Below are 43,770 nucleotides of genomic sequence, written 5' to 3'. Positions count from 1 at the left end.
ATGTTTAGCGGACAGTAATAAAAAAGATTCTGTATTTGCAAGCAAACAATACTGCTTTTTATTTGTAAGCCTGACACTTTTTTATAATTCCAATATTAATTTTTCACAATGGCAATATCAACTTTTTCAGAAGCAATATTGGCTTTTTTCAATGGATATGCGAGCTTATTGGAAAAACGATTGTACTTTTCGTGCAAAAAGATTATACTTTTCGTGCAAAAAGATTATACTTTTCATGCAAAAAGATTATACTTTTCGTGTAAAATGATGGTACTTTTTTATTACTATCAGGAAAAGCTTTTATTAATTTCCAAAATTAAGGCTGACACTTCTTGCGAGGTGTCAGCCTTTTTGGGATTTACCGGACGGCAATAGTATCAAAGATTGTTTATAAACCATTCCGCCACTTGTCGAAGCAAATGGTTTCGGGTATTACCTCCGTAAATGCTATGATTTCTATTTGTGTAGAAGTTTTCTTTGAAATCTTTATCAGCCTGAACCAGTGCTTCTGAATATTCATAAGCGTTTTGAATATGAACATTGTCATCAGCGATACCATGACATATCAGAAGTTTGCCATTGAGCTTACCCACGCGTTCGATGGGATTCGTGGCATATCCGTCAGGGTTTTCTTGTGGCGTGCGCATATATCGTTCTGTATAAACGGTGTCATAGTAACGCCAGTTGGTGGGAGGTGCAATAGATACTCCGGCCTTGAATGTATTTCTTCCTTCACTCATACTCATCAAGGTGTTGAAACCTCCAAAGCTCCAGCCCCAAATTCCTATCCTGCCGGCATCCACATATTTTTCCTTACCCAACCAAAGAGCTGCTTCCACCTGATCTTTTGATTCCAAATCACCAAGTCTCTGATAAATACATTTTTCAAATTCGGCTCCGCGACCACCCGTTCCGCGACCATCCACAGAAACGATTATAAATCCCTTTTGGGAGAGATAAGCATCGAAAATCCCCCCGTTTCCCATTGATCCAATCGACCAGCTGTCAACTACTTGTTGGCTTCCGGGACCACTGTATTGATGCATGATAACGGGATACTTCTTGTTTTCGTCAAAATCGGAAGGCTTCATCATCCATCCGTTCAGTTCAATGCCTTCTGATGTCGTGAACTTGAAAAATTCTTTTGTTGGTATGTCGTATTTAACAATATTGGCGAGGAGAGTATCATTGTTCAAAACCTCTCGAACCATCTTTCCGCGATTGTCATATATGGTATAGACATAGGGATGATTGCGGTCGCTCCATGTGTTCAGGAAGAATTTGTAATCTCCGGAAAATACGGCATCGTTCCACCCGTCTTTCAAGGATAGACAACTCACTTTTCCATGCTTGTCAGCAACATACGTTTCACGTTGCATGGGCGTTTTTCCGGCCGCTTGAAAGTAAGTGCTGCCTGTTTTTTCGTCATAACCATATACTTTGGTAACATCATAGGCTCCCTTTTCAATTTGGCGAATCAGTTTCCCCTCAAGGGAATAGAGATAAAGATGCATGTAGCCATCTCGGTCTGAAGGCAGAAGAATGCAATTCTTCATAATGGAGATACCTTCCATAGCCTCCTCTTTCACGTATTTTGGAACGTTCTCTTTAATCAGCAATCTACATGTACCTGTCAATGGATTACTTACATAGAGATTAAGCATATCCTGATGTCGGTTCATTGTGTAAATTAGGATTTGATTTTCTCGTGGAAAGGTCTTGACTCTTGGAACATAGCCATCAGTGTCCAATGGCAGTTGATATTGAAGCGTCTTTCCATTAATCAGATTATGCGCCCAAACTGTAACCTTTGAATTATCTTCTCCGGCTTTCGGATATTTATAAGCATATTCGCCGGGATATACCATGAATTCTTTCCTTGTTGGTTTGCTTCCCATGAAAGTTTGCAATGAGTAGGTCTTTACTTTCGATTCATCGTAACGAATCCAACTCAATGTTTTGCCATCACTGCTCCATGCCAAAGCGTTGTTGAACCCAAACTCTTCTTCGTTCACCCAATCGGGCACGCCATTGATTATCTCATTAAACTTTCCATCTGTTGTAATCTGTTTCTCGGTTTTCCCATCTGTGATGAAAATATTATTATCTCTTACAAAGGCGATATGTTTCCCATCAGGCGAGAAAGTCGGAATCTGTTGTAACCCTTTCTCGGATAGCTTTTTCATGGTTTTGTTTTTTATGTCATATAAATAGAAATCGGCCTTGTATGATCTTCTATATATGCGTTTGGTGTTCGTTTGTATCAAGATGCGTCCATCATCCGATATCTTATAGCCTTCAAAATCATTTATCGACACCCCTTTAGTATCTGCAACATCAAAGAGGACGCCTGTTTCTTTTCCCGTCTTAAAAGAGTACTTAACAATCTTTTTTGAATCGGAAGACATCTGTGCGTATTCTGATGTCCCTTTTAGCGGATTAACACCTGAAATTCTTTTCGCCGCAAAAGCATTATCGGTAAAATCTTTAAGCGAAATAGGCTCACCGGCAAAGATTTGAGCTGACACTGTGATGATAGTCACACACATAAATAGTATCTTTTTCATATATTTCATTGATTTAACAGTACAAAAGTACAAAAATATATATAACTTTGCAAAAGTATGGAACAATACTATTGTGATTTTGGCAATTGGATACGCAAACAATTTCCTTTTCGTGTTCAAAAAATATCTGTCGATGCCGGATTTACGTGTCCCAATAGAGACGGAACGATAGGGAAGGGGGGATGTATTTTCTGTGATAACCGAACATTCAATCCTGTTTACTGTAAAACGGAAAAGACAGTAACTCAACAATTGGAAGAGGGCAAGAACTTTTTTGAAAGAAAATATAAAGATATGAAATATCTTGCATATTTTCAGGCATATACAAATACTTATATGCCTTTAAAAAAGTTGCGTCAATTATATGAGGAAGCTCTCGAAGTAAAAGATGTGGTGGGATTAGTCATTGGAACCCGCCCCGATTGTGTAAACACGGAATTGCTGGATTATTTAGAGGAACTTAATCATAAGACCTTTCTAATTGTTGAGTTTGGGATAGAGAGTTGCAATGATAAGACTTTGAACTTTATCAATCGAGGACACAATTTTGCATGTACGAAAAGAGCAATAGAGAAAACCGCAGATCGTGGAATATTTGTGGGAGGGCATGTAATTATCGGGCTTCCGGGAGAAGATAAAGAAGAAAGTTTGCGTCAAGCTCCCATCATATCTTCTTTGCCTTTGACCATTCTCAAAATCCATCAAATGCAAATTATTCGAGGCACGAAATTGGCAAGTTTATACAGAGAAAAGCCCTTTAAACTCTATAGTCTTGATGAATATGTTGAGTTAATTGCGGACTACATACGTTTAATTCGCAAAGACATGGTGTTCGAACGTTTTGTTAGCCAAAGTCCTGCAGAACTTCTTATCGCTCCGAAATGGGGTATAAAGAATTATGAGTTCACAAATCTCCTCAATAAATATCTTAAAAATAAATCCTAAAAAACTATTTCCCATTTTATCTGATAGATAGGAAAATCCGAATATATTCCTCTTATTTATCGATTATTGTTCGATTCCAAAACATGCGAAATTTGTTAGCTTTAACAATTCTTCATAGGAAGTCTTCGGATGCTCTTTCATGTACTTTGAGACAACTTCTACATATTTTGTCCGATAAAAATGATGAGATAAAGCTTGATTAACAATCCATTGAATTTTTCCCATGTGCAAATCACGTTCCATTTGTGGACGATTTTCAAAATTTTGCAGGGGATATAATCCCATTAGAAAGAATGACAAGCAATCCGGTAGGATATACTCACGTGTCATCTGTTGCCGTTGTTGTTCCGTGTAGTATTTCTTATAAAGAGGATAATCAGCCCCTAAATACTTATCTAGAGAGATGCCTATTGCTCCATTGCCTACCACCACACTTTGATCCAAGGCGGAAATCTGTGCATAAATCATTGGTACAGAAATATTTGGCAAAGAATGTTTTAATCGTGAAAACGCATTGGTCAGTTGTTGATTCAAATCATCCATATTGGCATATTCAGCTTCAACATCTGCTATAAGGCTTTGTAAAGTGGTATCTTGATAAAATTTTAAAAAACGTGAGTTTATGTCAGGTGCAGTTGCGTCACCTATTTTTATAACATCTTCAATGAGTGTTCGGGTTTCAATTGGATATTCTGTGTTCATCTCTTGCAATGCAGAATAATCGCCTGTTGTAAGATAGCGGTATTCAAGTCTGTCATAACGTTCAATAACGATGGCGTGATCTGCTGAATCGTCTTTAGAAAGTCTTAATTGACAGCCTGCAATCAAGAATGACAGAAAGAATAATATGTAATAAATCCTCTTCACTGACTATTTTTCTTATGTATATTGCTTGAGTGGTACAAAAGTAAGTATAAAAATTCGGTTGTGCAAGTAAAAAGTAAAAAGAATTAAAATAAAAAGCAAGAAATCTCCAATTTTGTAAAAAAAACATAAAAACCTACTTTAACTTACTGTATATTTTGTTTCTTTTTACATAATAATTCCATAAGACGGAGTAGTTTTTTCGCATGCTTCTTGGTTTTTGATTAAATTTCGTTGAAACAATCTCTCGCCGTTTAAAATCTTTCCGCCATGTCTTGAAAGCTTTTCTTCCTTTTATGACAGCTTTGAAATCCTGAACGTTCCAATGAAATATTAACATTTGAATGGCCGCCAAATAATCAAGAATGAAGCGAATGCGCATCACTTTGGAAAGCTCTTCTTCCGGTAGGTTTTTCCATAACATCGTAAGATTATTGCGAAAATTGAGGAATGTTTTCTGTGGATTTGTTTTTGGAAGTGTACCACCTCCCAAATGATATACAGAACTCTTGGGGAAGCAATAGATTCGCCCCCCGTTTAATTGCAATCGCCACGCCAAGTCTATTTCTTCGTTATGAGCGAAAAAACGTTCATCGAATCCACCAACAGCCCAAAAGGCTTCTGCACGAATCATCAAGCAGGCGCCCGTTGCCCAAAATATTTCCACCTCATCGTCATATTGCCCTAAGTCTTGCTCCACAGTCTCAAAAACTCTACCCCTACAAAAAGGATATCCATATTTATCGAGTTCACCCCCTGATGCCCCTGCATATTCAAAATGCGATCTACTTAGAAGTGAAAGTATTTTTGGTTGGCATGCAACTATGTCCTTCCGTCTATCCATTTCTGATAAAAGTGGTTGTAACCAGTTTGGAGTTACTTCTACGTCGCTGTTCAAAAGCAGATAATACTCACTTTCTATCTGCTTTAATGCTCGATTGTATCCTCCTGCGAAACCATAATTGTGGGACAATTGAATAATTCTTATGTCGGGATAGGCTTTCGTAAGCCATTCAACGGAATTGTCGGTAGAAGCATTATCGGCTATGATTATTTCCGCTCCTTGTGAATACCTGACCACGGTGGGCAAATATTTTTCAAGCATGTGTTGTCCATTCCAATTAAGTATGACTATGGAGATTCTCATATTGTTTCAACCTTTAATGCTGTTTTGTTAAAATTGAAATCCCCTAATTTTACTTTCATAATTTGATTGTCATATTCTTCCTTTACTTGTGCCGGGGGAAGCTCCACACGAATATAATTTTTGGTAAATCCGTGCATAACTTTGCCTTTCACTGCTTTCTCGAAAAGCACCTCGCTTTCTTGTCCGATGTACTGTTTGTAAAAAGCGGTTGTCATTTCATCGGAAAGCCTTAAAAGTTGATGTGCTCTTTTCTTCTTCTCGCTCTCATCTACTTTATAGGGTATGGAAAGGGCAGAAGTTCCGGGACGCTCCGAATAGGGGAAAACATGAAGTTGTGAAATGGGCAATGAACGAATAAATTGAAAACATTCTTCAAAGTTTTCAGGTCGTTCGCCTCTGCAACCTACCATTACGTCCACACCGATGAAGGCGTCAGGCATTTTCTTTTTAATCAATTTTATCTTGTGTTCAAAGAGAGTCGTGTCGTACCGGCGATGCATTAATTTCAATACTTCATTTGAACCACTTTGTAATGGAATGTGAAAATGAGGCATGAACGCTCGAGAAGTAGCACAATAGTCTATGAGCCTATCGTCTATAAGGTCTGGTTCAAGTGAACTGATGCGAAATCGTTTAATCCTATTCACCTGATCCAATGCTTTCACAAGGTCAAGAAAAGTTTCACCTGTGGTTCTGCCGAAATCGCCAATATTAACACCCGTGAGTACTATTTCTTTACCTCCTTCAAGAGCTGCCTTTTCAGCTTGTGCGACAAGAGACGCTATGGTAGGATTTCTTGAAAGTCCTCTGGCATAGGGAATGGTACAATAGGTACAAAAGTAATTGCACCCATCCTGCACCTTCAAGAAATAACGCGTTCGGTTTCCTTTTGAACAGCTTGGTTGAAACTTTTTTATATCTTTTGTTTTAACGGAATGAATCGAGGGTTCACGAAAGATATTTTGTCCGGAAGCCTCTTCTTGGGATAAATGATTCCACGCATCGCTTAAATACTGAATTAAATCTGCTTTTTCATTGCTTCCCAAAACTAAATCTACTCCTTTTAACTTCGCTACTTGTTCGCTTTCCAACTGTGCATAACAGCCTGTAACTATAATGAATGCGTCGGGATTTTGGCGAACCATTCTGTTAATGATTTGTCTGCATTTATGATCTGCTATCTCGGTTACAGAACATGTGTTTATTAAACAAATGTCAGCTTTTTCATTCTTTTGTGCTTCGCGAACCCCCATATCAAACAAGGTACGTGCAAACGTGCTGGTCTCTGAAAAATTCAGTTTACAGCCTAATGTATAGAATTTTGCCGTCTTCCCTTGAAAAGATGTTGTATCAATCATGGCTGCAAAGATACTTCAAAACGTCCATAACTCCAAATTTTATGTGGCTGTGCCCAATAGTGTTCTAAATATTTTTTAGAAAAACTCACAAAACATTGCATAAACCACGACTTGACATGTTTTATCTCTAACCATAATATAGCGCATTACTTCCTTATGTCTCCAATTTCTATTCAGGTGATGGGAAACAGACGCTTGATAGCGAACATTCGACTCGACCATCACTACGAAATTATATTACAAAACTGCATGCCGAGGCACGATTCATAATCTATTGATAATCAGAGTGATATTAATCGCAATTTAAAAGCTTAGCTTTTGCACTCCAATTCATGACCTTTTGCATTATAAAAGCTTAGCTTTTGGAAAGTGAAAGCTTAGCTTTGGATAGATGAATGAAGAATAATTAGGACATTATTGAACTTTTTCATATTGAGAGAAAGGTTTTCGCTTTTTCAATGTTCCGGCTAAATAGGCTTTAATGACCGATTGAGGATTAAGTTGAATAATTTTTATCATTTATTGAAACATAGATAGCACCTTGGCTTGCAGAGCTTTTTCTTTGTTTATATAGGTAAGACAGCCTTTGTTTATCCAGTTTACAACATTACTTTCCCTTTTGCCAAATACAGAAGAAACAATATTGAAATCAACATCAACACCGTTTTTGCTAAGAGTAATTGCAACCATTATATTTTTCCTTTGTGAACGAAGTTTTGTATGTATAGTACGATTACTCTCTCGCTGATAATTGTTGATATCAATTCAAAAGCCGGAAAGAAAAGAATAAAAAGCAGTGGAAGTACAGAGAAAGGAAAGATGAATTACACATGTTTAAGGACACTACCCAGTACCCAATATAAAACCACCCGAAACAAGATGGTGCGTTCCGGGTGGTTTGATTTTTTGTTTATTTCTTTCTGTTGTGTGTGATTACTGACAGATGGCGTGTCGTACGGGCATTTTGAAGTTTCGCTTGGAAACGATTTTCTGTTTAGCTGTGCGAATTTTCGGTCCGGGTACGAACGGACTGTGCAGCAATACGTATTGCATTCTTTTGGCTTGTTCTTCTGTAAATTTGTTTCTGAGCGTCCAATAGTAATCCATTATGTTGTTCGATGTGAACTGTTCGCCTGTAATGCTGTTGGTTCTCAATATCCACTTGTTTACGTCCTCCTGTGTGAACTTTGGATGTGCCAGTGTGTATTTTGAAAGCTCCTTCAGGTATTTCTTACGGTTATAGGTGGGTGTGTCTTTACAAAAGTCGCTGTCTTCGTTGTAGTCGGTTTTCATATTGGCATCTTCTCCAAACACGTGTCTCAGTCCGAGGTAGTGTCCTAATTCGTGAGCGATGGTTGACACGAAGTTGGTGCTTTCGAGGTTGTTTCCGGGTTTGGTGTAGGCGTAGAGGCTGTTTACGCTGACGCAATATGAGATGGGCAATTCGGTCGGCGCGATGTTGTTTGGAAGTTTTTCCAGACCGTCGAGCGCGTCGGGAGCTATGGTATATGGAAGTGTTGTGACACCGGTTATATCAGGATCAGAGAAGTTGTACAGACAGATGTTCACGTAGCGGTTTTGATCCCACAACAGGTCTCTGTAGCGTTTTGGAGCAGCTTCAGTATATCCCATGAACCGTTTGTAGTCTATTTTATCGATGTTCCATTGTACTCTGTGTACTCCTGGCTCAGCCATTGTGACCCCATTGGGTGTTTCTGTTGCCATAACGAATTCTACATTGAGGTGAGGTGCGGCTTCTTTCCATATTTTGTTTACATCGGATAGCACTTCTTTCAGGTATCCTTCTCTTAAGTTTTGCTTTTCGTTTTTTGCGTCTCGGTAGATGACATGAAATACGACGGGAAGTTTGTAAGCGTAGTTCTCATCAGGTTTCTGGGCAGTCTCCTGTACTATTTCGATGGTTTTCGTTTGTGTTCCATCTACTGTTGCGAGGGTGAGAATGTCTTTTCGCTCATCTCTGTACAGGTTTTCCGTTATATTGATTTCTACTTCTCGTGTGCCTTCTCCGTTTGTAATTTCAGGAACGGCCCATCCTTGTTTCGATGAGATAGTCCATGCCACGTTTGATGTGACCTTGATGTTTATTTTTGCTCCCTCTACTGGGGCTTTTATTTCTGTTTTGTCAATTTCGAGTATTGAGTTTTGTATTACATTCTCATCTTCGCATGAAGCAAAAAGCATTGCTGTGCCGAGAATCATGAATAGCATGATTTTTCTTATCTGTTTCATAATCGTGTTCGCTTATTTGTTAAAAAATGAATTGTTGATGCTTTTTCGGGGCATGACTTTTCTCAGGATGTTGTTTTTCCTGACTCCGAGGACTCCGGGTTTTGCGTATTGACTGTAGTCGGCAATTCCTGATGTGGGGCCTGTATAGTCAATGGTGATGTGCTTTCCCTGTGGTGTTGTCAGATCAGCCTTGACCGTAATGTCTGTTCCCTTGGTGGTAATGGTCAGTTTTCCTCCACTCACCAGACCTATTGACTCATAGTCGAGAGCATCGCCGATTCGGGTATAATAAGTTCCTTGTGGGACATACATTCCGAATACTTCTCCGTACAGACCTGCGATGATTGTAAATGGTTGTAGGGTTATGCCAGGGGCGGACGTCACTACCTTGTCGTATGTGCCTGCCAATTTGCTGATGTCCATGGATGGACTGTAAGGTGTAAGCAGTGTGAGGTTAAGTAAATCGCCTGCTCCTGAGATGAATCCGCCTTGGTCGGTAGGCGTGTTGTAGAATGTCAGATTATATGTTCCGTACTGTCCGGCTTTGTCTTTGGAGTAGTTGCCTGACATGTTGGTTGGAATAACGTTCACGTCTTTCTCCAGTGGGTTGTAAACTGCTGGGTCAAGGCAGGTGAATGGGAGCTTTCCGCTGAAGTGGCATTTGATGTTTTTCTCTATGCCGTTGTCTTCAATCTTCAGGTCAGCGTCAAATGTATAGACGTCGTCTTTTGTGCGATCAACTTTTACGTCTCCGTCAACGATTTTGTATTCGTATCCGTTTGATGCCACTCCGTCTTTTACTTCTGTTGCGATTACGAAGTTACAGTTGAAAGCATCGGCTGTGCCTACCTCGTGTCCGTCAGACAGATGATAGGTGCCTGGATTCAGTTTCGCGTTCCGACTGTCGTTTGAGAGGACGTCGCCTATGAAGAGACGAAGTGCATGGTCGTTTACGCGGGTTGGGAGTCCTGATGTGCTTATGGGGCCATCGGTAAAAGCCAGCATGTAATAGCCTACGTTGTTTTTATAGAAGTCTCCGTAGTACTGTATCCACCCCTCTTTCAACTCTACATAGTAGGCGTATGTTTTTCTAGTTGTGAATGCGAGTGTTTTAGTTTTCACTTCCGTTACGTTGCGTACTGCTATATATACGACGTAGTCTTTTTCGGGGAGGAGGTTGTTGATGGTTACTTCCTGTTTCCCGCCTTGCAGCGACAGTGCCTGTCCGTCTTTGAGTATTGTGGCAGGTGTGGGAGCTTTTTCTGTTGCAAGTTGGCAGATGTATGCTCCGGCTTCGGTCGGGTTTCCTTCAACGCTGAACATGAATGATTCTGTTCCGGTTTCAATGGCAGTTACCGATAGGTCGGGTATCACTGCCCGTGTTTCGTCTGTTTCGCAGCCTGCCAATGCCAATGCTGTCAGCAGGAGAAATGCATGGATAAAATTTTTCATAAGTGTTTTATTATTATTGTTATGTACGAATCGGATTGTCTGCACGATGTTTTGAATGCCGTCTTCGTGCGATGGAACGCTGCGGTTCGTCAGTTACAAAATTAAACAATTATGCTTAAAAGATTAATAAAAAAATGGAAAATTGTGTGACTTTACATAAAAAGTCACACAATTTTAGGCTTTTGTATGTGTTTTTGCTATTTTCTGATAATCTGATGGTGACAATCCAGTAACTCTTTTGAAGGCTCTCGAAAAGCTTTCTCTTGCCTTGAAGCCTACGCTGTGTCCGATGGATTCAAGTGTGAATCGTTGGCTGTTGGTTATATCGTTCATGCGACGGCACGCTTCTTTCACTCTGTATTCGCTCAGGAGCAGAATGAAGGATTGTCCGAACTTTTCGTTGATGACTTGTGATATGTCTTTTTTTCCGGCATGGCATAGTTTTGCCAACTGTTCGATGCTGAAATCCTCGTTGTAGATTTCTTCCGATTCTTTCATTACTTTTTCTATTTTCTGCCTGAGCATGGATTTCCCTTCTTCGTCGAGGTTGCTTTTGCTGTATTTTGGTTTGCCGCCTGCAATTTGTAGTTGCATTCTCTGATAGAGAGTGATGTTTTGATTCTTCAGTCGTCTGTTTTTTCTGAATAGTATAATGAGAAAAGCTATGGTTATGAGTACGATGCCAGCGCTAAGGAGTGCCAATAGGTTTTGCAGTCGGCGTTTTTGTTTTAGGTTGCTCACTTCGTTTGCAAGGCTGCGCACGTTGCTGAGCAGATGGTTGTTTTTCACGCTGTTTAGGTTGTTGGCAATGAGCAGTGAGTCCCGATTTCTGTAGTATGCCAGTTGGTATCGGTCGGCGCTTTCTTTCTTTCCTTTTTCGTTAAACAGTGCGCAGAGCAGTTTGTCGGCATCGGTTTCCACGTCTTTTAGTTTCAAGGTTCTGCCCATTTGTTCCAGTTTCAGGGAGTAGGCGAGTGCTGAGTCTGGTTGTCCAGCCATTTTATATATGCTTGCTATGTGCCAGCATGAGGCGCATCGCAGTCGATCGTCAATGCTGTTCCTTCCGTATTTCATTTGTTTTTTCAATATGGCGGTGGCTTCTGCGTAGCGTTTTTTTTGTAGCGCTCTGACCACTTTCAGCATCATTCGGGCATATTGCTGGTGTGGTGTGGGCTTGGTGATGTGTGTTTGTTCAAACAAGTCGGTCTGCTTCCTGAATGCGTTGATGTTTTCTTTTTCCAGTCCGAAGTTCCAGAAGTTGATGAACGAGGACACCATGTTTGTCCAGTCTTTCATCTGGAGTGCCTTGTTGAATGCCTTTCGGTAGTAGTGGCGTGCCGCTTCGACGTTGTTTGCCGATGGGAAGCATACGGCATAAAGGCTATAGAGGTGTCCCATGTTTTGATTGATGGAAATGCGCAGTTTTTCGTCTTCGCAATATTGGTTAGCTTTTATGAGGCACTCCATGGCACTGGCGTAGTCGAAAAGATAGAACATATAGATGAATCCGCTTCGGTTGTAGCCTATGGCGATGTAGCGTTTTTCCTCGGTGGTAAGTCGTTTTTTGTGTTGGAGTTTAGTGATTAGCATGATGTTGTAAATCAGTGCGCTGTCAGGGCGGTTGCCTACAACGAGCGCAGCGTCTGCCATGTTTAGCAGTTGTCTTTCTGTCATTTTTGTTTTCAGCCCGCCCCAGTCCTCGTTTTGCGCATGAATCAATGGCAGTGTAAGGAGCAGAAGGCACAGGATGATGCTATAGCGTTTCCAGTTCATATTGCAAAGATACAACTTTATATTGAATGCGAGATGGATATCTATTTCAAAAACTCGCTCTTTCCTTTTCAATTGCGGTGTTGTCTGCCAATAGTATTAAAACCCTTGTTATGTTTTCGTCTCATGTTTTTGATCAGGAATTTTTTTGCTTTAGTGAAAACAACTTCTTATACTTTTTGAAAAATCATTAAGGAAACTGCCTAAAAAAAACAAATATCCTTTGCTTTTTATACGAAATACATTATCTTTGCAAAGAAATACTTAGGTAGTACCCTGGTTCTGTCGCTGGTATTTTTATACGAGAGGAAAGTCCGGGCAGCATAGGGCATCCTGCTTCTGAAAGTAGAAGCTATTGGCAACAGTAGATATAGGTAGAAGAAAATAACCGCCATCAACTGTGGTAAGGGTGAGAAGGTGGTGTAAGAGACCACCGGGCAAGATAGGTAACTGTCTGCTCGTACCGTTCAGGAGCTGCAAGTTCATGTAAACCGTTGTTTGAGAGTTGCCCGCTCGAAACTATGTTACAACGGAGGGTAGAACGCTATACTGTATGAGGCGACTCGTCAGACAGATAGATGACAGATGTTTTCATCTTTCGAAAGAAAATGAAAAAACCGAACCCGGCTTATAGGGGTGCTGCTTATTTTATTACTCACATCTCTCTCTCGTGAAAATGGGAGAGAGATGATGAGATTTTCCAACACACAATGAACATGAAGTTTTCACAGGAATATAGAACTGCTTTGTATGACTTTCAACATCAGGTTGAAAGTAAAATAAAGAACAATGAACATGATGCCACATTCCCTCAACGGCCTTCACAGCTAAGTGAAGAAGAACTTGCGGATTATCTCTTTGAGTATCAGGCAGCTTTAGATAGTGCAGGGAGTGAGAGATCTCAATATACGATTGCCGGATTTCTTATTTTTTTACCAATCATTGTGCTATCTGCCTTTCCAGATCAAACTCTCCCTTTTAAGGGGTTCTATAATGTTCTGATGGCGATTGGAATAGGATTGGTATTATTTCTCGTTTATAAAATCTTATCTAAGTTGAACGTACAGCGAAAAATAAAAGTGGTAAATACAAAGTATCCTTATGCGAAGAATTATGTGGACAAAGTTATTGACTATCAAACGGTAAAGGGATAATTAGCGAGTAGAATATCTTTTCAAGAAACAAAACCTTTAATGAATATGGAATTACCAGATTTAACCAAATATACGAACCGCTTTTCAAAGACAGGGTTTATAGATAAAATTCAGCGTATCGCGAAGAGATCCGGTGCTAAATTGGTTTATGCCGCTTTAATACTTTTCTATTCAATGGAGAGCGACAAAATCTCAATCAAAGACAAAGCAATTATAATAGGTGCATTGGGTTACTTGATTACCCCATTGGACGTGATTCCGGATGCAATACCGATTACAGGTCTGGGTGATGATCTCGCTGTTTTGATTTACGTCCTTCATAAGATATGGGGAGAAGTGGATGAAGACGTGAAGAATAAAGCGCATAAAAAGCTAAGTCAATGGTTTGATGAGGACGAAATGAAAGCTGCCGACAACCTATTCTCTAAAGATAAATTAGATGACCCGATTTGATTTATCCGATTTGCGCATTGAACTTATGAATTAAATATAATAACAACTGCAATTAATGAATTAAGACAAATGTTTCTGCAATACATCATTATCACTGTTGTTTTGTTGGCTTCGTTAACTTATGCCATTGCGCTTATTGTCAAAACTCTTAAGATAAAAAAAGGAGTTTGTGATGGATGTCCCGGCTGTAAGCTTAGTAACAAATCACAGGGAGGACAAAAATAAATGAAAAGAATATTATTGTTTTCATTCCCGATGAACACAAAGAATTTGAAACCATAACCAATGTAGCACAATGTATCAGTGATAAAAACAATCCCTATTACGATCCGACCATAGACGTGGATAGCTGTTGGCACACCTTTATAAATCTATTTTCACAAGAAATGCTGGAATACCTTTTCAATCACAATATGTTCGCCAATCTTATGTTTCCCACGACAAACGGTAATAAAGCAGAAGCGAGGAAATTGGTAGTGGAAAACTGGGATTTCTTGGCCAGATGTTATAAACGAATGAACTATTAAATACCAATATCGAAAGCAAAATTAAGAAAAAGTTGGAAGCACTTCCGACAGAGAATGTTATTAGTTTGATGATGAGTCTGTCCGGGTAATACAAAAGACAAGCATATTCTTTATTTAGCCGGGTCATTGAAGACGCGAAAATCCTTCCCGGTTATATGGGAAAAATTCAATAATGTCCTAATTATTCTTCGTTCGTCTATTCAAAGCTTAGCTTTTGCTTTCCAAAAGGTAAGCTTTTGCAATGCAAAAGGTCATGGATTGGAGTGCAAAAGCTAAGCTTTTAAATCGGAATTAATATCATTCTGATTATCAATAGATTATGAATGGTGTTCCGGACGTAGCTTTTGTAATATAATTTCCTGATGATGGTCGAAGAGAATGTTCGCTATCAAGCGTTTGTTTACCATCGCATGAATACGAATTTTGGGGTCATGAAGGAATATGTGTTATTTACCATTGCAAGAAAATACGTCCAAGCTCATGATTTGATACGACCTTGCATTAGGCTTCCACAAAATCATTTAGGGCACTATTGAGAAAAAGATAAAAGATTTCTCACTGCCATACAACATTGAAAAATTCTAATAAGCGATTTGGGTTGAAAGAAAACAGCGTACAATCCAATAAGAATCGTACGCTGACACTGTGTAGGCTTTGAAGTGTGGCGGAAGCAATGCCGCTTTTTCAAGTCACCATGTCAGTAGTTTACGGATTATCGCGACACAGTGCTCCGCCGACAACACAGTTAGGTAAAAATCGTCAGTCAGTATCTTCCCCCATCGCCTGCCACTACGAGAGTTCCGACAGATGAGTCATCTCGTTATGCTTCGTGCGACGTGCCTGAACGAGTTTGAGCAGGCGCAGCATCGACTTCGGTTCAATCATCCGCCTGACGAAAATATTGGGTATAGCCACTCCCAGCGCTATGAACAGGATGACGAGACTGGCCTTGATGCCGTAGTTGAAGGCCACCGTCAGCTCGCCGACAACGCCCGTCATCTCAATGAAACCGAAGAGCGAGCGATACATGAGCACACCGGGAATCATGGGAATGACCGCCGGAATGGCTATGACCTGATGGGGAATGTTGTGCCACACCATCTGCCGGGTGGCAATAAGGCTGATGAGTGCCGATCCGACAAACGAGCCGATGATGATGCCCTGGTCGAGTCCCACGTTGCCGTTGCTCTCCCCAAGGTTGACGAAGTTGCGCGTGCAGACGGCAATGATGCCTGAAATGGCCAGCACAGGGAGTATGCGCCGCGGCGTGTTGTAGATGGTCGAGAAGCCCATCGCCGAGATGGCCGCCGCCAAAGCATAGTCGAAATAAGTGTTGTGGGGCGTCATGCTGAGGTCCTTCACAAAGTTGTCGATGCCGCAAATCTGAATGGCCAGCACAATTCCGAACGACATGGCGAGCAGCATCATCAACGTAGTGTAGGCCCTTGTCGCACCCACCGACACATGGTTGCTCACCATGTCGCTGACAAAGTTGATGAGCGGCACACCGGGGACGATGAACAGCGTGCAGGCCATCAACGGATGGTAGGGCGTGGCACTATGCATGAATGCCGGAACGCTCGCCGCAATCTCCGGGTCGAGCGACAGAAAGGAAGTGAGCCAGGCCAGTATGGTGGCTAAAAAGGCACTGACAGCTATTGCCACATAGGTGTTAATGTCGTGCCGTGCCAGCCACATCTTCAGTCTGAAGCCCAGTATTGCGGGCAGCGACGCATAGAAGAAGGCCGTCCAGTCGCACCCGAACTGCACACAGAAGCCACCACACGCAAAGCCAGCGGCCACGGATATCATCCAAGGGGTGTAGTTCTTCGGCACGTGACTCAGCGCATCGAGTTCCTCTTCGTACCTATCGAGACTCCAGTCCTCACGCAGCGCCTGCCAAAGCATCTTGCTGACGCGCGAAATGACAGTGAACTCGATGACGTGGTGGTCGCACCGCTGGTATTTGGAGAACGAGTGTCGCTCGTCGCTGATGTTCACCATGATGATGTCGTAGTCAAGGTGAATGTGAACATACTCCTCAGGCAGTCCGAGGAAAGCCTCGCAGCGTCGTAGGTTACGCATGATTCTGTTACAGTCGGCGTTGCTCGACATGAGAATGGCACCTGTGCGCACAAGTAGGTTGAGTTTGCGGCGCAGTTCGTGCTCTGTCATGTTTCGTTCGTCATCAATGGCCTGTCGTCGCAGTGCCGCTTCCTCGTGAAGCAGCAGCTCGTCGAGCTCCATCGATCTTTCGGGCTTTGAGGATTTGTCTCCTTGCATGTTGTAAACGTTTTATTTAGACGATAGACATGATGAGCACCTGAATGATGATGATGCGCAGAATCATGGCCAAGGGGTAAACAATCGTGTAGCCGATAGACGGTACATCGGTGGAAGTCAGTTCGTTAGCATAGGCCAGTGCCGGAGGGTTCGTGTTGCCACCCGACAGCACTCCCATCAGCGTGAAGAAGTTGAGGTGCATGAAATAGCGACCGATGATGCCCCCGATGAGTATCGGCAGCATGGTGATGGCCAGTCCATAGCCTGCCCACTGCAGCCCTTCGGCAGTGACAACGGTTGAGATGAAATCGCGACCGGCCTGCAATCCCACACAGGCGAGGAACATTGTGATGCCGATTTCACGCAGCATGTTGCCCGATGAGAAAGTGGCGATGTTCAGCAGATGATGCTTCGTTCCGAAATAGCCCATCAGTATGGCGATAATCATTGGTCCGCCAGCCAGTCCGAACTTAATAGGCTGCGGCAGTCCTGGAATGATGAAAGGAATATGGGCGAGCACACAGCCGAAGGCTATGCCTATAAAGATAGGAATAAGGTCACCGTAGGAAGTGCGATTGTTGCGCTTCGACACTTCAGAGTCGGTGTGTGCCAGTGCGTTTTCTGTGCCAACGACGGTCAGCACGTCACCAGTCTGCAACACGAAGTCAGGAACGGCAACATAGTCGATACCGTTGCGGGTTACTTTCGCCACGTTTGCCCCAAAGCGCGATCTGATATTGAGTTCCTTAATGGCCTTGCCGTTTAGTAAAGTATTGGAAACCAAGAATCGGTTTACATTCATGATGCTGTCGAACTTCGTCCAGTCGAAGTCAATTACTTGTCCGAAGAGTGCCTTCATGATGGCAACGTCCTTCGGAGCGATAGCCACGCCGATACGATCGCCCTCGTGTAGCATGGTGTTTCCTGAAACAATGTGGCATGTTGAGTCATCGTCCTTGAACACAATGCGTGTGACCATGAAGTCGCACTTGGCAAACCGGCTGATTTCGCCTATCGTCTTGCCGATGATTCGCTCATTGTCCACCTCGACGGTGATGTGGCGAATGCTCAACCTCTCTGTGCTGCCGAGTCCGCGAAAGGCATTTTCCTCTTCCTTTCGGAGATTGATGCGCAGCACGTAGCGAAGGATAATGAATGAGAGAACAACGCCCAGCACACCCATGGGGTAAGTGACGGCATAGCCGATGGCAATCTTTGGTGCGTCAATGCCGAAGATGTCGGTCGTCGCCTGCTGTGCCGCACCGAGCGCCGGGGTATTGGTGACCGCACCGGAGAGGATGCCTGCCATGGTGGGCATGGGGATATTGGCGACATACTTGATAATGAGCGTTATCAGAATGCTCATGGCAAGGACCATCAGCATCAGTCCGTTGAGCGCAAGACCTCCGCGACGGAACGATGAGAAGAAACCAGGGCCTACCTGAAGGCCGATGGCAAAGACGAAGATGATCAACCCAAGTTCCTTCACAAAGTGGAGTAAGTTGGGCTCAAGGGTCATGTTGAACTGCCCGAAGAGTATACCGACGAGCAACACCCATGCAAGTCCCAGCGACACTTGCTTGACTTTGATTTTGCCCAAGAGCAGCCCAAGAGCCATTACGATTGACACAATCAGGACAGAATGAGCCACTCCGCCGCCCCAGAAATCAGGGAATCCACAAAAAAGATTCTGCAATAAATCCATATCCTTTTATATTTCAAAATTAAGTTGATAATTGTAAATCGATGGCAAAGGTATGGATTTACGACAATCGGCAGAATCATTGTTTACTGATTCTACCGATTGCTGGTATCATTGAAACTAATAGCAGGTGGCAACGATGGTCTCAGGCGCCTCAATCCAAGGCCCGCTGCACCATGACCGCTGTGGTCTGGGTAATCATTTTGATGAACTCCTGTGTCGAACACTTCACGTATGCGCCCTTGAGCAGGTGGATGCATCCGCTGATTTCATTGCCCTCGGCGATGATGGGGATTGCTCTGAGGTCGTGGCTCTTGATGATAGTCGATTCCGCCAGTATGGTGGCGTATTTGGCATGACTGATAAGATCGAGCAAAAGGCTGACGTTGTTGACTTCCACCTTCACGTTGTAGTTGTAGTCGGTGCGCTCAATGAGTTTCTCGAATGTGTTGCGGGCCTGCAATCCACGGCAAGGGAGCACAAGGTCGTAGTGCTGAAGCTCGTCGAGGGTGATGCCATCGGCATGGTAGAGGGGATGGTTGCGACTGACGATGACAGCCAGCCGGTTGGCGAAAAGTGGGCGGCGGTCGATGGCTGCGTCGCCTTTCGGTGAGCTGAGAGCCAGCATAATGTCTATCTCTCGTTGCTTGAGCATCTCCATCAGTTCCTCCATCGAGTCGTAACGGATGTTGAGTTTCACCTTGGGGTATTGCCTGAGAAAGGCGATAACGGCTTTGGTGACGATGGAAGCGAAAGAGAAGGTCACACCGATGTTCAGCTCTCCCGTCCGAAGGCTCTGCAAATCGGTCATGTGCTCCATGCATTCGGTCACGGAGTCTATGGCTTTGCGCGCCACTGGTGCAAATTCACGTCCCGCCTCTGTGAGATGAACCTCATGACTGTTGCGCTCGAAGAGGGGTTGACCGACTTCCTGTTCGAGTTGGCTGATCTGCTGCGACAGATTGCTTTGCGAAATGAACAGTCGGCGACTTGCTGTCGAGAAGTTCAACGTCTCTGTTACCATCAAAAAATATTTGAGTTGTCTGATTTCCATAATCCTATTCTGACTCTTTCAGTTTTCCGTTATTTTGTCATACCTTACCTTTCACCTTGTCATAGCTTACCTTTCACTTTGTCATAGCTCACCTTTCACTTTGTCATAGCTCATCTATTGTTTTGACGGTGCTTGAAGACGGGGTTATTTTGCTTCCAACTGCACGTGGTAAAGCCCTGCATACGCACCATCGACGTGGGTGAAGATGACGATGACGGCATAGGGATCGCCTGCCTTGTTGTGAGCGGGATGCTGCAAAACGAAGTTGCCGTCCATGTCACGGAAGTCTCCTCCGCCCAGCACCGTGAACCCTTGCGCCAGTGCATCCTCTGCCAAATGCGTCATTTCGTCGGCCGAACTCGTATAGAGATTGATGCGCTGGATGGTGAAACGGTTACCCATGCCGACGCCGAAGAATCCCATCTGACGTGGGTTCTCGCCCGAAACGATGTCCTTTCCCGACTCATCGTCGTAGTACATGTTATGATTGTAGGCGAGTTCCTTCTGCGCCCCGTGACCCTTGATGGTCTGCGACAGTGTGAGACCGTGACTGGCGGCCAACGAATCGAAGAAGGTCAGTTCGTTGGTGCGGTTCTCTCCGCCTGCCAAAAGCTGGTAAAGGGCGGCAAAGGAGAACTCTCCCTTGGCACGGGGGATGGCAGGATGTGATGGCTTGGCTGGTTTTTCGGCTTCTTGTCGTACAGGTTTCGGCACTTGGGTGGTGGCGATACGGGCGGCGGTGGCGGCGCCGACAGCGGCAGCATCGGTGACTTTGCCTCGCTTCAGCTGGGCTCTTGCTCCTTTTTTGGTGGTTGGTTTCGACTGGATGTCTGCAACTGGCGGAACCGTCGCTGGCGTTTCGTGTGCCGGCGGCTCAGCAATCCCTGGCTCTGGATAGCGAACGGTCTCGGCAAGTCTTTCCGACTCGGTCTTCTCCCGTTCAAATCCACTCGGCGAAACATTGCCGTTGTCAGCCACGGGGGTCTCGCTCCGCGCAACGTCGGCAATGGTTTTGTGCGACGGCAGCTCACGCTCCCCTGACCGGGCGACGGGCTTTTGCTGGTCCATTCCCGACGCAACGGCCTGTGCCTGCGCCATGATGAAGGGCTCGTCCTTCCGATACTCTTCGCAGAAGCTGTCGGTGTGTGTCTGTTGGCTGATGTATTTGTCGTGGCCTCCTCGCTGTTCGCTCACCTTTGAGCCGTTACGCCAAACGGTGGTGTATTCAAGTTTCCCCGATTCGTTGTAGGTGTAGGTGGTTCCGTTGAGCAATCCGTTGTTGTAGTTGAGCTTCATGCCCACCATGCCACTGGGATAGAACGAGACGGCTCGCCCATGAGCCTTCCCACCCTTATAACGCATGATCGACTCCACACGTCCCGACCGGTGGAAGGTGCGCGCCACTCCCGTGAGCACCGTGCGACGGTCGTCCTTCCGGTTGATGCTAACGTAGTGTTTCTCGGCGCACAGTCGCCCGTCGAGTGTGTATTCGCGGAACATTTTCCTGCCTTTGGCGTCTCGTGTCATGATTCGGTAGAATGCCGCTCCTTTGGCATTTCCTACGCCGTATCCGTTCTTGTTGTAGAAGATGGCACTTTTAGGGTAGTGGTGTGGTGTGGGCTGTGCTGCCGTTGGATGAAGTGCGAGCGTGAGCATGAGTAGGTTCAGTAGTAGCTTTCTCATTCTTTCAGTTCCTCCACTTCTGTGTTGGGTACTTCGCGATCCTTGAGCATCTGATCAAGACTTTTGAAAGTGTAGGCTGCTTTGTCATTAATATAAGTGGTGGCGAACCGTTGCCTGAGATCGATGAGTTTTTGCATTGCCTCGGGATAGGTTTCCGCCGTGATACGGTTTGCCATTTGCTTGGCGTTCATTGGCGTGAAGCCGAAGTATTGCACGAGCATTTGTTGGAACTGGCGGCGTTGCAATTCGGTCATCTCCTCCAATTGGGCGTTCATCTTGTCTTTTGCTCTGTAGATGACGAACACCAATTCGTCGGGTTCTCCGCCACGTTGTCCATGGTCGTATTTTTTCTTGTAGTCGAAGTAGCAATCACAAAATCCCTTGTCAGCCAAATCCTTGAGTTCCTGTTTTGCCGGTTCGAGAACGCGTCGGCAGAAGTCTGAGAATTTTTTGTAGTTATTTTCCAATCGCAGCATCTTTCTGAACTCGTAGGTTTTTATCACTGTTCTTCCCTTATCTATCCATGACTCTATGAACATGTAAATGCGTTGTGTGTATCGGTTCTTGCAGGCGAAGACGATTTGTTTTCCGAGTCGGTGGTAGCCAAAGTCGAGCGATACGAGGCGTTCTGCCACCGAACGGTCGAGTTTCAGTATGGCGTATTTGTTATAGGAGCGGTCTTCCGGGATATATACGTCGCAGAGGTTGGTCGCCTTGGTGTATTTTCGTCCCTCTGAGGTTTTGTAAGGTATTTCCACCGGTATGGATGCCAGCATTTTCAGCGAGTTGCGCAGTTGCGGATAATGGTTGGGATCTACTCCCAACTCCTTGAATGGCAGTTTGATGGGCATTCTTCCGTCCTCATCGAGCTCGTTGGTTTGAAAGAGATCCAACTGTGGCGACCTTTTATTGTTAAGTATGCCGTGCAGAATGTTTTGGAGGCTCTCCACTATCGACACGAGTATGCGCACCTGTATGAGCGAGTAGTCGTGTCGCATCATTGTTACGGCGATGGGTTGTAGTAGCCATGTCTCCTCCTCAATGGGAATGAGCTCGTCTGATATGCTTCGTTTCACGGGTGCTTTCTTTGCTTTTGCTCCCCATTTCCGTGTTGTCTTTTCAGCTGTTTGTGCCGTTTTCTTTTCTTTGTCTTGCGTGGTTGCCATATAAGTTTACCGATTTTGTCTATCCGGGTTTGCGCTTGTTTTACCTTTCGCTTTCCCATACCTTTTGTTTGTTGGGGGAATGCTCGTGAAATTGCCGAGCGCAGCCCACATTCTGCAAAGATAAGTAAAGTTTTTCATTTATGCGTGTTTGTGGCGACAAAAAAATAAAATTGTGTCGTTCTAGATAAAATGAAGAGCTTTTCGTTGCAATGTGAATATGAAAAGGAATGTCAATGAGCGTTTCTGATGTATCTTGTTGCAAGGGCTAACACACTGAATGATTACATGAGATGTATTATCTATCAACCATTGATAATAATGTATTTACAAGAATCTGTTAAATCTGATATTTTGCCATTATCAGGCAATCTTTGTTTGTAAAGGCGCGAGCTATTCTGTGGCAAGATATGAGAAATAGAGTCGGGAGGGAGATGCACTCACATCTTTATAGATGGTTTCCCTATTCGCATAGTTCTACCTTATCTATATATTGCTCCTTGTCGCAATAATGGCATTTCAGAATGCCGTGCTCCTTGTCCACAACATTGAAGATGGTAGGCATGGGTTCGTTGTTGGTGATGCACTTGGGGTTGTTGCATTTTACGATGCCGTGTAACTCGTCTGGGGTTACCACTTTTTTCTTTTCCACCACTTCGTAGTCTCTGATGATGTTCAGCACGATGTTCGGAGCCACCACTGAGAGACGCGAGATTTCATCGTCGGAGAAGAACTTATTGCTGATTTTGATGATGCCTTTTCGTCCTATCTTGTCGGATGAGAAGTTGCATCCTATGGTAACAGGTGTAGCAAGTTTTTGGAGTTCCAGCAGATTAACCACCTGAAAGGTCTTCCCTGCCGGTATATGGTCTATGACGGTGCCGTTCTCGATGGCGGCTACAAGTCTTTCTTTCTTTGACATTTTCTTTCTTTGTTGTTGGTGTTGATAATAGGGTAGGGATGGCTTTGTCCTATTCCTTCTTCTGTACTATATTTATGGTGTCGAAGATGTCGCCTGCCGTTACATAAACTGTGAGGGTGCGTTCCTTGCCCGTCGTGTTGGGTTCGATGGTGAGCCAGTAGGTGTTGCCTTTCACCTCAATCTCGTACCAGTCTTTTTTAATATGGCGGTAATCCCATTCTTTGCCTTCCTCGACGGCGAGAAATTTCTTGCCATCAACGGTGACGTATGAATCGAGCCATGGTCGGCTGTAGTTCGTGCAGGTGACGGCGAACGTTCCTCCTTTCGCCTCGGCAGTAATCTTGGTGGGATTGCCTGGGTGATCAGCTACCCATTCCATTGGATCCCACAATCCGTCTGGGTCGGTCTTGTCGCCACAGGAGGCGAAGCCAAGCAATGCGCTTGCCATAAGCAGGCAGCATGCGATGTGTTTTGTTTTTCTCATATTTGTAGTTATTATCGTTGAATTGCGATAGCGGGTCGCGACATTGCGACATCCGCACCGCCCCACGTTGGTTATAGTATCGTCTTGTCCGCTCTCACTGCTTCGAGTGTAATGCCGAGCGAATAGCAGTAGATTGCCTCGCGCGCGAAGAGTCCGTTCTTTGCCTGTTGTATGTAGTAGGCGTGTGGATTTTCGTCCACGTCGTAGGCAATCTCGTTCACTCGTGGCAGCGGATGCAGGATTTTCATGTTGGATTTCACACCTTCGAGCATGCTGTTGCGCAGTATATAGACGTTCTTCACGCGTTCGTATTCCATGAGGTCGGAGAAGCGTTCCTTCTGTACGCGAGTCATGTAGAGGATGTCGGCGTTGGCAATCTCTTCTGATGTAAACCGGCTGCTTTCGGTGAACTTTATGTTGTGATTCTTGCAGTACAGCTTATATTCATCAGGCATCGCAAGTTCTTCAGGCGCAATGAAGTGGAATGTTGGATTAAAGTGTCTCATTGCCATTATGAGCGAGTGTACGGTGCGTCCGTATTTCAAGTCGCCCACGAGATAGATGTTCAGATTTTCGAGCGTTCCCTGCGTCTGATGAATGGTATAGAGGTCGAGCAGGCACTGTGAGGGGTGTTGGTGCGCTCCGTCTCCGGCGTTGATGATGGGGACGGGAGCCACCTCGGAAGCATATTGCGACGCTCCCTCAATGTAATGCCGCATGACGATGGCATCGGCGTAGTTGCCCACCATAAGGATAGTGTCCTTCAGCGTTTCGCCCTTGCTCACACTCGAGACTTTCGCATCGGTGAAACCGATGACGCGCGCTCCGAGCCGGTTGGCAGCTGTCTCGAAACTGAGTCGTGTGCGAGTGGACGGTTCGTAGAAGAGGGTAGCGATGACCTTTCCCTTGAGCAATTCCCGGTTGGGATGTTTCTCGAACTCCTTCGCCATCGTGACAAGGTAGAGTATCTGTTCTTTGGACAGGTTTCGGATGTTCACGAAGTTATGTCTTTCCATAAAAAATACGAGTTAGTCTGTTTCGAGTGTAAAGGTACGGAAATATTTTTGTCATTGCCAAAAAACGAGACAATAATTTTGCACTTTCCTCAAATTCAATTATCTTTGCAAAGGTTTACAACGTTCCGGCAACAGCCATTGTCGGCAGATAAGATAAGTATAGACACGCGCATGAGACGACACATCGTACATTTTCTTTGGGCAATGCTGCTCATCCTCCTTACGCTCACGGCGGTTTTCTTCGTGGCGGTGTGGCACGGATGGGTGGGTTATATGCCTGATATGGAGGAGCTTTCCAACCCTGTCGATAAGTTCGCTTCACAGGTTTATTCCTCTGATGGTCAGCTCATCGGAACGTGGAATCAGGATAATGCCAACCGTGTGGCAGTGGATTACAACAGTCTGTCGCCCCATCTCGTCCACGCCCTTGTCGCGACAGAGGATGAACGATTTTACGAACATTCCGGCATTGATTTCATCGCGCTCGGACGTGCCATCATCAAACGTGGTGTGATGCGACAACAAAGTGCCGGAGGCGGTTCTACCATCACTCAGCAATTGGCAAAACAAGTCTTTTCAGAGAAAGCACACAGTACGCTGGAACGCTTGCTACAGAAGCCAATAGAATGGATTATTGCTGTGAAACTCGAACGCTACTTCACCAAGGAAGAGATAGTGGCAATGTATTTGAACTATTTCGATTTCCTGCACAATGCAGTGGGTATCAAGCGCGCCGCCAATGTCTATTTCAACAAGGAACCGCAACAACTCAGCGTTACACAGGCAGCTACTCTCGTGGGACTCTGCAAGAATCCTTCGCTTTTCAATCCCTTGCGCTACCCACAACGCTGTCGGCAGAGACGTAACGTGGTGCTTATGCAAATGAAAAAGTGCGGATACATCACTCATGAGGAATACAACGAACTCATACAGCGCCCCCTTGACATTGCCTATACACGCTACAAGCCCGTGGACGGCTCGGCGGATTATTTTCAGGCATTTTTGCATCAGTACATGATGGCGAAGAAACCCGAACGCGAGAATTATCCTGAATGGAAAACACGCGAGTTCACACTCGACTCCATTGCGTGGGAACAAGATCCGCTCTACGGCTGGTGCAACAAGAACCAGAAGCGAAATGGTGAGAACTATGACGTGAATACCGATGGATTGCGCATTTTCACCACCATCGACACTCGTATGCAGCAATATGCCGAGAAAGCTGTACGAAAACATGTGGGCGGATACCTGCAGGCGGAATTCAACAAGGCGAACCGTTATAAACGCAACGCGCCATTCTCTGACAACATTTCTCGGACGAACATTAAGGCCATCCTGAACAGGGCTTGCAAACAGAGCGTGAGATACAGGCAGATGAAGGAGATGGGAGCATCTGACGAGGAAATCGTGCGCAGCTTCCGCACACCCCACGAAATGACACTCTTCACCTATCACGGTAATATCGACACACTCATGACACCCATCGACTCCATAAGATATTACAAGTCGTTCCTCCGTGCCGCTTTCATGAGTATGGACGTGCGCACGGGAGCCGTAAAAGCCTACGTGGGGGGGATAGACTATGAGCATTTCAAATACGACATGGTGATGGGCGGACGCCGACAGGTAGGTTCCACCATCAAACCTTATCTCTATGCGCTCGCCATGCAAAACGGAATGACACCTTGCAGTACTGCTCCCAACGTGCAACGTACCTACGGCGGATGGACGCCACGCAACACCTCGCGAGCACGCTACGGACAACAGGTAACGTTGAGATGGGGATTGCAGCAATCGAACAACTGGATATCGGCCTATCTTATCAATCTCCTCGGACCATCGCAGTTCGTGAATATCTTACACGACTTTGGCTTCAACAATCCCGACATCGACAAGAACACGTCACCGGTGCTTTGTTTGGGTCCGTCGGAACTCTCCGTGGGCGAGATGTGCAGTGCCTATACCACTTTCGCCAACCGTGGTGTGAGGTGCGCGCCACTCTTCGTTACGAAGATAGAAGACAGTCATGGCAATGTCATCGCCAAGTTCCAACCGCTTATGAATGAGGTCATCTCGCAGGAGAGCGCGTATAAAATGCTGGATATGCTGCAAGCGGTCATCGATGGAGGCACCGGTGGACGACTGCGTTATCGATTCAATATCGAAGGACCCGTAGGAGGAAAGACAGGTACTACCAACAACAACTCCGACGGATGGTTCATGGCATTCACACCCCAGCTCGTCAGTGGTTGTTGGGTGGGCGGTGAAGACCGCGACATTCATTTCGATAACACGGCAATGGGGCAGGGAGCCACCATGGCATTGCCCATTTGGGCTTATTACATGCAGCAGGTTTATGCCGACCCCCGATTAGGTTATACCCCCGAGTCCCATTTCGAGATTCCGTCATCGTTCAATCCCTGCGAGTCGGTCGATTCCGTATTCGTGAACGGCATTCAGGAAATCTATTTCTAACCGGTTTTAACCCCGTTCGCTATAGCTCATAGCAATACTTGCTTGTCCGGACAAGACAACAGACAAATATTTTCTTTATTTAGTCGGGGCGTTGAAGACGCGAAAATCTTTCTCGGCGATATGGGAGTAGTTCAATATTGTCTTGTTTTTTCATTCTATCCATGCAAAGCTTACCTTTTGCATGCCGAAAGCTAAGCTTTTGTACTGCAAAAGGTCATGAATCGGGGCTCAAAAGCTAAGCTTTTAAATCTAGACTAATATTCCACTGAATATCAATAGGTTACAAATCGCATCCCGAGTACTGTTTTTGTCATGTTATTTCATGGCGATGACAGGGGCAAAATGGGCTCAATAGAAATTTCCTGGGGAATAATTTGTTATTTATCTTAATAATTCCGGCTTTCGCATCATGGAAGAACATATGTTACGCTGTCATCCTTCAAAAGCTCGACTTACAACCAACAGATGATTGAATACCCCTTTGTTTCATTAAAGTTGGAACCCACTCCTTGAATACTCCATTTTATCATGGTTCGAATAAGGCACAAAAGAAACCGCATGGCTCTTTTGAAGTTGAAGGCAAGCCGCAGCGAGCATCACGTTGATGGCATCACCCAAGAGACCCTTGTAGAAGTTCCTCCCCAATCGATGATCTGCCTTGCAGTGCCCTATGACAGGCTCTATTCCTGCTCTCTTGCGGAAGAACCTTTGTTTTTTCTTTTTCTTGTGTGGCGAGTCGCTTGCCTTGGGAACGCCGGGTATCATGATGTTCGTCTCTCCGCACGTCTCCTGCCCGCGATACCCTCTGTCCCCCGCGAGTCTTTTGATTTTCCTGCCATAGACCCTGCCGACCTGCTCCATTGCCTTGTCTATCGTATGACCGTCGTATTCATTGCGGAAAGATAATGCACCGACAATGAGACCATTCCACAGTCTGACAAGGGAGACTTTATTGCCGAACTCGTATTTCTTGTGGTCCTTCCCCTTGCTGATGCACAACACGTCCGGCTCATGAAGGGAGTAGATCTTGTGACCGTCCCTTCTCTCGCCGTTAACGAACTTCATGCAGACCTCAATACGTTCTTGGTAAGAGTTCTCAAGGCTTGGCTATGCGTCCGTTGTCTTTACAATACAAGGGGGGCAAAGGAACGCTCAAAGGTTTCCCAATTTATCAGATTGGCAAGTTTATACATTGGATGGGTGGGATTGAGCATGGAGGTCAAGTCCCAAACATTGATACCTGATGGGTGTCGGATGGAGATTTATACATTGTTGATTTGCAAGATTTACCATATAAAGATACAAAAACTTGTAGATATACGCAAATTATAAAAGAGTTATTTTATTGATAATCAATAGGCTATTTACTTTTCAAGGGACGACTAGTTAGTTGCTTCATATTTTGATTCTACATCAAACCACAACCATTCATCGTTGAAAATATCCTTTAGCTTTGTTGCTTCATATTTTGATTCTACATCAAACCACAACAATGGCAGAAGATTATCCAGAAATTTGTCAGTTGCTTCATATTTTGATTCTACATCAAACCACAACGAGCCACTGTCGGGTTCTCTACAGCAGCGTGTTGCTTCATATTTTGATTCTACATCAAACCACAACCAAGTCCAAGTATCCTGTTACGCCTCACGAGTTGCTTCATATTTTGATTCTACATCAAACCACAACATCATTTTCAATCTGCTTTGACTATTCATAGTTGCTTCATATTTTGATTCTACATCAAACCACAACATCGTGCCGTCGTAGTTCATCACCTTATACGTTGCTTCATATTTTGATTCTACATCAAACCACAACCGAGGGCTGCATACTCTGTGGGGAGAACAAGTTGCTTCATATTTTGATTCTACATCAAACCACAACAATGATTACCACCGTTACCACAATCAGCGGTTGCTTCATATTTTGATTCTACATCAAACCACAACGCTATGGCGCAGCAAGAACGTGTCGGTGCGGTTGCTTCATATTTTGATTCTACATCAAACCACAACTTGTACTATTTAAAATATTGAATATAAACACATTATACAAATATTTTCATACAAGAAGTGGCTCGAATATATCAGCTTTATTGCAAATATACTAAAAAAACTCTAACTGGATAGGTGTTTCTGGATCTTTTTGTTTAATTTTACCCCACATATTGATAATCTTTGAATACTGTTTGTCTGTTACTGTTAAAATACTAACTTTACCACTTGGCGTTAAGATTGATTTAATTCTTTTGATATGAACGTTTGCACTTTCCTGCGAACCGCAATATCTAATATATATACTATATTGATACATCGTAAATCCATCTTTCTCTAATTCTTTACGAAAACGTGCAGCCTCCTTTTTATCTTTCTTTGTAACAGTGGGTAAATCGAACATTACAAACAACCACATAACATGATAAGCATTTAGTCGGTTTTCACTCATTTCAAAAGGGGCAAACTGATTTTCTTTACTTCTTTCGCATAACATTTCACAAGAGAAGCCATTGTCATGGTAAGCCCCACGCTTAAAGGACGAGTTACATTCATAAAATATGTATCACAATAAAGTAATTTTATCAATATTCCTTTCACTTCAGTGGTAAGTGTAGTTTGTCCATTTTTGGTAAGATGATACACTATTTCATCAACGAATGGGCGGTAAGGCTCCATCATGTCGTCTGCTAAAGGAAAAGCGTTACTGCGGTTATGATGAAAGATGCCCAATGCAGGAAATAGTCCTGCAGACATCATTGCTCGCGTTACTGCCGCACGTAAAATGGTATAACCATAGTTGAGCAGCGCATTTGTGCCAGACTGATTCCTATCTCTTATGAAATCTTTTCCAAATAGTTGTGTCCAATATAGTTTAGCGGCAGCCCCTTCTCGGTTGGTACTATCCCCACTCTTTACATTATTATAATAAGGGAACAAACATTTTCCTTCTTTACCTAATTTCTCAAGAAGTTGTGCTTGATTTTTTATCTTACATTCTATTATTTGTTTCCAAAGCTGTTTATTGAAAGACGCACTTGCAGAAAGTTGATGTCTTAAAGTTTCACCTTGTGTGTTGTTATTATCTAAATTAAACAACATTGAAGTTGGCATTCCTTTTTGATTGCAAAATACTACCGACACGTTATTTTCTGTCAATGCATTTAGAAGTGGTACACTTATTGAGACCATAGGATTGTCAACCATTAAGAAGCCTATATCTTCTACAGGAATGGTTCGTCGCTCATCAGGTAAGTCTTTCATGGTAATCACCAGTTGATTATACCTCAATGAAAGACTTGCTGGATGAGAAAAGACAACGCTTCGTTTCAACATATTGACTTACTCTTTAAGCGTTACTTTACCAAGAATGTCGATAGTAAAATCTATACCATCTACTAATATGTTGATATTTTTTATTCTCTGTCTGAAAATAGGCGCATAATCATCGTTATTTTTATAAGGAGTGCTATAAATAGGTAACCCTTCTTTACGAGCTTCTTGATGATATTTAAATTTTATACGTCCATCTTTTTCAATACCAACAACCTTGTAGAGCCTTTTAACTAAATCTTTGGTGTTATCCATTTGTATTTCGTCAGGATTTTCTTCAAACATTAACACCATCTGCCCCATTAAAAGTTTTGTTTTAAGCGGTAATCCATATTTGGCGCTGTGAGTAGGCACTATAGACGAGAATATATTTCGGTCTTGACTTCGTTTATAATATTTGGCTGCCTCGATATAGCTCACTATTTCAAATTCTCTAACCACTTTGTTCTTTACCAGTCCTTCATAAATAGCCAACAAGTAATTATTTTCATTCATTACATGATACTGCTGTTTATATTCTTTCTTGGACAAATCCCGATGTTGCCTAATGTTGATGGGTTGCTTCACAGAATTAGCAAAACATCTTACCTTTTTTATAAGTATGCCTTTATCCTTATTCATATAGATTGGTTCTGCTATAGCTTGCTTGAAATTTTTGTCCGCTATTGTTTCTTTAATGGTTCGTTTCACGGTTTCATCGACAATATTTTCAAGCTCTTCTGGGTTTGTAAACGAACTGAGTGGTCGCCGAACAACATATCTTATTTCTCCATCTCGCTCTATTGCGCCGTAATATGTATCAAAGTGTAAGCTACCTCTTGCCGTGTCCCCTTGAGCCAACACCTTTCCTTTAGATGTCTGCACATACTTTTTTGTATGCTTTGGCATGTTGTTCGGAGTATCGTGTACTACCAATAAGTTTTTATATATGCTGAGAACATCCTCTGTAAATGTAGCCCATGGTTTTGAGAATTTAGGTTTGGAACTTCTGCCCTGCTTAAATGTTTCTTCCATGCGGTAATATTCAGCCATGAGATCGTACTCTCTCTTTCCGATGCATGCAATGGTAATAGCATCCATACAATGATGCGAATGATTATCTCTACATTTCTTTTCATATTCACTTTGCAGCCCCCACATTTTACGAAACTCTGCTGTTGCCACGCCTTTTACCACATAAACATTCGACTTACTGCGACTGTCTGCTTGATGGAATAATGACTTTAGATACAACCCCGCATAACGAGAAATAAGTCCGATGCCAGTTCCCTGTCTCCTACTGAATCCTTCGGGCACTTCGGTCATGGTAAATCGTTCATACTTTCCTCGCCAATAGTCTATCTCCATTTGTAGCTTATGGCGTTTTTGTATCCTTAAATCTTTCACCGCTTTATCCATTCCGGCAAATGTGCGTTGCTTGTCACGTTCTTTTATCTTCTGTTCATATTTGTTTTTCCACGGTTCAATTCTTGCCAATATCTCCTCGTGATTCGACAATTCTGTAGGTAGTTTGGCTTTTTTTATCTCTCTGTTAAACCGATTGTCACACAATGTAAGGTTCATCTGTGTGCTGTCTCCACCAACACTCTGTGGAATAGTATGCTCTATATCAAATTTCGGATTACTCCCTATAAAGTCGGTGATGCCTATTTGTTCACCTGTATATAAGCAATGGTGGTTTTGTTCCTCCCAAAGCTGAAACTTTAACACATCTGTTTGAGTTGGTTCAATGTCTTTTCCTGTTTCTTCTTTGTATAACTTCCTTATTTCATCGCCATATTTTTTGTGTTGTTTGTCTTGCTCTTTTTGCCAATCTGCAATTGCTCTTCGCTTATTGGCATCATTCAATTCTCGGGCGTACTCAACATGTACTTCCGTATTTTCGTCAATGACACTTTCTCTCAACAACTGATTTACCACCCGTCTTAAGATATGTAGAGAGCGCATAGCCATAGGATTTCGGATGGCATTGGTTCGTGGCGAGCCCAACTGCAATATGCCAAATTTGTTGCGTAGCGCATTAGGATAGGTTTCTATCATAGAAGGATGGTATAGTTTATCAGTTGCTCCTGCTGGTAACTCAAAATTATTTTCAAGAAAATCTTTAATCAATATTTCAATAGTTCCTTGTACATCGCGATGTTTAGGTTGATAATTGAAAACCAGTTCACCAACATTCTCCATGATGTACTTTCTGTTCTGCTCATTGTTCCATATTTCTTTACCTACTATGGCAGGAATGTTCGCAAAGAATGAAGCATGAGTATAATACATTCCCTTGCGCAAGAACGGTAAGAATTTGCGTATAGCTTTTAGGCTTAGCGCTGCAAAACTGTGACTTAACTTTATCTTTGCAAACTTCTCTGCACTCTCTTCATCCAACTGCAACTTGTGATGAGCAAACTCTTTTAGCTTTTCAATCGATGAAAAAGAATACAACACATTCCAAACATCGTCCACCATTTCTTGCAAACTCTTACTCCCATTCTTCTTTTGAATAAGTGTATATGTCTCGGCTATACCCGTTTTCCAATCATCGCCAAATATGCTTTTCAACTGTGCTGTAGTAGGACATCCTGGCACGCCCTGTGTCATTCTATAATTAAACTTGTAAGCTCGTTCTTCTTTGTCGTGTATCCAGGAATAGTTTTTCTTGCCTGCCAATTCCTTGGCTATGTCTTCAAAGTCGAAATTAGGTTTTGATTTACGGAAAAACAAAGGTTCAATTTTCTCTCGCTCCTCGTAAGTTAATGGACGTAGTTCTAAATCGTGAGGTCCTTTTACCTGAATGTTGTTGATAAAACAAAGCATTCTAAATTCTTCATAATCAGGATGCGAATCGGCACAACGCGGTTTACCTCTTTCAAAGGTACACCTACCTACACCGTGCCTTTGCGATTTAAGCGGAAGTTGAAAGAAGATGGCTCGTTGCAAATCTTCTATTAACTCGCTGCTTAGTTCTTGCTTTTCACAAATAGCATCAAACTCATGTTGGTAATGTTTTTTACGGTCTGTGTACCTTTGTCTGATGCGTACCTTGTTACCTTGTTCATCATAGAGTTTATAAAAATAATCTCCAAGATATTCGCATCCCGCTTCTTCCATTTCTGTCGATAACTGCGAAATTCCCGATTTCACCACTCCGTCTTCTTTATTATCTGCACTGGTGTCCAGTCGATTACTCAAAAAACCACGGCGTTGCGTTAAATGATATAAAGCACGACCTAAGGTATATCTATCAGCCTCAATCGTTAAATCTAATTTTTCGTGCAGACATCTATGTCTATCATAATAAGGATTTTTCCCCTCTTCATCGCTTGTGCGCTGCCACAACATCAACTCATCGCTTTTAGGATATTGCTTCTGTAAATGCCACTGCCGTAAATCATCATCACTCAAATAAGGACAGAGATGATATTTAACCAGCACCTTCAACACTTGTATTTTGCGTAAACGACGTCGAAAATATTGTTTCCGTATAGCCTTATGCCCCGAACGCTCGGCAGCTCTGGAGGATTCTTTCCAATTATCTATTTTTACACCTTCTCGAAAGATAACATCACCATATTTTACAAGCTCGTAACTCTGGGCATGCTCATCCCAATCAACTACTGCCCACCCCAAACTGTTGGTGCCAGTATCCAATCCTAATATACGTTTGTTCATGATAAATAAATTTATTTCTGTAAAATTAGAAAAAATATTTGTCAGTAACAAATATTTTGTTTACATTTGCCACATAAGATATTCTACATCTTATCACAATAAGGCTATATGCCGAAGGATACAAATCCTGCAGCCCCTCTTCGGAGGGGCTTATTTTATTGAGCGTGTATGATAACGGGTCAGTCGTAAAACTGGGTTTTACGACTGACCCGTTATCAATGGAATAGTTTAACTTCTATTTCCAGTTTATGGCAGTTATCTTTCCATTTTTTATGGTAGCAGAAATTAAATAACTCTTGGTGGAAGTTCCTCCTTCTCGTTTGATTACTAATTTTGCAGGAATCTCTATTCTTTGTATTATTGTTTCATCCTCATTATTTGTTTCTGTACTGATGTCGCTTGGTTGATCCAAATGCCAATTAAGAGTTTTTACATCAGCCTGATATAATTTATTTCTCATAAATTCAGTAACATCTGTAATTGTAGCACCGCTTGTTCCCAAAAAGTTAAATGGAGAAGCAATGGCATTCGATATCTTTGTTGTGCTTTTGGCATTAATTCCTCTCAAAAATTCTCTTATGCAGCTGACAGCCTTACTTTTTTCTTCAGGAGTTGCTGTGTTTTTCATGAACGCTTTTATTCTCTCATCCGCTTCATGGTTATGTTTTCCATTTGGCATCCTTTCTTTGTACTCCGAATACGAGTCTGCTGTATTAATTCTCAATGCGTCTGACCATGCGAAGTCATCCATTTTTCTTTCTATCTCGGTCTTATAGGGAGAGCTTTGGTTTTGTTGTAAATACTCGTAACATTCACTCCAAGATTTTAAACTTCTGACACCCATATGTTCATGTACGGTCTTTTGCATATTATCCAATCGTGTTTGAATACTTTTTCTATGATCTCCGGGAGCCTCCGGAAATTCATCCAAATATTGCTGCAATACCGCTTCGTTATTGCTTTTTATCGCTATTTCATACTCTTTCTTTTCATTATTATTTAACCCATGATTGTATAGTTGCAACAAAATTACACTTATAGCTATTGCGATAAGGATAGAAACCAAAAGTGCGATATGATAATTCTTTTTTTTGTGTTTGGAAGCTGAATGCTCGTTTGTGGCATTTGAAGTTTCATGCTCCACGTTGTCTTCATCAGGTATGATCTGTGCGATGACAACCTCATTGTTTTCAACCGTTGGTTCGGAAAAGTCTGGTGTCTGCTCTTGAGTTTTTTGCGAAATAGGACTGACGAGTGGTATATCATCTTTGCGATTTCCATCGGTAGGAATAACAGTCGGAGTTTCATTGCCTTCTTGATTTTCAATCTTGTTTAAAGTGGATGCATTCGCATGGTGGCAGTTCGGGCATGTTTTCTCATCACTTAAATATATTTCTCTACAATTAGGACAGGTGATGATGTGTCCTGCTATTTCAATTCCACAGCTTGGGCAAAGAGGAGCTTTGTCGCTCACTTGATGACCGCATTCCGGACATTTTATAATCATTCTCTTACTATGATTTATTTATTATTGGTGTCTTATTTAATTTCGAGATCGTCGATGGAAACGTATTTCTCGCATACTATGTCTTCCCATCAATCGACTTTTATCAACATATCCATTGACTCCGTTTATACTGCCTTTGCCGGTATATTGCCAAGCAAAGATGTCTCGTCCATCTTGCAGTTCAGGTTCTCTCTGTGTATATTGGGCGATGAAGAGTTTGTAATCATCGATAGCACCTATCAAGTGTTGATTATAGAAATTTGTGTAAGTATAGACAAGTGGTCGCACACCATACTCTTCAGTCATTAAGATGAGGAATTTTTGCAGGCTGTCTCTTAATGCTTTAGAACTTAATCCACTTGTGGTCTCAACATCGACCATGGGGATAAGATCTTGATCTTGTGGTCGGCACTGAGCTCTAAAATTCCTTAGCTGTTCTACCTGTGGAACTTTGGGGCGATAAAAATGATAGGAGCCTACATTCATTCCATATCTTTGAGCTGCAACGATGTTTTCAAGATATCTTTTATCTATTTTTGCTCCTCCCTCCGTAGCTTTTAAGTAAACATAGTTAAGTTTATGATTGCTATTTTCCGATACCCTTTCCCACCAAACTTCACCTTGATAGTGGCTCATATCCAATCCGTGAATATGATTACAGGTATCTTCACATTGGACATAGTATTGAGCGAAGATGCTCGTAAAAGAAAATATACTAAACAGAAATAGAAAAAAACGCTTACTAATCATAAATGCAAAGATACGATTTATAATTGATATAATAAAAGTCGTATGGGGATTATTAAAAGTTTGGTCATGATTTTAGAATTATTTTACTAAAAATACATTCGTGTTGAAAAGGAATCTGGGTGCACTATTCTTCTATCTCAGACAAACTTTTAATGAAGTTGTGGAGAAAATTACTGGTTGTCTCCAACGGAGCATATTGCAGATAGCGAAAACTTCTTCTGAGATTTTTTCTAAGCATAGCCCCATTATTTCTTACAAAACCTACTGAATCTTGTTTAAAGTGCCATTCTTCTGTGGTGTCTTTTGCTAAATTCGATACAGCTTTGATGGTTAAAGTGTTAGCTTTGGGTTCTTCTTTCTTCACAAAGGGTAATTCGTTTTTTTCAAATCCGAAAAAGGTTATCAAGATGCTACCTTGAAGTTGAGCCATTCGGACTAAATTTAGATAGATTAGCCAATTTTCAAGTTTGATAAAATCGACTTTATCGCCCTTTGTCCGCAAATATTGACCGAGTTTTATGATACCACTCAGGCTGATACCGTTGTTGAGCATTGAGTTGGTGTTATAGATAATGATTTTAAGAATGTCAAGTGCTTCTATGGAAGTATCGATACTATGTATTTCTTTTTCTATGACCTTCTTTAGCCTTCGATTGTATAATCTATTACTTAAATAAATTTTATGGCTGTCTTGTTTGGTACCTTTCTCTTGAGAAGTCTTGAGTTTCTGTTGTATTTTCTGAATTAAATCTTGAGGAAGATTCAACTTTTCGTTATCAGAATTGGCATTAACGCCTCTCACAAAGATACTTACAACGTTTTGTGCTTCAACCATTAAAAATAGTCGACGCCATTTAAATGGAGACATTACCTCTATCCCCGTTTTATCGTTAAAGGCACCTGAACGAATAATGCTGAAGAAATTCCGTAGAATGATATCCATTTACTTTGTCATTATAATCAATGAGCACATTTTCTATATGCGCATGCGATGGTAAAAATCGATATTTTCTTTAGAGAGGAGTTCTATTGGCATATAATTGACAAGTGGAACCTCCTTTTTAAGCACGATCGCTCTGAATAAAGTATCAACACTTGAAAATCCTTGTTGGAAAGCATGCTGTGCGATAAGAAACGAAATACTGCCTTGTCGCAGGCATTCTGCATTTTTATGAACCACATCATATCCTAGAATTTGGATATTTCGTCTGTTGGTATTCAATAGAAACTCTCCCACAATATGAGCTTTTGAATTGACTGCAATGCAATGATGAACTTCCGGGTGTGTAGTAAAAAACTCTTCCAATACGTCCTCATACACTTTCCGCTTCTCCTCAAGTGGTAAATTTACTTCTAAAATCTTTACCAGTGGATAATGCTCCTTCATGTAGTGTCTAAAACCAACTTCTCGATTTTCCTGCTGTTTACTTGCCATCAGCCCATCTTTGGTTTGTTTCATGATCATGATGGCTTTTTCATCTCTGGCAATTAGCATCAGCATTTTTGCAGCAAAACAGCCACTTTGAAAAGAATCTTGTCCAAAGAACGATAATGGTTTCAACTCGGGTAGATAAGAATCCAAGAGTACGAATGGGATATTTCTTTCATGGAGTGTATCGGTAAATTTCCGAGTGTCATCCGGTAAAGAGGGAACCAAAATTACACCGGAAGGTTTTTTTTTCAAACATTCTTGGTAAGCATTGGCAAACGATTGAGAGTTTAGCCTGTCAAAATAAATAAATTCCATGTCTAATTGGAAATCTCTTCGATACTCAATGGCCTTGATAGCTCCCAGTTCTATTTCTTCCCAATAGGCTTCACTGGTATGTTTAGGAAGAAGACAAAAGAATTTGTGTTTTTTATTATAGGCTAAGGCACTGGCATAAACATTCGGTTGATAATTCATCTCCTTAAGAACAGCCTCAACCCTTTCTCTCGCTTCCTTTGAAACATTGGGACGTTTATGCAACACTCTATCAACAGTGCCTACGCTAACACCTGCTTTTATTGCTATATCCTTAATTCTGATTTTTGATGTCATACAAAACCTATTGATTTATTTGCAAAAATAGCAATAATAATTCAATTTCGGAAAGCGTTTACCAAGCTTTTATCCCAAATACTTTTAAAATATAATTCTTTTTGAGTAGTTTTGAGAAAACTTTTGTATTTTTGTGAGAAATATCAAAGTGAATAAATATCATATATTCAATCGCTTGAACTTGCTATCTGTCGTTTTGTTTTCGGCAATGGTTGGTTTTTGTTTTTCAGCATGCTCACGTGTTGAAAGGGGAAAAGTAGATTGTTTAAATGAACGTTCTTATTATTTTCACTATAAAAATTTAGACTCTACCCTATATTATGCCGAAAAGGCATATCATCTATCGGAACATTACTCGGCAGGTAGAGCGGAGGCTTTAAACAATATTGCCTTTGTAAATATTGTAAAAATGGAGTATGAAAAAGCTTCAGAAATTTTAAGAACTCTGACAAGCTTGACCGATAATCAAGTAGAATTGTTAATTGCTGACATTCAGATGATGCGCCTATGTCAAAGGCAATCCAGAAATAAGGAATTTTACGATTATCACGAAAGTGCGCAGAGACGAGGGCGACGAATAAAAGAAGAGAAAAATTATCTTTCCAAACATCAAAAAGCCCGTTTAGTTTATGCTCATTCAGAGTTTCATATCGTTACATCCATTTATTATTATTATGTGGGATTGGAAATACCATCGGTCAAGGCTTTGAAAGCTGTTAATCCTGATGGAGAAATCATGACAGATACTGCGCAATATCTAAATCTACTTTATAATTTGGGAGCTGGCGGAATTATAAAAGGTAAGAGCCAAGAGGATATCAACCAACAGGAGTTTGATATCTTGATGCGGTGTTATTCAATGGCACACAAATTTGGGTATATACCTTGGGAAGCCAATTCTTTGCAAGCGTTAAGTGAAAAATTCTTGATAGAGCATGATAGGAATAAGCTATTGGCAGACAATCAAACAGCGGTGAAACTTCTCAATGAAGATAATATGCCGGACACCTTGTTGGCAGGCAACATGGCTCAACGAGCATTGCGACTCTTTGAAGAATATGGTGATGTTTACCAAACGGCAGGTAACTATCGCACACTTGCTTCCTGTTATTGGCAAATCAATGATTATCGTTCTGCTATTATTTGTTTGGAGAAAGCACTTCTTCACAATAAGTCAATAGAAAAAACTCCGGATTTAATAGCGTCAATCCGCGAACAATTGAGTGTTGTCTATGCCGCTATAAATGATAAACAGGGAAGCGATTTCAACAGAAATATCTATCTTGACTTACAAGAAAAAACCCGCCAAGACCGATATTATGAGTCGCGAGCAGAACAATTGGAAAAAACCTCACGACAGCTAAATATGATGATAGGGGCTGTTACTTTAGTGATAGTTTTTATCATCCTTTTACTTTGGCGTTTTCATTATTTGAGACGAAAAGGAAGAAATGCCAATTCACTGACAGATTTACTCCAGCCTCTCAAACAATGGCAAATTGCAAATGAGCAAGAATTGTCAAAGATGGAGGAAGAATACGAGGAAACGCAAGTCGCTTTTGCTGTTGCACAAGCACATTTGATAGCGAACAAAAAGAAAAATTTGGAAATACGTGCAAAAGTTACACTCGTAAATATCATCACTCCATTTATCGATCGAATATTATGGGAGGTTCGACTATTACAGAAAAGGAAGGAAACAAACGAATTGAGAAACGAGAGATACACTTATATTTCGGAACTTACAGATAAAATCAACGAATATAATGACGTATTAACAGAATGGATACAATTGCGCAAGGGAGAATTATCGCTGCATATAGAAAGTTTTCGATTACAGGAGATATTTGAGATAATTGCGAAAAGCAGAACGAGCTTTGCATTAAAAGATATTGAATTTGAAGTTCAATCAACAAAGAATATTGTAAAAGCCGATAGAATACTTACACTCTTCATGCTAAATACATTAGCCGATAACGCTCGCAAATTCACTGACAAGGGGGGCAGGGTAACCGTCTCTTCTCGGGAATATCAGAATTATGTGGAAGTTTCTGTAGCAGATACCGGAAAGGGGGTTGCGGCTGACGAGTTGGCTCATATTTTCGATAATAAGGTCATAGCAGACAATCAAGAATCTAAGTCGCACGGATTTGGTTTAATGAATTGTCAAGGAATAATTAATAAGTATCGTAAAAGCAGTAAGATTTTTTCAGTATGTGAAATCTATGCGAAAAGTAAAGTGGGAGAGGGTAGCACTTTTTCTTTTCGTCTGCCTAAGGGCATTCTTCGCACTTTTGTCTTCTTTCTCACAGGAATGTTACCCACTATCATCATGGGCTTCACTCATTCTACTTTAACTTCCTTAAATGAAAATATAAACAATTCTCTAAGAAATCTTGAGATGGCAAATACTTATGCCGACTCGGCATATTATAGCAATATTAAAGGTAATTATCACAAGACTTTAGCATTTGCTGATACTTGTAGATATTATTTAAACAAATATTATCTACAATTCCATCCCACAGGCAAAATGCTGATGAAACGCATGGGCAACGATGCAGAAACACCTGCGGAAATTAAATGGTTTCATGACAATCTACCAACTAATTTTAGTATAATATTGGATATCCGCAACGAGAGTGCAGTTGCGGCATTGGCACTACACAAGTGGGCGTTATATCGATACAATAATAAAGTTTATACCCATCTATTTAAAGAAACTTCATCTGATAAAAAATTAGGTAAATATTGTCGTATGATGCAACGTTCCGAAAGTAATAAGAATGTTGCTGTTATTTTGTTGATAGTGCTTTTGATTTCTATCTTCCCACTATATTATTTTATGTACTATCGCCATCAACTTTTTTATCTTTTTTGTGAAGATAAACTCAAGGAAATAAACAAAATTTTGGTCAGTAATATTTCTATAACCGATAAACTGACAACTATAGATAGAAATATTAATGAAAAGTTTCCAAAAGAATTAATGTCGATTATCAATAAGATAAGAGAGGCACTCCTAACTTCTGCAACGCAAACAGATAAAAACAAACACAATATAGAAATGGCAGAGGACGAGCTGCGAAGGCTTGAATACGAAGATGAACAACTGCATATCAGTAATAACATCTTAGATAATTGTCTGTCCACACTCAAGCACGAGACAATGTATTATCCCTCTCGCATTCGACAACTTGTAGATGATAAAGACACCCAATTGCAGACCATTGGCGAACTGGCAGCTTATTACAAGAATTTATATTCACTTTTAAGTCTCCAAGCCATGAGGCAAATTACTTCTCAGAATTATGTGAAACAAAAAGTTAAGGTGAGTGATATCATTCCTTCTAAAGTAGAATTCGTGGAAAATCCGAAATCCTCAACTTTTGTTATTGGAGACATGGATTTATTGAAGTATCTTTTTGAAATCATTGCAAGGCAGTTTAGGAATAACAAAATAAATGTAAATATAGAGGAAAGCGGATCGGTATATGTCGTCCTTCAAGTGATTGTAATGGAGATAAAATTATCTGAAGCCGACTGTATTGAATTATTTACACCTGCCGCCAATAATATCCCATTCCTTATTTGCCGGCAAATTGTTAGGGAAATAGGGGAGATAACCAATAGAAGAAGGTGTGGCATAACGGCACAAAAAATATCCGGAAATCTGATATTGAATATCACATTATCAAAAGCAAAAGTTTAAGAATATGGAAAAATTTAAAGTAATTATAGTCGAAGATGTCCCTTTGGAATTAAAGGGAACAGAGGGCATATTTCGTAATGAAATACCGGAAGCTGTCATTATCGGCACCGCTGAAAACGAAATTGCTTATTGGAAATTAATGAAAGCCGATTTGCCCGATTTGGTGCTTTTAGACTTGGGCTTGGGAGGCTCCACTACTGTTGGAGTGGAAATATGCAGGCAAACCAAAACTCTGTATCCGAGCGTTAAAGTGCTAATTTTTACGGGTGAGATACTCAATGAAAAACTTTGGGTGGACGTGCTTGATGCCGGAGCAGATGGAATCTGTCTTAAAAGTGGCGAATTGCTGACTCGTGGCGATGTATTTAGCGTGATTAGCGGAAAACGATTGGTGTTTAATCAGCCCATTCTTCAAAAAATCGTGGCACGCTTCATGCAGAGTGTGAATAGTCAATTGATGCACCAAGAAGCTCTGATTAATTTCGAAATTGATGAATATGATGAGCGATTTTTACGCCATTTGGCACTTGGCTATACCAAAGAGCAAATCACAAATCTCAGAGGAATGCCTTTTGGAGTGAAAAGTTTGGAAAAACGTCAAAACGACTTAGTGCAAAAATTATTTCCGGAAGGAAGAAATGGTAGCGTGAATGCCACTAAATTAGTCGTTCGGGCTTTGGAGTTACGTATTATTGACTTGGATAACTTATATCCGGATGAAGAATAAACTTGGCTTACTCGCAATAATTCTTGCCATATCACAAGCAATAGTTATACTTCTATCTTGGATTATAACAGCTGCGTTTCCCGATTTAAGTATGCGCTCATTGCTAAGTGGGGAAGGCATAAGATGGTTTTTTGCCCATTTCATAGAAAACCTCTCATCCAAATACCTTGTTTGGCTGTTACTTGGAACAATTGCCTTTGGAACCTTAAAGTCGAGTGGACTATTTACTGTGATTCACCTCTTGTTCCATAAAGAATTCAAGGTGGGTACACTACATTATCGAGAGCGCATTGCAATAAGAACAATTTGTATTGAACTCTTGTTGTTTATTGTCATCATCCTGTTACTTACTATCCTACCAAAAGCTGTATTAATTAGCGTCACGGGGGATATTTTCCCAAGTAGTTTTTCGCAAGGCTTTATTGCGATAATTGCTTTTATAGTTGTTGTTTGTGGATTAACTTATGGAACATTAGTGGGTAAATTCAAAACGCTTAATCAAGGATACAAGGCTTTGGCAAGTGGATTTTCCACATGTGCTTGGATATTCCCCTTGTACATCTTAATTTGTGAGTTGATCCACTCCCTTGCGTTTGTTTTCCTTCTTTAATCCAAATCGGTTGTCAGACCATTCTTTTACATGTTTCGTGGGTTGCTAATGACCGGTTTGGATTGAACAATGGTTCAAATCACAGAGCTGCAAACGGTAAAATTCCTTATCAAGACAATTACCAATAGTTGGTAAAAGGATTTATTACTGTCCGCTAAA

The 43,770-nt window shown here is 41.9% G+C and carries 32 protein-coding genes, 1 other RNA gene, 2 pseudogenes and 1 CRISPR repeat array; of the genes and pseudogenes, 10 read left to right on the top strand and 25 right to left on the bottom strand.

From position 1 onward, the window contains the following. On the top strand, positions 1 to 268 hold a 268-nt coding region (locus tag ETF27_RS11375), incomplete at its 5' end, for a hypothetical protein (RefSeq protein ID WP_205012819.1). A 109-nt stretch (positions 269 to 377) separates the two neighbouring features. On the opposite strand, the gene ETF27_RS10020 is transcribed toward ETF27_RS11375, so the two are convergent. Beyond that, a complete protein-coding gene (locus ETF27_RS10020; RefSeq protein WP_130828735.1) occupies positions 378 to 2,567 on the bottom strand; it encodes a S9 family peptidase in 2,190 nt (729 codons plus the stop codon). 57 nt (positions 2,568 to 2,624) lie between these two features. On the opposite strand from ETF27_RS10020, the gene ETF27_RS10015 reads away from it, so the two are divergent. Continuing rightward, positions 2,625 to 3,512, top strand: coding sequence for a TIGR01212 family radical SAM protein (locus ETF27_RS10015; protein WP_130828736.1), 888 nt, complete (start codon positions 2,625 to 2,627; stop codon positions 3,510 to 3,512). 63 nt (positions 3,513 to 3,575) lie between these two features. On the opposite strand, the gene ETF27_RS10010 is transcribed toward ETF27_RS10015, so the two are convergent. The 7 genes from ETF27_RS10010 to ETF27_RS09985 form a co-directional block, all read right to left on the bottom strand. Next, on the bottom strand, positions 3,576 to 4,379 hold the full coding sequence (locus tag ETF27_RS10010) for a gliding motility protein GldB-related protein (protein WP_130828737.1): 804 nt from the start codon (positions 4,377 to 4,379) through the stop codon (positions 3,576 to 3,578). A 133-nt stretch (positions 4,380 to 4,512) separates the two neighbouring features. Then, entirely contained in the window at positions 4,513 to 5,523 is a 1,011-nt protein-coding gene (locus ETF27_RS10005) for a glycosyltransferase family 2 protein (protein ID WP_130828738.1), read from the bottom strand. After that, complete coding sequence (gene mtaB / locus ETF27_RS10000) at positions 5,520 to 6,881, bottom strand: tRNA (N(6)-L-threonylcarbamoyladenosine(37)-C(2))-methylthiotransferase MtaB (protein ID WP_130828739.1); 1,362 nt, start codon at positions 6,879 to 6,881, stop codon at positions 5,520 to 5,522. The genes ETF27_RS10005 and mtaB overlap by 4 nt, the downstream gene beginning before the upstream one ends. 519 nt (positions 6,882 to 7,400) lie before the next feature. After that, the gene (locus tag ETF27_RS11210; RefSeq protein WP_255418133.1) at positions 7,401 to 7,640 is read right to left on the bottom strand and encodes a MuF-C-terminal domain-containing protein; all 240 of its coding nucleotides are present in this window, start codon (positions 7,638 to 7,640) and stop codon (positions 7,401 to 7,403) included. A 174-nt stretch (positions 7,641 to 7,814) separates the two neighbouring features. Beyond that, entirely contained in the window at positions 7,815 to 9,131 is a 1,317-nt protein-coding gene (locus tag ETF27_RS09995) for a zinc-dependent metalloproteinase lipoprotein (RefSeq protein ID WP_147785767.1), read from the bottom strand. 12 nt (positions 9,132 to 9,143) lie between these two features. Next, positions 9,144 to 10,583: a hypothetical protein gene (locus tag ETF27_RS09990; RefSeq protein WP_147785766.1), complete on the bottom strand. Its 1,440-nt coding sequence runs from the start codon at positions 10,581 to 10,583 to the stop codon at positions 9,144 to 9,146. Between the two features lie 174 nt (positions 10,584 to 10,757). Beyond that, a complete protein-coding gene (locus ETF27_RS09985) occupies positions 10,758 to 12,356 on the bottom strand; it encodes a helix-turn-helix domain-containing protein (protein ID WP_147785765.1) in 1,599 nt (532 codons plus the stop codon). Positions 12,357 to 12,621: 265 nt separating this feature from the next. On the opposite strand from ETF27_RS09985, the gene rnpB reads away from it, so the two are divergent. The 4 genes from rnpB (at position 12,622) to ETF27_RS11770 (ending at position 14,487) form a co-directional block, all read left to right on the top strand. Further along, positions 12,622 to 13,000: RNase P RNA component class A (gene rnpB, locus ETF27_RS09980), an RNA gene on the top strand. A gap of 69 nt (positions 13,001 to 13,069) precedes the next feature. Further along, entirely contained in the window at positions 13,070 to 13,507 is a 438-nt protein-coding gene (locus ETF27_RS09975) for a hypothetical protein (protein ID WP_130829723.1), read from the top strand. A gap of 45 nt (positions 13,508 to 13,552) precedes the next feature. Beyond that, positions 13,553 to 13,960 carry a YkvA family protein gene (locus ETF27_RS09970; RefSeq protein WP_130828743.1) on the top strand — a complete coding sequence of 136 codons (408 nt, stop codon included), beginning with the start codon at positions 13,553 to 13,555 and terminating at the stop codon, positions 13,958 to 13,960. A gap of 203 nt (positions 13,961 to 14,163) precedes the next feature. Beyond that, positions 14,164 to 14,487 carry a DUF3843 family protein gene (locus ETF27_RS11770; RefSeq protein WP_130829724.1) on the top strand — a complete coding sequence of 108 codons (324 nt, stop codon included), beginning with the start codon at positions 14,164 to 14,166 and terminating at the stop codon, positions 14,485 to 14,487. A gap of 789 nt (positions 14,488 to 15,276) precedes the next feature. Here ETF27_RS11770 and ETF27_RS09960 read toward each other — a convergent pair. The 9 genes and pseudogenes from ETF27_RS09960 to pyrB form a co-directional block, all read right to left on the bottom strand. Next, the gene (locus tag ETF27_RS09960; RefSeq protein WP_277016615.1) at positions 15,277 to 16,662 is read right to left on the bottom strand and encodes a threonine/serine exporter family protein; all 1,386 of its coding nucleotides are present in this window, start codon (positions 16,660 to 16,662) and stop codon (positions 15,277 to 15,279) included. Positions 16,663 to 16,786: 124 nt separating this feature from the next. Then, positions 16,787 to 18,475 (bottom strand): putative transporter, encoded by a 1,689-nt coding sequence (locus ETF27_RS09955; protein WP_147785764.1) that lies wholly within the window; start codon positions 18,473 to 18,475, stop codon positions 16,787 to 16,789. A gap of 151 nt (positions 18,476 to 18,626) precedes the next feature. Beyond that, positions 18,627 to 19,328 carry a substrate-binding domain-containing protein gene (locus ETF27_RS09950; RefSeq protein ID WP_240048178.1) on the bottom strand — a complete coding sequence of 234 codons (702 nt, stop codon included), beginning with the start codon at positions 19,326 to 19,328 and terminating at the stop codon, positions 18,627 to 18,629. A gap of 24 nt (positions 19,329 to 19,352) precedes the next feature. Then, positions 19,353 to 19,526 (bottom strand): annotated as a pseudogene (locus ETF27_RS11670) (LysR family transcriptional regulator); the annotation flags it as partial. Positions 19,527 to 19,670: 144 nt separating this feature from the next. Then, positions 19,671 to 21,209: a toxin-antitoxin system YwqK family antitoxin gene (locus tag ETF27_RS09945; protein WP_147785763.1), complete on the bottom strand. Its 1,539-nt coding sequence runs from the start codon at positions 21,207 to 21,209 to the stop codon at positions 19,671 to 19,673. Further along, the gene (locus ETF27_RS09940) at positions 21,206 to 22,375 is read right to left on the bottom strand and encodes a replication initiation protein (RefSeq protein ID WP_130828746.1); all 1,170 of its coding nucleotides are present in this window, start codon (positions 22,373 to 22,375) and stop codon (positions 21,206 to 21,208) included. The genes ETF27_RS09945 and ETF27_RS09940 overlap by 4 nt, the downstream gene beginning before the upstream one ends. A 460-nt stretch (positions 22,376 to 22,835) precedes the next feature. Then, positions 22,836 to 23,294, bottom strand: coding sequence for an aspartate carbamoyltransferase regulatory subunit (pyrI, locus tag ETF27_RS09935; RefSeq protein WP_130828747.1), 459 nt, complete (start codon positions 23,292 to 23,294; stop codon positions 22,836 to 22,838). Positions 23,295 to 23,343: 49 nt separating this feature from the next. Then, positions 23,344 to 23,778 (bottom strand): BACON domain-containing protein, encoded by a 435-nt coding sequence (locus ETF27_RS09930; RefSeq protein ID WP_240048176.1) that lies wholly within the window; start codon positions 23,776 to 23,778, stop codon positions 23,344 to 23,346. 71 nt (positions 23,779 to 23,849) lie between these two features. Further along, a complete protein-coding gene (gene pyrB / locus ETF27_RS09925; protein WP_130828748.1) occupies positions 23,850 to 24,794 on the bottom strand; it encodes an aspartate carbamoyltransferase in 945 nt (314 codons plus the stop codon). Between the two features lie 171 nt (positions 24,795 to 24,965). On the opposite strand from pyrB, the gene ETF27_RS09920 reads away from it, so the two are divergent. Then, on the top strand, positions 24,966 to 27,269 hold the full coding sequence (locus ETF27_RS09920; protein ID WP_130829725.1) for a transglycosylase domain-containing protein: 2,304 nt from the start codon (positions 24,966 to 24,968) through the stop codon (positions 27,267 to 27,269). A 452-nt stretch (positions 27,270 to 27,721) separates the two neighbouring features. On the opposite strand, the pseudogene ETF27_RS09915 reads toward ETF27_RS09920, so the two are convergent. From ETF27_RS09915 to ETF27_RS09880, 8 genes and pseudogenes are all read right to left on the bottom strand, one after another. After that, a pseudogene (locus ETF27_RS09915) lies at positions 27,722 to 28,364 on the bottom strand (transposase); the annotation flags it as partial. Between the two features lie 294 nt (positions 28,365 to 28,658). Next, a CRISPR array of direct repeats spans positions 28,659 to 29,287; the repeat unit is 36 nt; unit sequence GTTGCTTCATATTTTGATTCTACATCAAACCACAAC. Positions 29,288 to 29,378: 91 nt separating this feature from the next. Further along, a complete protein-coding gene (gene cas2 / locus ETF27_RS09910; RefSeq protein ID WP_147785762.1) occupies positions 29,379 to 29,717 on the bottom strand; it encodes a CRISPR-associated endonuclease Cas2 in 339 nt (112 codons plus the stop codon). After that, positions 29,714 to 30,601: a type II CRISPR-associated endonuclease Cas1 gene (gene cas1 / locus ETF27_RS09905; protein WP_147785761.1), complete on the bottom strand. Its 888-nt coding sequence runs from the start codon at positions 30,599 to 30,601 to the stop codon at positions 29,714 to 29,716. Before cas1 ends, cas2 begins: the two co-directional genes overlap by 4 nt. Positions 30,602 to 30,607: 6 nt before the next feature. Further along, a complete protein-coding gene (cas9, locus tag ETF27_RS09900) occupies positions 30,608 to 34,264 on the bottom strand; it encodes a type II CRISPR RNA-guided endonuclease Cas9 (RefSeq protein WP_130828749.1) in 3,657 nt (1,218 codons plus the stop codon). Between the two features lie 235 nt (positions 34,265 to 34,499). After that, positions 34,500 to 35,771, bottom strand: coding sequence for a zinc ribbon domain-containing protein (locus ETF27_RS09895; protein WP_130828750.1), 1,272 nt, complete (start codon positions 35,769 to 35,771; stop codon positions 34,500 to 34,502). A gap of 36 nt (positions 35,772 to 35,807) precedes the next feature. Further along, positions 35,808 to 36,521 carry a glycoside hydrolase family 25 protein gene (locus ETF27_RS09890; RefSeq protein WP_130828751.1) on the bottom strand — a complete coding sequence of 238 codons (714 nt, stop codon included), beginning with the start codon at positions 36,519 to 36,521 and terminating at the stop codon, positions 35,808 to 35,810. A gap of 124 nt (positions 36,522 to 36,645) precedes the next feature. Then, positions 36,646 to 37,464, bottom strand: a complete 819-nt coding sequence (locus ETF27_RS09885; RefSeq protein WP_130828752.1) for a hypothetical protein — start codon at positions 37,462 to 37,464, stop codon at positions 36,646 to 36,648. Between the two features lie 33 nt (positions 37,465 to 37,497). Next, a complete protein-coding gene (locus ETF27_RS09880) occupies positions 37,498 to 38,562 on the bottom strand; it encodes a LacI family DNA-binding transcriptional regulator (protein ID WP_130828753.1) in 1,065 nt (354 codons plus the stop codon). Positions 38,563 to 38,770: 208 nt separating this feature from the next. Here ETF27_RS09880 and ETF27_RS09875 point away from each other — a divergent pair, with 208 nt between their 5' ends. From ETF27_RS09875 to ETF27_RS09865, 3 genes are read left to right on the top strand one after another with little or no spacing between them, the layout of a single operon-like run. After that, a complete protein-coding gene (locus ETF27_RS09875) occupies positions 38,771 to 42,274 on the top strand; it encodes a sensor histidine kinase (RefSeq protein WP_147785768.1) in 3,504 nt (1,167 codons plus the stop codon). A 4-nt stretch (positions 42,275 to 42,278) separates the two neighbouring features. After that, positions 42,279 to 43,001, top strand: a complete 723-nt coding sequence (locus ETF27_RS09870) for a DUF5932 domain-containing protein (RefSeq protein ID WP_130828754.1) — start codon at positions 42,279 to 42,281, stop codon at positions 42,999 to 43,001. Beyond that, positions 42,991 to 43,611 carry an AbgT family transporter gene (locus ETF27_RS09865; protein WP_130828755.1) on the top strand — a complete coding sequence of 207 codons (621 nt, stop codon included), beginning with the start codon at positions 42,991 to 42,993 and terminating at the stop codon, positions 43,609 to 43,611. Before ETF27_RS09870 ends, ETF27_RS09865 begins: the two co-directional genes overlap by 11 nt. Positions 43,612 to 43,770 lie beyond the last annotated feature (159 nt).

Origin of the sequence: Prevotella brunnea, assembly GCF_008016795.1 — a bacterium.
GTDB lineage: Bacteria > Bacteroidota > Bacteroidia > Bacteroidales > Bacteroidaceae > Prevotella > Prevotella brunnea.
Note: the sequence above shows the minus strand (reverse complement) of the source record. Positions and strands in the feature narration are given on the sequence as shown.

Excerpts from the sequence above, each read along its gene's own strand:
- ETF27_RS10020 (WP_130828735.1), bottom strand. The coding sequence starts at position 2,567 with ATGAAAAAGATACTATTTATGTGTGTGACTATCATCACAGTGTCAGCT.
- ETF27_RS10015 (WP_130828736.1), top strand. The coding sequence starts at position 2,625 with ATGGAACAATACTATTGTGATTTTGGCAATTGGATACGCAAACAATTT.
- ETF27_RS10005 (WP_130828738.1), bottom strand. The coding sequence starts at position 5,523 with ATGAGAATCTCCATAGTCATACTTAATTGGAATGGACAACACATGCTT.
- mtaB (WP_130828739.1), bottom strand. The coding sequence starts at position 6,881 with ATGATTGATACAACATCTTTTCAAGGGAAGACGGCAAAATTCTATACA.
- ETF27_RS09995 (WP_147785767.1), bottom strand. The coding sequence starts at position 9,131 with ATGAAACAGATAAGAAAAATCATGCTATTCATGATTCTCGGCACAGCA.
- ETF27_RS09990 (WP_147785766.1), bottom strand. The coding sequence starts at position 10,583 with ATGAAAAATTTTATCCATGCATTTCTCCTGCTGACAGCATTGGCATTG.
- ETF27_RS09985 (WP_147785765.1), bottom strand. The coding sequence starts at position 12,356 with ATGAACTGGAAACGCTATAGCATCATCCTGTGCCTTCTGCTCCTTACA.
- ETF27_RS09975 (WP_130829723.1), top strand. The coding sequence starts at position 13,070 with ATGAAGTTTTCACAGGAATATAGAACTGCTTTGTATGACTTTCAACAT.
- ETF27_RS09970 (WP_130828743.1), top strand. The coding sequence starts at position 13,553 with ATGGAATTACCAGATTTAACCAAATATACGAACCGCTTTTCAAAGACA.
- ETF27_RS09960 (WP_277016615.1), bottom strand. The coding sequence starts at position 16,662 with ATGACAGAGCACGAACTGCGCCGCAAACTCAACCTACTTGTGCGCACA.
- ETF27_RS09955 (WP_147785764.1), bottom strand. The coding sequence starts at position 18,475 with ATGGATTTATTGCAGAATCTTTTTTGTGGATTCCCTGATTTCTGGGGC.
- ETF27_RS09945 (WP_147785763.1), bottom strand. The coding sequence starts at position 21,209 with ATGAGAAAGCTACTACTGAACCTACTCATGCTCACGCTCGCACTTCAT.
- ETF27_RS09940 (WP_130828746.1), bottom strand. The coding sequence starts at position 22,375 with ATGGCAACCACGCAAGACAAAGAAAAGAAAACGGCACAAACAGCTGAA.
- pyrI (WP_130828747.1), bottom strand. The coding sequence starts at position 23,294 with ATGTCAAAGAAAGAAAGACTTGTAGCCGCCATCGAGAACGGCACCGTC.
- ETF27_RS09930 (WP_240048176.1), bottom strand. The coding sequence starts at position 23,778 with ATGAGAAAAACAAAACACATCGCATGCTGCCTGCTTATGGCAAGCGCA.
- pyrB (WP_130828748.1), bottom strand. The coding sequence starts at position 24,794 with ATGGAAAGACATAACTTCGTGAACATCCGAAACCTGTCCAAAGAACAG.
- ETF27_RS09920 (WP_130829725.1), top strand. The coding sequence starts at position 24,966 with ATGAGACGACACATCGTACATTTTCTTTGGGCAATGCTGCTCATCCTC.
- cas2 (WP_147785762.1), bottom strand. The coding sequence starts at position 29,717 with ATGAGTGAAAACCGACTAAATGCTTATCATGTTATGTGGTTGTTTGTA.
- cas1 (WP_147785761.1), bottom strand. The coding sequence starts at position 30,601 with ATGTTGAAACGAAGCGTTGTCTTTTCTCATCCAGCAAGTCTTTCATTG.
- cas9 (WP_130828749.1), bottom strand. The coding sequence starts at position 34,264 with ATGAACAAACGTATATTAGGATTGGATACTGGCACCAACAGTTTGGGG.
- ETF27_RS09895 (WP_130828750.1), bottom strand. The coding sequence starts at position 35,771 with ATGATTATAAAATGTCCGGAATGCGGTCATCAAGTGAGCGACAAAGCT.
- ETF27_RS09890 (WP_130828751.1), bottom strand. The coding sequence starts at position 36,521 with ATGATTAGTAAGCGTTTTTTTCTATTTCTGTTTAGTATATTTTCTTTT.
- ETF27_RS09885 (WP_130828752.1), bottom strand. The coding sequence starts at position 37,464 with ATGGATATCATTCTACGGAATTTCTTCAGCATTATTCGTTCAGGTGCC.
- ETF27_RS09880 (WP_130828753.1), bottom strand. The coding sequence starts at position 38,562 with ATGACATCAAAAATCAGAATTAAGGATATAGCAATAAAAGCAGGTGTT.
- ETF27_RS09875 (WP_147785768.1), top strand. The coding sequence starts at position 38,771 with ATGGTTGGTTTTTGTTTTTCAGCATGCTCACGTGTTGAAAGGGGAAAA.
- ETF27_RS09870 (WP_130828754.1), top strand. The coding sequence starts at position 42,279 with ATGGAAAAATTTAAAGTAATTATAGTCGAAGATGTCCCTTTGGAATTA.
- ETF27_RS09865 (WP_130828755.1), top strand. The coding sequence starts at position 42,991 with ATGAAGAATAAACTTGGCTTACTCGCAATAATTCTTGCCATATCACAA.